Origin of the sequence: Bradyrhizobium tropiciagri, from assembly GCF_001189845.1 — a bacterium.
Lineage (GTDB): Bacteria > Pseudomonadota > Alphaproteobacteria > Rhizobiales > Xanthobacteraceae > Bradyrhizobium > Bradyrhizobium tropiciagri.
Window position 1 is genome coordinate 56,940 of sequence record NZ_LFLZ01000029.1, and the last position, 45,627, is coordinate 102,566.

A 45,627-nucleotide genomic window follows, 5' to 3' on the forward strand; every position below is an offset into this window, starting at 1 on the left:
GGCCGGACATGCTAACCTTCAGGACCCGTCCCCCAAAAGGGGCGACGGGTCATACGCAGCGGTCAGTTGACCAGATAGGCATCCGGATCGGGCGAGTCAGACGGCTTCGCGAACTGCTTCTTCATCTCCGGACCAGCCGGCGAGTTGAGATTGAGGCCCTTCGGCGGGATCTTCTGGGTGAACCACTTGTCGTAGATCTTCTGACCCTCGCCGCTGGTGTAGAGCGCGGCGGTGGCGGCGTCGACGACCTTCTTGAACGGCGCATCGTCCTTGCGCAGCATGATGCCGTACGGCTCCGGCTTGGAGAAGGCGTCCTTGGAGATGACGTAGTCATCCGGCGACTTCGAGCCGGCGACGAGGCTCGCGAGCAGGATGTCGTCCATCACGAAGGCGACCGCACGATCGGTCTCGACCATCAGGAAGGCCTCGGCATGATCCTTGGCCGGGATGATGTTGACGCTCAGTCCGCGCGCGAGGTTGGCCTCGGTCAGCTGCTTGATGTTGGTGGTGCCGGCGGTCGAGACCACCGTCTTGCCCTTCAGATCATCGATGGAATTGATCTTGCTCGCCTTCTTCGTCACGTAGCGGCTGGCGGTGAGGAAGTGGGAGTTGGTGAAGGAGACCTGCTTCTGACGCTCGGCATTGTTGGTGGTCGAGCCACATTCGAGGTCGACGGTGCCGTTGGCCATCAGCGGGATGCGCGTCGCCGAGGTCACCGGATTGAGCTTGACCTCGAGCTTGTCGAGCTTGAGCTCCTTCTTCACGGCATCGACGATCTTGTAGCAGATGTCCATCGCGTAGCCGATCGGCTTCTGGTTGTCGTCGAGATAGGAGAACGGAATCGAGGAATCGCGGTAGCCGAGCGTGATCGCACCGGTGTCCTTGATGTTCTTCAGCGTTCCGGTCAGCTCCTCGGCCTGCGCCTGGCTCGCGCCGAACGCGGCGGCGAGCGCGAGGCCGATCAGATATTTGCGTGTCATACGTCTACTCCTTCGTGGAACGATGATCTAATGCGTGAGAATGTCGGCGAGGACGGGTGCGATATAGCGGCGAAACTGTTCCGGATTCTCGCTCATCGGAAAATGACCGAGATGCTCCATGATCGTGACGCTGGCGCCCCCTATAGCCGCTGCTGTCCGCCTCGTGTCCTCGAGCGTGCAGGAGAAATCATACTCGCCCGTGAGCAAATAGAGCTTGCATACTTTAGTATCGATTGACGCGACGCGGCCGCGCAGGTCGCCATCGACACGGTAGAAATACAGGTCGCCCTTGAACACGCCGGGGCCGCCCTGCTTGTAGCCCCACAGCGTTTCCATCCGCGCAGCTTCAGGGCTCTGCGGCGCGATCAGCCCCGACACCAGCGCCGCGCAGACTTGGCCGCCGTGAACGTCCGGACGGTTCAGCCAGTCGGTGTCATACCACGGCGCCTGGAAATCGGCGGCTTCGAGCCCGATCAGCGCGCGGAACTCGGCGGCATGTTCGATCGCGAGGTTGAGCACGATGCGGCCGCCGATCGAGCAGCCCATCACGACGGGCTTCTCCAGCCCCAATGCACGACAGAAGGCGCGGATCGTCTCGGTGTAGCGCGCGGTGGTGAGTTGGTATTCATCGCCGGTCCAGCTTTTCGGCGGATTCGACTTGCCATGCCAGGGCATATCGAAGGCAATGACGCGGAATTTTTCGGCAAATTGCGCATCCGCGAGCAGATGCCGCCACTGCCGCGCGTCTGATCCCGCGGTGTGCAGGCAGACCAGCGGAATGCCCGTGCCGTTCTCCTCGAAATAGATGCGGTGCAGCTCGCCGCCGATCTCGACGTGAACGTAGCGGCCGACCATCGGCTCGATGGTGCCGTTCATGATGGTGCCGCTCATGAGCCGGCCGCCGCGAAATGCTGCCGCGGCAGCGCCAGCAGGTCCTTGAAGTATTGCAGATGCGCCATGAAGGGATGCAGATCGCCTTCCAGCACGGCCTCGCCGCGCTTGGTCAGCGCCAGCAAATCGTGCCAGCCGGGTTTCGGCTCGGCCTGCCAGTAGGCGGCCCAGGCCTGCGGCGTCGCGCGATAGGCAAAACGCCACGAGCGCATCAGGACCGGCGAAGGCATCAGCTCGACGATCCGCCCGGCGCGGATCGCGGCATGAAACGGCCGCGCCATCGGGCCGATCAGGCAGTCGCAATCGAGCAGCCGCCCGCGCGAGACCAGCCGAGGCGCCTGGTCGAGCAATGCGGGAAGGCCGGCAAACGCCGTCGTCACAGCGTCGTCGGTGGCGTCAGGCGATAGCGTCATCTTGTTAGGCAGGTTTCCTCGGCGAGCGCGGCCATGATGACGGCAACCGCCCGTTCTCGCAAGCCGCCGACACCCTTGAGTTCCTCAGATTAATCGCTTGATTAAACGGATCCGCCCGGTCAGCGCGCAGGCCGGAACGCCCAAAGCTCCTGCTGCCAGGAACTGCCAAATTCCAACGCGCTATCGGTCAGCTCACGAGCCCTTCGCGGGCCGCACGTTCTTCGGCGCCTGGGCCATCGCGCGGGCCAGCACCTGGGCTTCCTTCTTCAGCATGTCGGCGAGCTCGGTTTCGCGGCGGCGGATGCGGTCGGTGGCCGCGCCGATCGACAGCGCGGCGACCACCTCGCCGGCATCGTCGCGGACGGGAACGCCGACGCCACCCATGCCGGGGAACGCAGCGTCGAGCAGCACGGTGTGCCCGGCCTTGCGCGCCACCGCGATCCGCTCGCGGAGGAATTTTGGCGTGATGCGCGGCGACTTCGCCAGCCGCGGCACGATCACCTCGATCACGGCCTCGATCTCGGCGTCGGGCAGCCAGACCAACAGCGCCAGCGCACCGGCGCCGACACCGAGCGGACGGCGACTGCCGATCTGCAGATAGTTCGGTTGCAGCGGGTGGCTGCCGACCGAGCGCGCCAGATACAGCGCCTCGACGCCTGATCGCACCGATAACAGCGCCGTGTCGGCCGAGCGCTCCGACAGCCGCAACAGGCTCGGCTGCGCCAGCTCGGCGATGTCGACCGAGCGGCGCGCGCCGACTGCCATCACCCGCGCCTCCTGGCCAAGCTCATAGGTCTTGGCCCCGGTGACCCGGCTGACAAAACCTTCCTCGATCAGCGAGTTGAGGATGCGCAGCGCGGTCGCCTTGTTCAGCGACGTGGTGTCGGCGATGTCGGTCAGCCGCAACGGCGAGCGCTGCGCCAGCACGCGCAGGATCGCGCAGACCTTCTGGATCGCGTTGAACTTGTCGGGTTGGCCCGGCTCCGGCAATGGCCTCTTGCGGCTGGTCCGCGCGGTCGCAGTCGTGGAGGCGTTCATGCCTGGCCTTCCTTGCCTCGATTCCAAAATCCTGAACCGGGCACGAAGAGAATGCGCCCGGCGGGCATCATCCTAAAACGGATGATGTGCAGCGGACACCGTATACTTTCGTCAGATGAAACTTTGATATCGACTATCTACGCTGCCTTGCAGCAATAGCGGCACTCGAATTTCGCTTCACGAAATCAGGCCAACCGCATCCTACGAATGGTGAAGAGTGCGCCGAGGCTGAGGATGCAGACCGCGGTGAGATAATAGCCCGGCGCGAGCTCGCCGATCAGCGGATAGCCGCCCATCCATGTCATGATCGCCGGCCCCATGCCGCCGAACAATGTGACGCCGATATTGTAGCTGAGGCCGAGCCCGGTCGCACGCGTCGCCGGCGGAAACAGCTCCGACATCAGCGCGGCCAGCGGCCCGTAATACAGCGACTTGAGCACGCCGAGCCAGAGCACGCCGAGCAGGATGATGGTGGGCGTCGGCTTGCCGGTGAGCAGCAGGAAGGCCGGGAAGATCGACACCAGCAGCAGCAGCGCAAACAGGATCATGTGCGTGGTGCGTCCGATCTTGTCGGAGACGAAGCCCGCGATCGGCGCGAGCAGCGCGACCGCGGTCTGCGCGACCAGCGCCGCCATGAATCCGACCGCCGGCGGCAGGTTCAGCGTCTTCACCACATAGGTCGGCATGTAGACGATCAAATAATTCACCGCGGTCGACACCGCGAGCGCGCCGATTGCAAGGATGGTGGCGAGCTTCTGCCGCGCGAGCACTTCCCTGACCGGCGAATCCTGCTTTCCGGCGGCCGGAGGCGGCGTTGCGTCGTCGACATGGTTGCGGATGTAGATGCCGACCGGGCCGATCAGCACGCCGAACAGGAACGGCAGCCGCCAGCCCCAGGATTGCAGATCCTCAGGACTCATCAACGAGGTCAGCAGCGCGCCGAAGCCGGCGCCGAGCAGGCCGCTGACGCCCTGGCTCGCGAACTGCCAGCTCGCGACAAAACCGCGCCGCTCCGGCATGTGCTCGACCAGGAACGCGGTCGAGGAACCGAACTCACCGCCCGCGGAGAAGCCCTGCACCAGCCGCGCCAGCATCACCGCGATCGGCGCCAGGATGCCGATCGTCTCAAAGGTCGGCATCAGCGCCAGCACCAGCGTGCCAAAGGTCATCAGCACGATCGACAGCATCAGCGAGGCCTTGCGGCCATGCCGGTCGGCATAGGCGCCGAGCACGACGCCGCCGATCGGGCGGATCAGGAACGACAGTCCGAAGCTGCCGAAGGTCAGCAGCAGCGAGGTGGTCGGATCATTGGCCGGAAAGAACGCCTTGGAGAGGTAGACCGCGAAATAGGCGTAGACCGAGATGTCGTACCATTCGAGCGCATTGCCGATCGAGGTCGCGACGATCAGGCGGGTGATGTTTTTCTTGTCGACCGCAGTTGCGTGCTGAGCGTCGGCCGGCGTCGATGATGTCATTTGAATTTCCTTAGCAGCGTCGGCCACCATTTCTCTGCCTGTCATGCCCGTGCTTGACCCGAGCATCCATGTCTCCCTGTCATCCTGAGGAGCGGCGTCAGCCGCGTCTCGAAGGATCGACGGCCACCAGCAGGGCCGTGCATCCTTCGAGGCTCGCAAGAGCTCGCACCTCAGGATGACGGGGAAAGATACAGCGCCCGCCCTTCAACCTTTGCGCGACGCCTCGCCGAGATCCCAGAACAGGCCGGCCATGATGGTCAGCGCCTCCTCGGTCACCGGCAACAGGATGTGCTCGTCGGGCGCGTGCTGCGAGCATCCCGGATAGGAATGCGGCACCCAGATCGTCGGCAGCCCGAGGCCTTCAGAGAACACGTCGTTGGGCAGCGAGCCGCCGAAGTTCGGCAGCACCGCCGGCGCCTTGCCGGTCGTGGTGCGGATCGAGTTCGCCGCCCAGTCGATCCACGGGCTGTCCATGTCGGTGCGCGAGGCGCCGAAGCGCTGCGCGCCGGAGACTTCGACCATCGGAAAGCCGTTCTTGTGCAGATAATCGCGCACGCCGTCGATCACTTCGAGATATTTCGTGCCGACCACGAAGCGGAGCTGCAGCACCGCGTTCGCCTTGCCGGGGATCGCGTTGGCGGGCTTGTCGATATTGCCCGACGACATCGCCAGCACTTCCAACGTATTCCAGGCGTAGAGCCGTTCGGCCGCGGTCAGGCCCTCCTCGCCCCAATCCTCCGCCAGCTGAGGTTCGTCCGCCGTCGGCTTGATCTCGACGTCGGCGAGCGCGGCGTGGACGCGGTTCGAGATCGGCGGCGGTTTCAGGATCTCGAGCTTCATGCGGCCCTTGCCGTCGACCAGGCTCGCGATCGCGTTCACCAGGATCGTCGCGGGATTAGCCAGCACGCCGCCCCAATTGCCGGAATGGTTGCCGCCCTCACGCAGATTGACGTCGAGATGGATGCGGTTGCCACCGCGGCAACCGAGGAAGATGGTCGGCCGTTCTGCCGACAGCCTGGGCCCGTCGGAGGCAATGAACAGATCGGCCTTCAGCTCCTCGCGATGCGCCTCGCAGACCTCGCGCAGGTCGGGCGAGCCGATCTCCTCGCCGGTCTCGATGATGAACTTGGCGTTGAAGCCGAGCTTGCCGCCGCGCGCCTGCTTCACCGCGCGGAGCGCGGCCATGTTGATCGAATGCTGGCCCTTGTTGTCGGCGGTACCGCGGCCATAGGCGCGATCACCCTTGACCGTGATCTGCCAGGGATTGAGCCCATCGCGCCATTCGCCGACCATGCCGTCGACGACGTCGCCGTGGCCGTAGGTCAGCACGGTCGGCCGCGCGGCATCTTCCTGGTAGTCGGCGATCAGATAGGGTCCGCGGCCGGTCGGCGACTCGATCAGCCGGGTCTTGAAATCGAGCTCGGCGAAGGCCGGCTGCAAATTCTCCACCAGATAGGCACGCAACGCATGGGCCTTGTCAGCATTCAGGCTCTCGGTCTGGTAGCCGACCCTGCGGTCGAGCTCCTTCAGGAACTGTCCCGATTGAATATGCTCCCGCACATTTGCGATCGCGTCGGCCCGTGTCGCCATGATTGTCCCTTCGTCCGGTCGCATCTTGGCATGATCCCGTCGGATCGCTGCGTCGCACATCCGGATCATGCTTCTGGAGGCCGGCAACCTATCGGGATCGGCCCGCCACCGGAAGGGTGTGAATCGCGAAGGGGCCTTGCCAAAACGTGGGAAGTCGCAACAAGTTGACGGTGGGACGTCCGGGATTGGACCGGGCAGCAATCGAGGCGGCGCTCAAGGTTTCGACCAAGGTTTCGACAATGACAAAACAAATCCGGCTCAACGCCTTTGCCATGAACTGCGTGGCGCATCAGTCACCGGGGCTATGGACCCATCCGCGCGATCGCACCAAGGACTACAACAAGCTGTCCTACTGGACCGACCTGGCGAAGACGCTGGAGCGCGGCCGGTTCGACGGTCTGTTCCTCGCCGATGTGCTCGGCGTCTACGATGTCTATGGCGGCAATCCGGATGCGGCGCTGCGCAACGCGGCGCAGACCCCGGCCAACGAGCCGTTGATGCTGATCGCGGCGATGGCCGCGGTGACCGAAAATCTCGGCTTCGGCGTCACCAGCAATCTCTCGTTCGAGCCGCCCTACCCGTTCGCGCGGCGGATGTCGACGCTCGATCATCTGACCAATGGCCGCGTCGGCTGGAACGTGGTGACCGGCTATCTCGATTCCGCGGCGCGCGGCGCCGGCAAGGACAAGCAGACCGCGCATGACGATCGCTACGAGCTCGCCGACGAATATATGGAGCTGGTCTACAAGCTCTGGGAAGGCAGCTGGGAGGACGACGCTGCGATCCGCGATGTCGCGCGCGGCATCTTCACGGACCCCGCGAAGGTGCATCGGGTGCAGCACGAGAGCAACAACTACCGGCTCAACGCCATCCATCTGTCCGAGCCGTCGCCGCAGCGCACGCCAGTGCTCTATCAGGCCGGCACCTCGCCGCGCGGCCGGCAGTTCGCCGCCGAGCACGCCGAATGCGTGTTCATGTCGGGGCCATCGGCGAAGGTGATCGGCCCGCGGGTGTCGGCGATCCGCGAGCTCGCCGCCGCGAAAGGCCGCAACGCCGCCGAGATCCTGATGTTCTCGATGATGTGCATCGTGGTGGCGCCGACCGAGGCCGAGGCCAAGGCGAAGTATGCCGAGTACCGCAGTCATATCAGCCACGAAGGTGCGTTGGCGCTGATGTCGGGTTGGACCGGGGTCGACTTCTCGACCTACTCGCTCGACCAGGAGGTGCGGCACGTGCAGAACGACGCCGGCCGCTCCGCGATGGACAACGTCACCCGCGCCGATCCCGACCGGGTCTGGACCGTACGCGAGGTCGCCGAGCATGTCGGCATCGGCGGCGCCGGCCCGGTGGTGGTCGGCAGGCCCGAGCAGGTCGCCGACAAGATCGAGCAGTGGTTCGAGGACACCGACGTCGACGGCCTCAATGTCGCGTTCGCGATCTCGCCCGGCGACTTCGAGGATATCGCCGACATGCTGGTGCCCGAGCTCGTCAAGCGCGGCCGCTACAAGAAAGAGTATGCGAAGGGCACGCTGCGGGAGAAGCTGTTCGGCGCGGGGCGGGCGAGGCTCGATGCGACGCATCCGGCGGGGCGGCATCGGGTGAAGAGCGCAGCGGCGGAGCAATAGTCTCCGTCATTGCGAGCGAAGCGAAGCAATCCATGGTTCCGCATACGCGGAGCGGTGGATTGCTTCGTTGCGCCGCTCCTCGCAATGACGCGGATAGTCCCGTCATCCTGAGGAGCGCGCTCTTGCGCGCGTCTCAGGGTGACGGTGAGAGGGCAGTCGCGTTTCGAAACTCAATTCACCGAATTGCTCACCACCACCTCGATCAGCTTCGCACCCGGGCGGCCGAACGCGGACCTCAGCGTGCCCCCTAGCTCCTGCGGGTCCGTCACCTTGATCGCCTCGAGCCCGAGCGAGCGCGCAAGCGCCGTGAAATCGACCGGCGGATCGACGAAATCCATGCCGACATAGTTGTCGTCGCCGTGGAAGGCGAGCAGACGCTGCTTGATGATGCGGTAGCCGCCATTGTTCACGATGACGAAGTTGAGCGGCAGCTTGTGGTTGGCCGCGGTCCACAGTGACTGGATCGAATACATCGACGAGCCGTCGCCGGAATAGCACACCACCGGACGCTCCGGATTGGCGAGGCCGACGCGACCGCGGCCGGCAGGCCCCAGCCGATGCCGCCGGAGGCGAGCGCGTGATAGCCGTAGCGGTCGCGATGCGCGCGCAGCGCAATGATCTGGCGCGACGAGGTCAAGCCCTCGTCGACCAGGATCGCATTGTCGGGCATCGCCTCCACGACCTGCAGCGCGAGCCAGTCCGGATCGATCGGCGAAGTCTGGCTCGCCTTCGATATCTGCTCGACCAGCGCCTTGCGCTTCGCCGCCCAGTTCTTCGGTGCGAGCGCCGCCAGCCCTTGCCTGGCGCGCGTCTCCAAGGCGCCACCGCCCAATTCTTTCAGCGCCAGCACCAGCGCGCGCAGCGTTTCCTTGACGTCGGCCTTCACCGCGATCTCGGCGCCATAGTTGCGGGCGAGATCGCTGTCGACCAGCCCGACCTGCACGATCGAGAGCCCGTCCGGCAGCGGATCGACCTCGCTATAGACCGACATCCGCAAGGGATCGCCGCCGAGCGCGATCAAAAGATCATGCGGCGCCAGCACATCACGCGCGACCTTCTGCAGCCGCGCGATCGCGCCCATGAAGCTCGGGCTTTCGGACAGGAAGTGCGCGCCATAGGGCGTCGACGATTGCCACGCCGGGCAGCCCAGCGTCTCGGCGAGATCGGCCGCCTCGCGCAGCGCGTCGCTTTTGACGATCTCGTCGCCGACGACGATGACGGGGCGCTCCGCCTTGAGGATGCGTGCGGCAAGCGCCTTGAGCGAATCCTCCGACGGCCGGACACGGGTGTCGATCCGGGTGGAGCGGCCGAGCTCGATGCCGGCCTCCGCATTGAGAATGTCGCCGGGCAGCGAGATGAACACCGGCCCGGTGGGCGGCGTGGTCGCGATCTTGGCGGCACGGCGCACGATGCGCGGCAGGTCCTCGAGCCGCGTCACCTCGACCGCCCATTTCACCAAGGGCGTGGCCATCTGCACCAGCGGGCCATAGAGCACCGGCTCGGTCAGGCCATGGCCCTGCTCCTGCTGCCCAGCGGTCAGTATCAGCGGCGTGCCGGTGAAGCTTGCATTGTAGAGCGAACCCATCGCATTGCCGAGGCCGGGCGCGACATGGACATTGCAGGCGACCAGCTTGCCGGAGGCGCGGCTGAAGCCGTCGGCCATCGCGACGACCAGGCTCTCCTGCATCGCCATCACATAGGTGAGATCGGGATGGTCCTTCAGCGCATGCATGATCGGCAATTCGGTGGTGCCGGGATTACCGAACAGATGCGTGACGCCTTCATCCTTCAGCAACGCCAGAAATGCCGAGCGGCCGGTGATGCGATTCTTCATGTTCCCTCCAGGCCTGCCAGCGCGTTGGCCGACGGCACCTGACGAGATGACCAAACTTGCGCTTCGGGAGCAATCGAGCGGCCGGTCATGGCCGCATTCCGCAGGCGCGCGCCTGCCGTTGACCATACGAGCACCATGATGATCGCAAGTTCCAAGAGAGCGCCCTCAGCGGGCAGCATCGAATTGCGCGGCCGACATTAACGCTACTTTAGCAAGAGTGCCCTAAAGCGGCGATTGTTTGCATCCACCAGGCGGGTAGAAAAGCACGCAGAGCCCGCAGGCGGCCCGCTTCGATCGCAGGACTCATTCATGGACGCGCTGGCGGCTTGGAACGGCACCAGGCTTGAGAGAGGACCAGGAACGATCAAGCTCGCGAAGCTGGGGATCTACCTCTTCCTGATCGCGTTCTCATCCCTGTACTACCTGGCGAACGGGCCGCTCTTGCTGGGCCACCTCGATTTGGGATGGCACCTCGCCGCCGGCGACCTGATCAGGGAGCGCGGCAATGTGCCCTTCCAGGATCCGTGGTCTTTCACCCTCGGCGACAGGCAATGGTATAACCTCTCCTGGCTCTGGGACGTGATCGCCAGCGTGGTGTTTCAATACACGGGATGTACCGGTCTCACATTGGCAATCGTTGCATGCGGCGCCGTCATCACCGGATATCTCACATCCATCTGCCTGAGCAACGGCGCCTCGACGCTTGCGGCCGGCATTTCCGTTCTGGCCGCGTGCCTGCTTTATCCGGCCTTTGTGACCGCCCCGAATTCCTACCTCTCGGTGTCGCCAAACACCCCGACCATGTTGTTCTGCGTCATCTTCTACGCAGAGAGCTTGAAACGAACCCGATGGTTCTTGCTGCCCGTGATGATGGTCCTTTGGGCCAACCTGCATGGCGGCTTCATGCTCGGGCTTTTCCTTATCGGCTTTTTTGGCGCGGTGTCCCTGCTCAGACGGGATTGGACAGGCGTTAGGATCTACAGTCTCGCAGCCGCCGGCTGCCTTGTCGCCATCCTCATCAATCCTCTGGGCTGGCATATCTACAGCGGCGTCGCGACCACGCTGGGCCACTTTGCGCAGGCGCACATCACCGAGTGGTGGTCTTACGCTGCGAACTTCACCATGCCGGGAAGCATTCCCGGTATCATCTATATCGCCATCTTCATTGCGTTCGAGCTCCGCCACCCCATTGCTTCGCCCGCTTCTCTGGAGTCGCGGCTGCTGGCCTGGCTGTTCCTGCTGCTGGGATTCTATCAATACAGATACATGTCGTTCTTCTTCATGTTCGCGGCGGTGCCACTGGCGCTACACCTGGATCGGCTGCTGCCCAAGCAGCTGAACGATCTCAAGGTCCAGGGCGCGTTGCTGGTTGCCGGCATCGTCGGAATGTGCGCGCTGCCGCTGACGCTGATCTACGTCAAACCGGCGCTCGCGCTGCCGCAGCTGCTGTCGGAGCAGGATGCGCGCTATCTTCAAGTGCATTTTCCGCATGCACGGCTTCTGAACCACTGGAACGTCGGTGGCCTCCTGATCTTCTACACGCGGGGTGCGGTGCCCGTATTCATCGATGGCCGGTCAGCCACCGCCTACCCCGATGAGCTGCTGCGCGACTACTTCAGCCTGATCAAATGGGAGATCGATGAGACCGCCTGGGACGCCGTCCTCGACAAGTACAAGATCGATACGGTGCTCTGGGTGAAGGCGCACGAACCTCTGAAGAGGTTCCTCATGGACAAGAGGGGATGGACCGAGGAATACGCCGGAACGGACGAGGTCATCTACGTGAAGCACTGACGCGGCGCTGGTGCGACTGTCTTGCCCGGAAGCTGACGAGCGCAGTTCGCGTCCTTTGTTTGTGCGTGATCTTTCCGGAAAACCGCTTCGCACTTTTCCGGATCATGCATCAGAACATCCCCTCGCGCTCGCTGCGCTTCTTCTTTTTCGAACGCTGCCAGACCACGCCGGGATAGCCCTTCAGCGGCACCAGCGGCTCGCCGGTGTAGGCCCATTCCTGCAATTCCTCGATCGCGATGTGGTAGAGCGGCTGCCGGCCGGTGCGCCCCGAAAACAGCGCGCGCGGGATGTTGACCATGTGCGGCGACCGCGCGCGTTCGTAGATAATGGGCGTGCCGCAATTGGCGCAGAAGCTGCGCGCGGTCTTGCTCTTCGCATCTTCGTAGCGCGACAGATCGCTCTCGCCCTGCGTGATGCGGAAGCGCTTCTTCCAGCTGCCGACATAGGTCGCGTAAACAGCGCCATGGGCACGGCGGCTCGCGGCGGTGTGATCGTGCCAGGCCCAGCGCGCCGGCACGTCGACCTCGAACCGCACCTTGCCGCACAGGCATTGGCCGGCCGCGGGCTTCGCCAGCGCCACGGGTTTTGATTTTTTGGTCGGCTCGAACTCGTCGTCCGGAAACATCGGTGATCACCGTCATTGCGAGCGAAGCGAAGCAATCCATTCATCCGCATGCGCGGAGCGATGGATTGCTTCGTCGCTTCGCTCCTCGCAATGACGGCGCGTCGTCTACGCCTGCGCCAGTTCGTCGTGCACGGGATAATCCGTGTAGCCCCTCTCCTCGCCGCCATAGAAGGTGGCGCGGTTGTACTTGGTCAGGGGATAGCCGCGCTGCAGGCGGCGCGGCAAATCCGGGTTGGAGATGAAATAGCGGCCGAACGCGATCGCATCGGCATGACCTTCGGCAAGTGCGCGCTCTGCGCTGTCGCCGACGAAATTGCCGGCTGATATCAGCACCCCGCTCCACATCGGGCGGTACAGCACCATCGCCGACGGCACGTTCTGCCAGTCGACGTCGGCGCGGCCGGTGCCGGAGGCGCGCGGTTCGATGAAATGCAGATAGGCGAGCCCGAACTTGTCCAGCGCCTTGATGGCGTGGCTGTAGAGCGGCATCGGGTCGGCCTCGCCGCTGCCATTGGCGATGCCGTAGGGCGAAAGCCGCACGCCGACGCGGTCGGCGCCCCACACCTCGGTGACCGCCTGGGTCACCTCCAGCAGGAAGCGGACGCGATTCTCGATTCCGCCGCCATACCGGTCGGTGCGCTGATTGCTGCGCGATTGCAGGAACTGCTCGATCAGATAGCCATTGGCCCCGTGGATCTCGACGCCGTCGAAGCCGGCGGCGAGCGCGTTCTTCGCGCCCTCACGATAGGCATCGACCATCAGCGCGACCTCGGCGGTCTCGAGCGCGCGCGGCGTCTCATACTCGACCACCTTGCCGTCCGCCGTCATGCACTTGAACTCGGCGGGGATCGCGACCGCCGACGGCGCCACCGGCAGCGCACCATCCGGCTGGAACGAGGAATGCGAGACGCGGCCGACGTGCCAGAGCTGCAGGAAGATCAGGCCGCCCTTGGCGTGCACGGCATCCACCACCTCGCGCCAGCCCGCGATCTGGGCCTCGCTATAGATGCCGGGAACGCCGGGATTGCCGAAGCCGGTGGCGACCACCGGCGAGCTTCCGCGATCAGCAGGCCGCCGGGCGTGGCGCGCTGCGCGTAATATTCCGCGTTCATCGGCCGCGGCGCGAGACTCGGCCGCGCCGCCCGCATCCGCGTCAGCGGCGCCATCACGACACGGTGCTTCAGCTCATAGGGACCGACCTTGAGCGGCGAAAACAGCGACGAAGAAGTCATGCCTACCCCAAATATTCTTTGCGATTTCCCGTTATGTAACGGGTTCATCTTGTTCATAAAAGGAGGTAGTGGCAATCTGTTGCCGAGAGAAGGTCTCCCATGTCGAAATCGAGCGCCTCATCGCTCCCCTCCCTGAGCGTCCGCATCGACCTCGATGCCGAGGACCGGATCGGGCCGGGCAAGATCCTGCTGCTGGAAAACATCAGGGAATGCGGCTCGATCTCGGCCGCCGGCCGCGCCATGGACATGAGCTACAAGCGCGCCTGGGACCTGGTCGACGAGATCAACCGCATCTGCCGGCAGGCGGCGGTGGAGCGGCAGACCGGCGGCAAGAACGGCGGCGGCGCGGTGCTGACCCCGTTCGGCCTCTCTTTGGTCGCGCGCTACCGCAAGATCGAGCGCGACGCGGCGAGTGCCGTGCGCAAGGAGCTCGAAGCCCTGCGCAGCGACATCGGCAAGCCGAAGAGGGCCGCCGGGCGGTAAACGCAGGAACCGGCGGCCGTCGCAGGGAGCGTTGCGAAAATATCGAAAACAACCCCATGCAAAGGAGCCGGCGGCGGCCGGCGTTCGACGAGGCAACTTGACGCGTCGGGCAAATCAGGGGTATATTTCTAATATTCAGAAATAGCGCACGTGCTGGGCGAGGGGCTTCCCTCCGCGCGCGAGCCGCATGTCGAGACCTGTACCCCCTCACCCGCCGCGCAAGAGCGCGGCGACCTCTCCCCGCAAGCGGGGAGAGGTGAAGAGAGGCAGCGAGCTTCGCGGCGCTAGCCCGTCTTGATCCAGACTGCCTTGACGTTGAGATATTCCTCGACGTGCTGCTTGCCGGACTCGCGGCCGTAGCCGCTCATCTTGTAGCCGCCGAACGGCACCGCCGGATCCATCGCCTGGTAGCAATTGACCCAGACCGATCCGGCGCGCAGCGCCTTTGCGACCTGGTGCGCCTTGCTGACATTGGTGGTCCAGACGCCCGAGCCGAGGCCGAAGGTGGTGGCATTGGCGCGCTTGATCAGCTCCTCCGGATCCTTGAACGAGATCGCCGAGATCACCGGGCCGAAGATCTCCTCCTGCGCGATGCGCATGTTGTCCTGCACATTGGCAAACACGGTCGGCTGCACGAAATAGCCCTTCGACAGCGCGCCCTCGGTGAGGCGGCCGCCGCCGGCCAGCGCCTTGGCGCCTTCCTTCTGGCCGATGTCGAGATAGCCGGAGACGCGGTCCATCTGCTGCTGCGACACCAAGGGGCCGATCTGGGTGTTGGGGTCGAGGCCGTTGCCGACCTGCAGCTTCTTGCCGAACTCGGCGACGCGGCCGACGAACTCGTCATAGACCTTCTGCTCGACGAACAGCCGGGTGCCGGCGCTGCAGATCTGGCCCGAATTGGCGAACACCGCCATCGCAGCTCCCGGCACCGCGGCGTCGAGATCGGCATCGGCGAACACGATGTCCGGCGACTTGCCGCCGAGCTCGAGCGAGACGCGCTTGAGGTTGCCGGCCGAGGCGCGGATGATCGACTGTCCCGTAACGTGCGAGCCGGTGAAGGCGACCTTGTCGACATCGGGATGCGAGGCGAGCGCCGCGCCCGCGGTCTCGCCATAGCCCGGCACGACGTTGACGACCCCAGGCGGAATGCCGGCCTCCATGCAGAGCTCGCCGATGCGCAGCGAGGTCAGCGGCGATTCCTCGGCCGGCTTCAGCACCACGGTGCAGCCGGTCGCGATCGCCGGGCCGATCTTCCAGATCGAGGCGGTCAGCGGCCCATTCCAGGGGATGATGGCGCCGACCACGCCGATCGGCTCCTTCAGCGTGTAGGAGAAGATCTCGCCGGGCAGCGAGTTCTCGATGGTCTCGCCGTGGATCGCGGTGGCCTGGCCTGCGTAATAGCGCAGCATGCCGAGCGAGCGGAGCCGGTTGCCGCGGGTGCGGCTGATCGGCGCGCCCATGTCGAGCGTGTCGAGCTGGGACAGTTCCTCGAAATTGGCTTCGACCAGCTCGGCGAGCTTGAGCAGCATGTTCTGCCGCTCGAACGGCTTCACCTTGCTCCACGGTCCTTCGAAGGCGCGGCGCGCCGCCGCGACCGCGCGGGTGATGTCCTCGGCGTCACCCTCGGCGACGGTCGCGAGCAACTCACCGGTGGCGGGATTGTGGGTTTCGAATTTCTTGCCGGAGGCGGCGTCGATCCATTTGCCGTCGATCAGCATCTTCTTGTAGGAGCCGTCGGCATAAGGATGGCGCGTGATCGGAACAGCCTGCGAAACAGCCATGTTTGCACTCCCTGTCAAATTGTCGGCTGAGGTCTTTTGGAGGCGTTATATCGACGATTCTACAGCGCAGGCGCGAAACCGTAAAGCGGAGCCGGCGTTGTCGAGGGCGGCGCGCATGAAAACCTCCCATGCGCCTGCGTCGTGCGCGCGATATGCTAGGCAAGAGTTCTCTTGTTTGACGCGTTTTCTTCACGCGAATCGGGAACCGCTTCGCCTGAAAACGCTATGCTAACCTCAGCCACATATGTGTCCGGAGACGACCGATGCCCCACCCCGTGATATCAGCCAATCATGTTGCCGTGATCACCGGAGGCGCCTCCGGCATCGGGCTTGCTGCAGCGACGCGGTTCGCCGAGGCCGGCATGAAAGTCTGCATCGCCGATCTCGGCGATGACAGGCTGAAGGCGGCTGCGGCAAAACTGTCAGCTGCGGCCCCGGGCGGCACGGCCGATATCATGACCGCTGCTATCGATGTCAGCCGCGCCGACGAAATCGCGAACCTCGAGGCCGCGGTCGCGCAGAAATTCGGCGGCACCGACATCCTGATGAACAATGCCGGCATCCAGCCCGGCAGTGCGATGTTCGGCCCCGCGGACAATTGGCAGCGCATCCTGGGCGTCAATCTGTGGGGCGTGATCAACGGCACGCAGGCGTTTACGCCCAACATGATCAAGCGCGGGCGGCCGGGGCTGATCATCAACACCGGCTCCAAGCAGGGTATCACGACGCCGCCGGGCGATCCCGCCTACAATGTCTCCAAGGCCGGCGTGAAGGCGTTCACCGAGGCGCTGCAGCACGAGCTGCGCAACACCGACGGCTGCAAGCTCACGGCGCATCTGCTGATCCCGGGTTTCGTCTTCACCGGGCTGACCGCGCGCGGCCGCACCGAGAAGCCGGCCGGCGCCTGGACGGCCGAACAGACCGTCGACTTCATGATCGCGCACCTCGAAACCGGCGATTTCTATATCCTCTGCCCCGACAACGACGTGCCGCGCGCGCTCGACGAACGCCGCATCCTGTGGGCCGCCGGCGACATCGTCGAGAACCGCCCGCCGCTGTCGCGCTGGCACAAGGAGTACGGCGATGCGTTCGCCGCATTCGTGAAGGGGAAGTGAGAGAAGAATCGTAGGATGGGTGGAGCGCAGCGATACCCATCATCTCTCCTGCGGCTCGCTATTTGATGGGTATCACTTCGCTCCACCCATCCTACAAACTGCAGCCGCACGCTCAGCTCTGTGTCCCGTCACCCTGAGGAGGCCGCGCAGCGGCCGTCTCGAAGGGCGAACGGCCACCAGCCGGGCCGTGCATCCTTCGAGGCTCGCTCCGCTCGCACCTCCAGCGACAAAGGCGAAGCCTTTGCGCGGGGATGACGGTACGGTCCGCGCTACCCATCGATCCCCCTCAATTCGCCCGCACCCTGACCGGCGTCGCCTGCGGCGCCACCAGCGCTTCGCCGAGCTCGTTCTGCTGGGCACGCGGGATCGAGAAGCAGACGCTGAAGCCGTCCGAGGTCTTGAGCGTCATCATGCCCTGGGCCGGATCGGTCGACTGCTCGATCACCCATGAATCCAGCGGATAGGCGTAGCGCAAGGTCTGGTCGCCAAAGCGGGTCTGCAACGCCTTGCTGATCAGCCCGGGCAAGGTCATCACCAGCGCGCCGACCTGGTTGATCGACAGGCGGATCGTCGCGGGCTCGCCCTTGCCGTCGACGAATCCCAGCGAAATGGCGCAGCGTCGGGCGCGACTTCGCAGGTGGTGAGCTCCTGGGTTTCGATCTGCATACCGGCACTCCGGATCATTTCTTCGTTATATTCACAACGATATATCGATCGGGCTGCCGTCGTCCAGCCGTTATTCGACCCCCATCTTTGGCCGTGGCCCGCCCGCCGCAATCGTGATATATGATTGGATATAGCGAGGTCCGCGAAGGACCCGTTTGACCAGGGAGAGCAAAGCCTATGAGTGATTACAAGCTTCTCATCGACGGCAAGATGGTACCCGGCGACAGCACCATGCCGGTGCTCAATCCGGCGACCGAAGAGGTGGTGGCGCAATGCTCCCGCGCCTCCAAGGACCAGCTCGATCAGGCCGTCGCCGCCGCGAAGGCCGCCTATCCTGCCTGGGCCGCAACCCCGATGGAAGAGCGCCGCAAGCTCGTCATCAAGATGGCCGAGGCGATCGAGGCCAACACCAATGAGCTCGCCCGCATCCTGACCAGCGAACAGGGCAAGCCGCTCGCCGATGCCACCGGCGAGGTGATGGGCATGGCCGGCTTCTTCCGCTACCTCGGCTCGCTCGACCTGCCGATGCGCGTGATCGAGAATTCCGGCGACCGCAAGGTCGAGGCCTATCGCCGCCCGCTCGGCGTGGTCGGCGCGATCATTCCCTGGAATTATCCGCTGCTGATCCTGGCGTTCAAGCTGCCGTCGGCGCTGCTTGCGGGCAACACGCTGGTGGTGAAGCCTGCGCCGACCACGCCGCTGGCCTCGCTGCGCTTTGCCGAGCTGGTCAAGGACATCCTGCCGAAGGGCGTGCTGAACTTCATCGCCGACGCCAACGATCTCGGCGACCACATGACCAAGCATCCTGACATTCGCAAGATCTCCTTCACCGGCTCGACCGCGACCGGCCAGAAGGTGATGGCGAGCGCATCGCAGACCCTGAAGCGGATCACGCTCGAGCTCGGCGGCAACGATGCCGGCATCGTGCTCGACGACGTCGACCCGAAGAAGGTCGCGCCCGGCATCTTCGAGGGCGCGTTCCAGAACTCCGGCCAGGTCTGCCTCGCCATCAAGCGGCTCTATGTGCACGAATCCGTCTATGACGAGATCTGCAACGAGTTGGTCGCGATCGCCAAGAACACCGTGGTCGACGATGGCTCCAAGCAGGGCACCAAGCTGGGCCCTCTGCAGAACAAGATGCAATACGAGAAGGTGAAGGCGTTCCTCGACGACGCCCGCAAGAACGGCAATGTGATCGCCGGCGGCGCCGCGATGGATCGTCCCGGCTACTTCATCGAGCCGACCATCGTGCGCGACATCAAGGAAGGCTCCAAGCTGGTCGACGAGGAGCAGTTCGGCCCGGTGCTGCCGGTCATCAAATATTCCGACAAGGACGACGTGATCCGCCGCGCCAATGCCACCACCTACGGCCTCGGCGCGTCGGTCTGGTCATCCGACATCAAGCGGGCGCACGAGATCGCGACCCGGATCGAGGCCGGCACGGTGTGGATCAACAAGCACCTCGACATGGCCCCGAACATTCCGTTCGGCGGCGCCAAGCAGTCGGGCATCGGCACCGAATTCGCCGAGGAAGGCCTCGCCGAATTCACCCAGCTGCAGATCATCAACGGCCCGCCGGCCGCCTGATCCGAAAACTGCGGCCGCGACGCCTTGGAGCCTCTTTGGCGCCCCTTGGCGCCGCGGCCGCCTCTCCCCGCCCCAACGAACAGAGCCCATCATGTTCGACGCCCAATGCGACCTTGCCGCCCTGGTCTATGATGACAATGACGATCCAGACGCGATCCTGCGCGCCTTCGCCTCCGACCTGAAGGCGCACGGCGCGCGCGTGGTCGGCATGGTGCAGACGGGCCAATGCGCCGATTCCAGCCTGTCGGCGGTGCTGGTCCATAGCGGCGAGACGCTGCTGCTGGCGCAGCCACCAAACCCAAGTACTACAAGATCCGGTACCACCGGCTGCAAGCTCGATCTGTCGCGGCTGCAGGACGCCGGCATCCGCGTCGCCGACGCGCTTTCGGCCGGCGCCGATCTCGTCATCATCAACCGCTTCGGCAAGCGTGAACGCGACGGCAAGGGCCTCGGCTTCGTGATCGAGCGTGCGCTCAACGCCGATATTCCGGTCGTGATCGCGGTGTCACGGCAAAGTTTTGCGGACTGGATCAAGTTCGCTGGCGGCATGAGCGTGAAGCTCGCCTGCGACCGCCATGCGCTGGACGCCTGGTGGCGCAACGTCTCGCTGCGGACCGCGGCCCGGATCGCGCCGGATCACACCACGGTGTGCGAAGTGTTCAAATAGACGGCTTCGTAGCTCCGTAGGATGGGTGGAGCGCAGCGATACCCATCATCTCGCCGCATGGGTGCAATTTGATGGGTATCGCTTCGCTCCACCCATCCTACGCACGCACTATCACCGTCATCCTGAGGAGGCCGCGAAGCGGCCGTCTCGAAGGATCGACGGCCCCGCCTGTGGCCGATTCATCCTTCGAGACGCGCGCAAGAGCGCGCTCCTCAGGATGACGGGGCAAGCGCGCTTAATCGCTCAGAGCGTTTCCTGCTTATGGTCACAGTTCTTGCAGGTGAACTTGACGCGGGTCTGGCCCTTTTCCGCCTGCACCCGGTTCGGCGCGCCGCATTTGCCGCAGACGGCCTCGATCCGGGTCGTCCCCTGCTTGATGACCAGGTTCCGTTTTTCCATAGTCTCGCGGATCAGGCGTTCCGCTTCCTCGCGCAACGATTGCTTCGACATCATCCCACCGGTCATTGGTTTGCGGGCCGCCTCTTAGCACGGCCGCGTGAAGCTTTGACAGGGGGTACCGATCAGACGATCAAGCGATCCACCGGCATCCGGTAATGCCGCGTTTTCAGCGGTTTGGCCGGCCGGCCGACGCGGAACACGTTGACGAGGCGCAGGTCGGCGCCGACCTTGCCGAGTTTTCGCAGCCGCTCATTGAAGCCAGGGTGATCTGATAGCGCCGAGATCGGGCACGCCACCAGCCCGGCACGATCGATCTCCAGCCAGCTGCGGTAGAAATGCCGTCCCGTCGTGAGTGGATCCTCACCGACCGGGCGGCAGAACAGGACGATCGCCGAGGCCGAGGCGGTCTTGGCGCGGTCGGAGAGCAGCGCTGCGGCGAGGCCGAGACGATCCAGCGGCCTGAACAGGCTGCCGAGCACGAAGCGGGCGGCGGTGGCCTCGACCGCGCTCATGGCGAGCGCATCGCGATTGAGACCATCCAGCAGATAGTGCGGATGGCTGGACGACAGCCGCATCCATTCGAGCAGCTCGGCCCGATAGTCGTCGCCGTGGACAAAGGCGAACTCGGCCTGGTCGGCCCACCCGGCGATCTCGGCAATCGTCCGGCGATGACTGATGCAGATCAAATCGTCGCGCGCGACGGCAAGCTGCACCAGCGGCGCGGTATCGTCCGGCGACGCCGCGAATCTGCCCCGCCACGACATGCGGCGCGCGACATGCTCCGCAAGTGGATCGGGCGCGACGCCTTGCCTGATCGCAAAGCTGCAAAGCGCGGCAAATTGCGGCGACAGCGGCTGCTCAATCGTCGTCATGGCCGTGATCGCGAGGCCGCGGCGGTTGAGCGCGAGGCTCATGCCTTCCAGCGCGGCGCCGTGCGAGACGAGCACATCATGCCCCGCGGGGTCCGCGACCGGCGCGCGCACGCTGATATCGTCGACCAGCGCCAGCCGCCCGTCGCCGAGCAGCCGCCAGCGGGTCGGCTGGATGTTGTGGACGCTCGGCGCCAGCCGCGCCTCCGCGACCAGCTCGCGCAGCAGATCCGGCGTCAGCTCGCTCATGCCCCGGCCAGCCGCTTGGTGAACAGATGCAGCCGGTGCAGCGGCGCGGCGCCGACCTTCTCGACCTGCCGCAGCGACGGAGCATTGATGTCAGCGATCCAGGTGCCGCCGAGCGTGCGGTAGCCGGCCTGCTGCAACGCCAGCGCGGTACGGTAGAGCATCGCGCCGTTGAGGCCGCGATTGTGCAGGTCGCGGCAGACCGACTGATAGATCAGCACGGCGCGCGTGTTCAGCATGCGGTGCTGCACGAATCTGAACGGCGCCGTCAGCCCGATCCGGCCGCCGATCGCCTTGATCAATGGATTGAGGTCGGGGATCGCGATGATCGCGCCGGCGGGGCGGCCGCGGTGATACACCACGGTCGAAATCCGCTTGTCGATGATCCACATCATGTCGCCGGCCTGGAACAGGTATTCGGCGGCGGTTGGCGGCACGAACATCGGGTTGTCGGCAAAGCCGTCGTTCAGGATCAGGCGCGCATCCTCCAGCCGCACCTTGAAGGCGGAGCGCTTGATCGGTTGCCAAACGAAGTCCTTGTCCGCGAGCACCGCGCGCTGCTTGTCGCCGAGCAGCTGCTCCGGCTTGCCATCGTCGAGCGCGATCTCGAACGTCGCCATCGGGAAGGTCGCAGTATAACCGGCGCGTTCGAGGTGCTGCGCGATATGCGGCGGCGACCACATCATGTCGGTGAACGGCGCGTGGTCGAAGCCGTCGGTCATCACCCCGATCTGCTGCATCGCTGTGAGATTGAAGTTGCCGGCGACGCGGCTCATGCCGCGCGCGGACAGCCATTGCTCGGCGGCGCGCAGCAGCGCATCGGCGACCTCGACATCGTCGATACAGTCGAAGAAGCCGAACGCACCGTGGCGGGTGCCGTGCTTGCGGTTCGAGGCATCGTGGATCGAGGCCGCGATGCGGCCGACCGGGCGGCCGTCGCGATGCGCCGAGAACAGCGCATAGCGGCCATGGCCTTCGGTGATGAACGGGTTCTTCGCGGCATCGAACATCCGGTCGAAGTCGCTCCACAGCGGCGGCACGTAGAGGCTGTCGGGCCCATAGGCATTGAGGGCGGCGTCGAATGCCGCCCTGCGGTCGCCCTCCCGGATCTCTGTTGTCATTTGGCCTCCGGGGTCAATGCCAATAGCCGCCGCACCAGCGCCAGCGCAGTTTCGGTGGCCGGATCGGCCGCGGTCACCGGCACGGCGAGCACGATCAGGTCGAGCGGATCATGGCCGAGCACGATGACATGGGAGGCGCTGTTGGCTGAGATCAGCGACACCATGCGCTCGGCGGCCGGGTCGGTCGTCGCCAGTCCCCATGGGGCCTCGGACCGGCGCAGCACGCGCCTGGTCGACAGAAAATCGCGGAGCAACGGCGGATCGTAGGGTCCGAGCTCGTCCTCGCGGAAACGCCGCGCGCTTTCGAAGATCGGATGCCGCGCCAGCTCGGCGATCAGCTGCTCGCGGGTCTGCGCCGGCGACGCCGCGACCGAGTTGAGCACGCCCGGCTCCTGCGATTCGAACAGCGCCCGCAGCGCGTCCGTCATCAGCCCGATGGTCAGGACGCCCGCGATCGCGACCGCGACGAAGCGGACCATCTGCGCGGCGTCGACGTCGGGTGCCATGAAGGCCGCGGCGAGCCCGAGCAACCCCGACGAGATCAGCCGCAGCGCCATCATCGCAAGCCCGTGCCGGCGCGTCTCGGCGCCGCCGCCGGCGATCAGCATCACGGTCACCGTGAGCAGCGCACCGAGCGCGCCAAGCCGCACCGGGATGTCGGGAAACAGCGTGCGGAAATCGGTCAGGATGAACGGGATCACCACCAGCGCGCCGACCGCCATGCGGCCGATGCTGCGGTTTTCCGAGGCCATCAGCGCGGCGCGGTCGCGCGTCGCCAGCAGAAGCGCGCAGGTCGCGAAGCCGAGCAGCTGGAACAGCGCCAGCGCGATCGCATAGGGCATCGCGAAGCGCTGCAGCCCGAAGGTGCCGCCGAGTCCGAGCAGGATGGCACCCGCGAGCGCTGCGATCTTGACCGCGCGCGGCGCGTGCCGGCGCAGGATGCCCTCGGTGACGATCAAGGCGCCGAGCGGGATCAGCGCGGCCGGGATCACCGAGATACGGTCAAGCACAAAGCTTCCGCTCCACCAGGCCAGGCCGCGATCGAGGAACAGGGTCGCGATCACGCCGAGCGCCAGCAGCAGGCGGCGGGTCAGCGGGCTCCTGGGATCGCGCCGATAGAACGTCATCATCGCCACCGCGACGCCGATGGCGCCGCAGAGATTGACGATGGAATCGGCGATCACCCCCGAGGTCATGCGACGCCCGTCAATTGATCGATCGCCCGCCGCACCAGCGGGCGCATCAGGGAGGCGATCAGCGCGTTGCGCGGCTTCTCGATCGCGGGCCGGTGCGGGTTGAGGAACCAGCCGCGGCAATCGGTGCCCGAAGTGCGGCCGAGGATCAGCGCGACTGCCTCATAGGCCATCAGCATGCCGGTCGAGATCACCATCGGCGCGAACGACATCCGGCTGCGGCGCCGGCCGCGACCTCGCCGGCGATCGCGAGGTCGACATAGTTGCGCGAGGAGGAGTGCAGCATCACGTGCTCGATCTCGGCGCGCATCGCCGCGCGGCGATCGTCCTCGGTAATGGCCTTCCAGTCCTTGCCGAGAGTGGGAAAGCCGAGGCGCTGCTCGGGCCGCGGATCGCGCGGGCGCACCACGATCACCGACGGCAGCGGCGACATATAGGCATCGATCACGGTTGCCTCGGCGCGCTTGGCGGTGCGGTACAGATGCACGCCGGCGGCGATGTCGTCCATGCCGTTGACGATCACCGGACAGCGCTCGGCAATCCCGGCGAGCTCGCTGGTCCAGTTCTCGCCCAGCACCTCGATCTCGATGGTCGGATTGATGCGCTTCGCGGCTTCGGCGGCGACGGCCGCCTTCTCGCGGCCGACCTCGTCGGCGAAGGCGAACACCTGGCGGTTGAGATTGGAGACCTCGAAACGGTCGATGTCGGCGATCACGAATCTGCCGACGCCGGCGCGCGCCAGCGCCATGAAGGCCGCGCCGCCCATGCCGCCGACGCCGCAGACGAACACCCGCGCCTGGCGCAGCAGCTGCTGCTCATGCTCGTCGATGAAGCCGATGTTGCGGCCGGTGAAGGAGTAATAGTCGAAATTCATCGCACAGCCCCGCTGTCCTGCCGGCGCGGCCGCAAGGTGCCGAAGGCACGGCTGTCGTCCATCCAGTAGACCACCGGCAGCACCAGCCGCTGCAGCGCCAGCATCGCGGATGCTGCGAGCAATGCCGGCAGCGAGCCCGAGGGTACCTCGCTCATGACGTAACGGCGCGCGCCGGCCAGGTCGACGCGGCCGAGTTGCAGCACGTCGTCGCCCCGGCCGTAATCCAGCTCACGCGCGCAAAAATCGTTGTAGACGGCGTTGCGATGCTTCGGCGCGATCTCAAAAGTCTTCTTCAGCGCATCCGAGCCGCCGGTATAGGCGTTGGTGATGACCGAGCGCGCCTCGTCGAAGCCGGCCTCCTCGCCGACGCCGAACACCGCGCGATGCCGCGCCATGATGCCGCGCGCGAGCTGCAGATGCGCAAAGCTCTGCCGCGCGCCCGGCTGCGGCGACGGGTAGACGTCAGAGAAGGTGTCGCTGACCATGCCGACCACGGCCGGCACCTGGGTGACGTTGGAGATCCATTTCGGCCGCAAGCCGTCGCGGGCGAACAGCACCAGCGCGGTCAGGCCGTACAGCACCCAGGACAGCCCCTGCCCGCGGACGTCGGGATCGACCATCACGAGGCCGAGATGTGTGACCTCGATGGGTTCGCCATCGAGCGGCACGTCCATCACCGACAGCGCGTTGAAGGCGATCGGCCTGCCGGTGTCTTCCTCCGAGATCAGCGTGATGACGGCGCGCGACAGCCGCTCCGGCTCGCCTGAGAAAATGCCGTAGGTCAGGCTCTCCTCGGGCAGCGTCTTGGCGGCGACGATACGCAGCTGCTCGACCAGCGTGTCGAGCTCGTGCTTCGGCAGCGACAGCCCCGGCGATTCGACGATCCGGGTGCGCTGGCCGGCCTGGGTGCGCAGGGTGAGATCGATGGTCGGCTGCGACAGCGCCTTCAGCCAGAAGCCGGCATGGCTGCGCAGGCCGTCAAAGGCCGCGCGCGCCTTCGCAAAACCCCTGCCGCCGCGCGAAGCCGGGGTCGGATCATCGGTGGACGCCATTTCTCTTGTCCCCTCGGGCGCGATCTCTGCACTTGCCCCTGTTAAGGAGCCATGAGCGCAACCTGACGCCGTTTGCCGCAGGGTAAACAAGGCCTTCCGGAAACGGAACAAGTTGGGTGTAAGGGACGCAACTCTATCCACCCCGTCATTGCGAGGAGCGACAGCGACGAAGCAATCCATCGCTCTGCACGCGCGGCAGGATGGATTGCTTCGTTGTTCGCTCCTCGCAATGACGTGGAGGGTTTGGCATTTCCCTCAGGCGAAATCGGCGGGTGAAAAACACCCGCCGCTTCGTCCCGGCTCTGCCTCTCACGCCGCCTTGGAGACTTCCATCAGCAGGCGCTCGGCCTTGGCGTCTTCGATGCGGTTGACGAACTTGCTGCTCTCGTAATTGTCGCGGATCGTCTTGGTCAGCGTGACGCAGGTCTGGATCAGCATCACGATGCCCATCGTCAGGTAGCCCTTCATCCAGAGGTCGATCGGCAGGAAGAACACGCCGACGGCGACGAGGAAGGCGGAGGCTGCGAAGGATGCGTAGGTGAAGGTCACCCAGCCACCGCTGTGGGGTTGGATCGTCTGGTTCATGGTCGTCTCCTTGATGTTGCGAGGTTTGAGGATGGTTCAGTTGCAGGCTTGCAGTTCAGGCAGCAGGCGGGCGCTTGGCTTTCAGCCGCGCCAGCACGTCGTCGGCGGTCGATTTCATGCGCGGACCAAAACCCTGCTCCGCGAGCTTCTCGGCGATGACGACCGGTCCCGAGGCGGTATCGATCTCGAACAGCGCGTCGTCGGCCGCCTGGATCTCCATCTGCCGCTCGCGCAGCCGCTTCAGCGTCGCTTCGGCTTCCGGCAGCGTCGACTCGTAGGGCCGCGCCGCCTCGATGCCGCTCCGGCGCAGCGAACGCACCGCTTCCGAGGCACGGGCGAGGCGCCGGCCGCGATCGAGCTCGGCAATGCGCGCCTCGGCGTTGGCGACGTGGCGCTTCAGCCGGGTGATCTCGGTGGCGAACAGCGTCCGCGCGGTCATCGCGGCATCGCGTTCGGCCTCGAGATTGGCGATCGCCTGCGCGGCTTCGCGGGCGAGGTCTTCCCGGCCGCCCTCGAGCGCCGCTGACGCGCGCACCTCGAGATCGGCGATCCTGGCGTTGGTGGCGTCAAGCCGCCGGCCCTCCTGCGCGTCGCCGGCGATGGCGAGCGCCAGCGTCCGCTTCGAGCGGTCGACCGCGGCGGCGGCGTCACGCATCTGCTGGTCGAGGACGACCAGCGCGGTCCGGTCTTGCAGTTCCTCCTCGGCTGCCGCCACGCCGCCGCGGAAAATTGTCAAAACAGTTTTGAACATTTGATCGCTCCCTGTTATGAGCATCGCTCATGAATCTCTTGTACCACATAATGAGCATTGCTCAAGAATTATTTGAGCAACGCTCACGCGTGTAGTTAACGATGGGTGAAACATGTCCAAGGCATTGGAACGACGGGCAAAACTGCGCGAAGCGCTGATCGAGGCGGCGGAACGGGCAATTGCGGCGAAAGGTCTCGGCGGACTGAAAACCCGCGAACTGGCCCAGGAAATCGGGGTCGCCAATGGCGGCGTCTACAATCTGGTCGAGGATGTCGACGAGCTGATCCTGCGAGTTGGCTCACGCACGCTGGCCCGGCTCGACGCTTCGCTGTCGCTGGCCGAGATCGGCGGCTCGGCGGCGCCGCGCGAGATGCTGGTGCGGATCGCGGTCGCCTATTGCGACTTCGCCGCCGACAATCTCGAACTATGGCGCGCGCTGTTCGAGCATCGCATGCAGCCCGGCAAGCCGGTGCCGGAATGGGCGATCACCGAGCAGATGGAATTGTTCCGCCACATCTACAAGCCGCTCGCCGCGCTGTTTCCGCAGCGCTCGCCGGCGCAACTCGGCGTCACCGCGCGCAGCCTGTTCTCCGCCGTGCACGGCATGGTCGCGCTCGGACTGGAGCACAAGCTGATCGCCGTGCCGATCGGCCAACTGCGCAGCGAGATCGCGACATTGACGCGCGCAATGGTCGACGGGCTGACGGCGAAGAAGGAGTAGCGCACGCGCCCGAACCGCCCAATGTGCCCGATGTATGGTCAAGTCGCGGCACTGGCAAATCCGCTGCGGAAAATCTTCGCGCGCTGCGGTAATCTGCGCCATATCGCTTTGACCACGGATGTACTAGCTGAGTTTCAGATTTTCGCGCCCCCGCGACTGGTCGACCGGCGCGGGGTTCTCTTTGTCACACCACGCGCAATGTCCGCCGAGACCGCGACTTGAACCGTCCGCCGGCGAGACGTCCAGCACATTGCAACAATCGAGGTCACGAGCGTGTCCACCAATATCGATCCAGTGTCGCAACACGACGACATCATGTATCCGCAGGTCCTCCCGTTTCTGCTGGTCCACGTCGGGTGTCTGGCGGCGATCTGGTCGGGCGTCTCAGGGCCAGCGATCGCGATTTGCGTCGCTCTGTACTGGCTGCGCATGTTTGCGATCACGGCCGGGTATCATCGGTACTTCTCGCATCGCGCTTATTCGACTAGCCGGGCGTTTCAGTTCGTCCTCGCATTCCTTGCCCAAAGCAGCGGCCAGAAAAGCGTCCTCTGGTGGGCTGCGAAACATCGACATCACCACCTTCATTCGGACACCGAGCGGGATGTGCATTCACCCCGTCACAAAGGCTTCGTGTACAGTCATCTCGGCTGGATTTTCTATCGACAGCACGATGCAACCGATCTGACGAAAGTTTCGGACCTTGCCTCGTATCCGGAGTTGATGTGGCTGCACAAATTCGAGGTCTTGCCTGCGATCATGGTCGCAGTTCTGTGCTTCCTCATTGCCGGATGGCCGGGGCTTCTGGCCGGTTTCTTCTGGAGCACGGTGCTGCTGTATCACGCAACGTTTTGCATCAACTCCCTCGCACATGTTCACGGACGCAAGCGCTATGTGACGGGTGATGACTCCCGCAACAATTGGCTGCTGGCGCTGGTTACGATGGGTGAGGGTTGGCACAACAATCACCACGCCTACCAAAGCAGCGCGCGGCAAGGCTTCCGCTGGTGGGAGATTGACGCGACCTATTATGTTCTGGTGGCCTTGTCCTGGCTCGGTATCGTCTGGGATCTCAAGGCGCCGCCCGCGCAGGTTCTCCGCAACGAGCAACGCCTGGGATCGCGTGTGATCAAGCGAACGGCCGAGCAGCTCGCTGGTCGCTTCAATCCCGAATACATCGCGCAGGCCATCAAGTCGTCGGTCCACGAAACCGGACTGTCGGTGCGAGAGGCGCTTGTCTTGTTACAGCATCGCGCCGACCTGCATCTGCCCAGCATCCCGACGCGTGAGCGGTTGCTGGCGGAAGCCCAGGCCATGTTCGCGAAGACGAGTTCGTTGGACGATATCGTCGACCGTGCACATGAGCTCCTGGTGGAATCGGTATGCCTGCTCCTGGCCGTTCCACCTGCGCTCGCCGGAGCAACCCCAAAACCGCAAGCGAATAAACGGTAGTATTTGCATCAAACCTCGCGAGCCTCACGGCTCCATCGTGTAGGCGCGGCCGGGTTCGAGCGCGTAAATCGTCAGGAAGCGCAGCGGCCGTTCCGGGTCGCAATTGCGAAACAGCGTGTGCGGGACGTCGGGGCGATCCTGCAAGGTCTCGCCGGCCCGGTATTGTCGCGGCGCCTCGTCGCCATAGGCGGACTCGGCTGTGCCTTCGACGATGAAGATCACGCCGCCGACCGGATGGCGGTGCAGCGGAGCAACGCCGCCGGGCGGATAGGTCACCTCGGCAACGACGAGCTCGCGATCATCGCCGGGCAGCGCAAGACGCTCAAGGGTCTTGCGCGTGACGCCGGCAAATCCGGCCTGCTGGGCGTTTGCCTGGTTGCCTTCAGCCATGGGAATTCTTCCTTGTCATGCGAACGAATGTGTCCCGATCAGATCGGGCTGCGATGATGATGGGGACGCTTCAGCGGCACGACAAGCGCCCACACATTCCAATACGCGTCACACAGATGAACCGAAGTCCTTGCCACCCCCGCTCCGGCGTTGCAGGATTCCTGTGCGAAAATCTTCAGCAGTGGGCCTTGCATGAAAATGAGTATCGTCACGACGCGGTCGTCAGGAATAGCCGCCCTGGCGCTCGCCCTCGCAGCATCAGGTGTCACGCCGGCGTTGTCGGCGCAGGCTGTGCCGGAATGCTCGATGTCGGTGACATTGGCGGATTGGGGCGAGAACTCGACCGGCGATATCGACATCGCCTCCGGCGAAAGCTGCCAGATCCCGATCGGGATCCGCGGCACGGTGACGGATTCGTCGATCTCGCAGAAGCCGGCCTATGGCAAGTTGAAGAAGATCAACGCATCGACCTTCGAGTACAGGGCAAAGGCCAAATACAAGGGCAGCGACAGCTTTGCCATCAAGGCGACGGGCAAGGGGCCGAAGGCCTCCGGCACCTCGGTCATCACCGTGCACGCCACGATCAAGTAATCGCGCGCCGGGCGAACCCAGCGCGCGACCATTGCATTCGGGATCAGGCCGGGCGCGCGCCGGTGCGGATGATCGAGCCGACATGCTGGCCGCGCAGCGCGGCGGTGAGCCGGCCGGGAACGAGGCCGTTCACGACCTGCACGCGTTCGATGTGCCGTGCATTGGCCATCACCTCGAGCAGCGCAGGATCGAAAGGCAGCGTGCCCTTCAGCTTGGCAAGGTCGGCGAAGCTCGTCTCGCGCAGCAGCTGGGCCTTCTTGCCGTCGGGACCGTTGGGGTCGTCGGTGTACACGCCGTCGACATCCTCGACGATCGTCAGCCCCGCCGCGCCGAGCGCATCGGCGAGCAGGAACGCGCCGGTATCGGCCCGATGCAACGGGATGCGCGAGTTCGGAAACTCGTGATGATGATACGGCGGGAACGCGCTGCCGACCACCGCGCGCGATGCGGAGAGATGGATCGCGAGCTGGCTCGCGATGGTCGGATGCTCGATATAGGACACGCCCTCCGGCGCGAGCAGGCAGCCGAGGATATGGCCGTTCTGCCCGGCCTCGCTTGCCGCAAGCGGCTGCAGCGAGCCGACCGGCAGTCCGAGATCGAGGCCGACACTGTAGAGATGGCGGGCACGGACGCCTGCGCCGGTCAGGATCAGCATGCGGTGCTCGGGCAACAGCGCGCGCAGCTCACCAACGATCGGCAGGATCGCTTCATGGCCGCGATCCATGATGGAGCGGCCGCCGATCTTGACCACCTGCACCCACGGCAGCAGCGGGATCGGGCGGCCGCCGGCGACGGGACGGGTGAGATCGCTGTCGAGCAGGGTCTGGCGCGCGAGCGGCGAAGCGACGTGCTTGATGGTGTCATCCATGGTCGTGTCTCTGCTCAGTTCGCGGTGATGATGGTGCCGACATGCTCGCCCGCAAGTGCGCGGGTGAGATTGCCGGGGACGAGGCCATTGACGACCTGCACCTGGCGCACATGGCGCGCGGAGGCGAGCAGATCGAGCACCGGGAATTCGAGGATCGAATCCTGCAATCCCTTGGCCTTCATCTCGGCGACCGAGATCTTCGGAATGAAGGTCGCACCCTTCGAGGTCTTCGGGTTCGCGGAGTAGAGGCCATTCTCGTCCTTGACATAGATCATCGCCTTGCAGCCGAACTGCTCGGCGACCAGGAAGCATCCGGCGTCGGTGCGATAGGGCGGGATCATGCCCTCGGCCGCGGGCCGCATCCACAGCCCGTAAGGCGGCATACCGCTGAAGATCACGGCGTTCACCTCGGCGAGGTATAGCGGCACGGCCGAAAGCCCGGCGCCGCTGACGGCGGAGATGCCGTGCTTGGCCAGCAGCTGGCCCAGCATCACCGCATTCTGATCGGCCACCGAGGCGCCGAGCTGGGACAGTACGCCGGCCGGCAGCCGGAGCCCGGCGGCGATCGAGTAGAGATGCCGGGCGCGGGTGCCGGCGCCGGTCCCGATCAACAGCTTGTGCGCCTTGCGGGCCGCGACGATCTCTTCGACCAGCGGATAGACCGCGGCGCGGCCGCGGTCGATTACGCTCTGGCCGCCGATCTTGATCACAGTGGCATCCGGCAGGATGCGGAAGTCCGATGCGGCTTCCGCCGTCGCCAGGAGCTGCGGATCGGTCAGCGACCGCTGCATCAGGAGCGCTTCAAGCTCCGCCGTGGTGTTTGCCATGAGAAATGTCCTTTACCGCCAATGCGCCTGGGCATCGCTTTCGGATTGCACTGGTAGCGACAAGCGGCGCGGGTCTCAAGACACAATGGCAATGATGCCGTGCGCTCCGGCGCATTTTTGCCGGCCGCCTGGCCTTACGGATCGGCCACCGGCAGCTTGACGGTCACGCGCAGGCCCGAGCGTCCGGCGCCGGTCACATTCTCGAACAGGATCGAACCCGTGGCACGATCGACAATCCGCTTCACGATCGAGAGCCCGAGCCCTGCGCCCTCGCCGCTCGGCTGGCCGCCGCGAAAGAACGGCTCGCCGGTCCGCGCCAGATCCTGCGGCGGAATCCCCGGCCCGGTGTCCTCGATCTGGATGATCGCCATTGCGTCCTCGCGATGGACGCTGAGATCGACGGCCCCGCCATTGGGCGTGAACTTGATCGCGTTCTCGACCAGGTTCCGGATCGCCGAGATCAAGGACGTCGGATCACCGTTCACGGCGAGCGTCTCAATGGTCGCAAAACCGATATCGATGTTGCGCGCCGTCGCCTCCGGCAGCAGATCGGCGACGACACCCTTTGCGATCTTGTCCAATTCCACCGCGGCGCTCACGGTGGAAGGCGCAGCGTCCTGACGCGCCAGCGCCAGAAGTTGCTCGAGCAGATGCTTGGTGCGCCGCATGCCGCTCTTCAACGCATCGAGCCGGTCGCGCGTCTCCGCGGGCATGTCGAGCGAGGCGAGATTTTCCGCCTGCAGGCTGAGCGCGGTGACCGGCGTTCGAAGTTCATGGGCCGCGTCGGCGATGAAACGCCGTTGCTGATCCATCATGACGCGCGTTCGCCGGAGCAACCCGTTGATCGAGCCAAGGAACGGCTGCAGCTCGCTTGGCGCGCCGGTCGACGGCAGCGTGCCGATGTTGTCCACCCTGCTCGCATCGAGATCGCCGGCGAGGCGCAACATCGGCTGGAACGATCGGGCGATCACCAATGCGGTCATCAGCAGCAGGCACGGCACCAGCGCGGCGATCGGCAGCAGCGTGCGCACGGCCATGTCGCCCGCGATCTCGGTGCGGATCTCGGTCTGCTGCGTCACCGCGAAGCGGCTGCCGTCCGGCCGCGTCCGAAGCAGCACGCGGACCGGCTGTCCGTGATAGACGTCATTGTGCGGCCCATCCGTCAGCCCCCACAGCCGGCGATCGTCATTGGCGCCGCGCGGCGCCTCGCCCAGCTCGACGACGGCAACCTCGGCTTCGGCATCGACACCGGTGACCGGGTGGCTCTGCCGGATCGGAGCGCTCAGCGCGAAGCTGCCGATCTGGATCAGGACGGAGTCCTGCATCTCGATCGCTTCGCTATAGGCCCATCGATACGCCAGGATTCCGCCGACGGCGCCGGTCAGCAGAATAATCGCCGTGAGTCCGACGAACAGGCGCCCGCGCAGCGATCCCATCATCTCGAACGATCCACCATCCATCCGACGCCGCGCACGTTCCTGATCGCGCTGGCGCCGAGCTTTCTGCGCACCGCGTGGATCAGGAATTCGACCGCGTTGCTCTCGACCTCCTCGCTCCAGCCATAGATCTGGCGCTCGAGCTCGCCGCGGGACAGGATCGTTCCCGGGCGATTCAGCAGCGCCTGAAGCAGGGCGAACTCACGCGCGCTGAGCACGGCCTTTTCTCCGCAGAAGGCCGCTTCCCGCGTTGCCGGGTCGAGGTGAAGCTCGCCATTGGTCAGCACCGGCGGCGCCCCGCTGCCCTCGCGCCGCAGCACCGCGCGCATGCGCGCCAGCAATTCCGCGATCTCGAACGGCTTGACCAGATAGTCGTCGGCGCCGAGATCGAGCCCCTGGATGCGATCATTCAGCGCGTCGCGCGCGGTGAGAATGATGACCGGAAGGCGCATGGAGCCGGCGCGGATCGCCTTGAGGACGTCGAGGCCATCGGTCAACGGCAGTCCGAGATCGAGCAGCGTGATGTCGTACGCCTCGCTGCGGCTGGCCTCGATGGCGAGATCGCCATCGCGCACCCAGTCGACGGCATAGGCGGCATCCCGCAACGCCTCGACGACGGCGGCGCCGATCATCCTGTCGTCTTCGACCAAGAGCACGCGCATCGCCTGGCAATCCATCCCGATCCGCACCGGGGTCACCCGGCGAAACTGCGTCGTATCGCCCACCCGCGACACCTGCGCGATCATATCAGCTTCGACTTAGCCGGAACTTAGGGCTTCCGGCGCCTGCGTGGCGGCCACGCGGCCCGGCTAAGCCGGAGCTAAGTCTCGCAGGGCACGCTCCGTGTCGAATCCGGCGGAACCGCCGGCGATCTCACAGCGGAGTTCACCACCGTGCAGGTTACCCGACGCCTCGGCCGCAGCATGCTGAACAAGGTCCCCGAAGTCACCCTCGTCTTCTGGCTGATCAAGATCATGTCGACCACGGTCGGCGAGACCGGCGCCGATTATCTCGCCGTCCATGTCGGCCTTGGAACAAGTGTGACCGGCCTGATCATGGCCGCGCTGCTTACGGCCGTGCTGACTGTCCAGCTGCGAAGGGACCGGTACGTGCCATGGGTCTATTGGCTGACGGTCGTGCTCGTCAGCATCGTCGGCACGCAGATCACCGATGTGCTGACCGACAAGCTCGAGATCAGCCTCTACGCCAGCACGGCCGTCTTTACGATCGCCCTGGCGGCGACCTTCGCAATCTGGTTCGCGCTCGAGCGGACGCTGTCGATCCACAGCATCGTGACCACGCGGCGCGAAGCGTTCTACTGGGCCGCGATCCTCTTCACATTCGCGCTCGGCACGGCGGCGGGCGATCTTGCCACCGAAGCGCTGGGCCTCGGCTTCAACGTCGGCGTCCTGGTATTCGTGGCGCTGATCGCAGGCGTAGCCGCAGCCTACGCGCTCGGCGCCAACGAGGTCCTGGCGTTCTGGATTGCCTACATCCTGACCCGGCCGCTCGGCGCCTCGTTCGGCGACATGCTGTCGCAATCCCGCGACTATGGCGGCCTCGGCTTCGGCACGGTCTACACCAGCCTCGCCTTCCTCGCCGTGATCATCGCGCTGCTCGGCTGGCTGTCGTTCGAAGGCGGCAGCGAGCGAAACCCCGAAGCATCGCCCGGCGCATGAATTCGCCGCGCGCCGCCGGCCGAAGCAACCTCAACAGGAGAACCACAATGAACAGAACGGTACTCGCACTTGCCGCAATCCACGCTCTCGTGGTCACTTCACCATTTCCACATGCGAGCGGAGGCCTCACGCTGCTGCCCCGCGCGCAAGCCGCCGCCTCCAAACTCGGCGACCTGACGCCATTCCGCAGCATCGCCGCCGACGTCGCGGCACTGGTCGACAAGAACGACCTGGCCGGCGCCAAGACGCGGATCAAGGATCTCGAGACCAAATGGGACGAAGCGGAAGCCGGCTTGAAGCCGCGCGCGGCCGCGGACTGGCACACGGTCGACAAGGCGATCGATCGAGCGCTCGAGGCGGTGCGTGAGGCCAATCCGGACGCCGCCAAATGCAAGAAGGCGCTCGCCGAGTTGCTGTCGATCATGGACTCGATGAAGGCCTGATCTCTCCGTCCACCATTCGACCACCCGCCGGCGGCATCGACCGCCGGCGATGTCTCTTGAAGTGACGAATCTTGGAGTGACCAACCCATGGATATGCTGCTCGACAACGCCACCGAGGAACACGCGGGCAAGGTTCCCGCAGTCACGCTCGGCTTCTGGATCATGAAGATTCTCGCGACGACGCTCGGCGAAACAGGCGGTGATGCGGTCACGATGTCGATGAACCTCGGCTATCTCGTCGGCACCGCGATCTTCGCGGTCATCTTCGTTGCTGCCGTTTCAGCACAGATGGCGGCGAGGCGCTTCCATCCGCTGCTCTACTGGACGGTGATCGTCGCGACCACGACCGTCGGTACGACCTTTGCCGACTCCGTCGACCGCTCGCTAGGGATCGGATATCTCGGCGGCTCGTCGCTGCTCGCCGGACTACTGGTCGCATCCCTCGCTGCGTGGTATCGCAGCATGGGCACGGTCTCGATCGCGTCGATCGACAACAAGGCCGCCGAAACCTTCTACTGGATCACGATCCTGTTCTCTCAGACGCTCGGCACCGCGCTCGGCGACTGGATGGCCGACTCCACCGGTCTCGGCTATGGCGGCGGCGCCATCGTGTTTGCCGCCGCTCTTGCCATCGTCGCTGCCACCTATCTCTGGACCCGGGTGTCGCACACGGTGCTGTTCTGGATCGCGTTCGTCCTGACCAGGCCGCTCGGTGCCACCGTCGGCGATTTCCTCGACAAGCCGCTGGATCACGGCGGCCTTGCGCTCAGCCGCTACGCCGCATCCGTTGCTCTTGCCGCTGCGATCGTGGCCCTGATCTTCATGCTGCCGCAGCGCGCCGGCAAGCACGCTTGAGCATCAAACCTTTGCCCGTTCCGGACATCGATCTCAGTGAGCGGGCAAGGCGGCGCATCGCGATCATCGTCTCGCGATCGATCCGCTCGCGGTCGATGATCGGCCGCCAATTGCATGAGCGGAGACCCTCGATGCGAGACAGTTCCAAAGCAGGGTCTGGGACGTTATGTCGCAGTCCGCTTCGCAAGCGAGCGTGACGCCCGTCATAGATGACGCGTTGAGATTCTGCGATCCTGATTTTGATATTGCCGATTTTTTGAATGCGCTGCTCTCAGCCCAATGACACGGGAGTAGCACCACCCGCTTCGCGAAGGCGAAGCCGATTGCCTTGCACCTTGGATATTTGCCGGCTTCGACCGGCGCGCCACGAGGAAGCAAACCATGGCCAATACCCCACCGGTCGTCTCGATCGGTAACCACAGCCTGTTGTCCAACCACTGGCAAAGAATAGAGCCGTGGCTGACTTATTCGGACGCCGACGGCAATCCCGCGCAAAGCTTCCAGTTCTTCGACAGCGGCACGTCCGCAACCAGCGGCTACTTCTGGACACCCACCAATACGCATTGGGCCGCCAACACCATCATCGACGTTGCAGCGTCCGACCTCTCCGATGTGTGGCTGAGCTCCGGTTCGGTCAGCGGCGCGGAAACAATGTGGGTACGCGCCTTTGACGGGACTGACTGGAGCTCCTGGACGTCGTTCACCCTCACGACGACGCCAAACACGCCTCCGGTTGCTGCGATCAATGACCAGTCGTTGCACGTCAATACATGGGCGAAGGTCGAGAATTGGTTGAGCTACTCCGATGCCAACGGAGATCCCGCGACCAAATACCAGTTCTGGGACAGCGGCACGTCCGCAACCAGCGCCTATTTCTGGACCCCAACCAATTCGCACTGGGCTGCCAACACGACGATCGAGGTTTCGGCCGCCGACCTGACCAACCTCTGGATCCAGGGCGGCTCGACGACCGGCTCCGAGACGATGTGGGTCAGGGCATTCGACGGATCGGACTGGGGCTCCTGGGACTCCTTCACGCTGACGACGACGAACTCGGTGCCGGTCGCGACGATTGGCGATCATTCGGTGCACATGGGCCAGTGGGTCACTGTCAGCAACTGGTTGACGACGACAGATGCCGACAATGACACGATCACGAAGTACCAGTTCTGGGACAGCGGCACCGCCGCGACCAGCGCGTATTTCTGGACGCCGACCAATTCGCACTGGGATGCGAACACCACGATCGAGGTTTCGGCCGCCGACCTCGCCAATGTCTGGATCCAGGGCGGTTCGGCGACCGGTTCCGAGACGATGTGGGTCAGGGCGTTCGACGGCACCTCGTGGGGCAATTGGGACAGTTTCACGGTGACCTCGACGGTCAACACGCCGCCGGTCGCGGTCATCAACGACCAGTCGGTTCACGTGAACACATGGGTCAAGCCGGGGAACTGGCTCAGCACCAGCGATGCCGAGGGTGACACGATCACCAAGTACCAGTTCTGGGACGGCGGTTCGGCCGCGACCAGTGCCTATTTCTGGACGCCTAGCAATGCGCACTGGGCGGCCGGTACCCCCATCGACGTTTCGGCGTCCGATCTGGACAGTCTCTGGATTCAGGGTGGCTCGGCGACCGGCTCCGAGACCATGTATGTGCGGGCCTTCGACGGGACCGCCTGGGGCGCTTGGGACGGCTTTACCGTGACGTCCACGAACACGGCCCCGACGGTTGCGATCCTCGATCATACGCTGAACGCCGCGCAATGGGCGCAGCTCGTCAACTGGACCAGCGTATCCGACGCGGACGGCGATCCGATCACCAAATACCAGTTCTTGGACGGCGGCACGGATGCGAACAGCGGCTACTTCTGGACATCCGCGAACTCACACTGGGCGGCGAACACCGTCATCGAGGTTCCAGCATCCAATCTGTCCGACGTTTGGGTGCGAGGCGGCACTGCCGGCGGTTCGGAGGCCATGTACGTTCGCGCATTCGACGGGACGAGTTGGAGCCCTTGGGACGGCTTTGCCCTGACGTCGCTACCAAACCACGCGCCTGTCGCCACGATCAACGACCAGACCTTGCACCTCAACGAGTGGAGCCAGGTCAGTAACCTGTTGTCCTATTCCGACACCGACGGAAATCCCGCGACCGAATATCAATTTTGGGATGCCGGTACCGGCGCCAACAGCGGCTACTTCTGGACCTCCGGGAATTCGCACTGGCCAGCCGCCTCCGTCATCGACGTCAGCGCCGCGGCCGTCGATGATGTCTGGGTCCGTGGAGGCGCCGCCACCGGCAGCGAGACGATGTATGTGCGCGCGTTCGACGGGATCGACTGGGGCGTGTGGCACGCATTCGTGCTCACCACCGTCGTCTAAAGCGCGATGAGATCAGGTTGAAGCGTCATCGCGCTTTAGATTCTTGTTTGAGCATGATCTTTTCGGAAAAACCGCTTCGCACTTTTCCGAATCATGCTTGAGCTACGCTGCCACGATCCGGTGGCGGACATGGCATCGCCGTGTCACGCCACCAGCCGTCCGGTTACACAGGCTGGCCCGGCGTGAAGATGACCTTGCCCTTGAATGCCGACGCCTGCGCGATCGCCTGCGAAAAATCCTCCAGGCGATAGGACCCGACCACCGGCGCGCTGATCGCACCTGAGGCGACCATCGGCACGAGATGGTCGTACATCGCGGCCATCGCGTCATCGGCTGCGGTCTTGCTCCAATGGGCGAGCCAGAAGCCGCGCACCGACACCTCGTTGAAGATCACGCTCAAGGCCGAGCCGGAGAACGGCTGTCCACTCATCGCGCTGTAAATGACGAGGACACCCTTCGGCGCCAGGCAGTTCATCAGGTTCAAGGCCGACGAGCCGCCGACGACGTCGAGCGCCAACTGGATCGGCGCCTTGCCGGTCTCCTTGGCGACGCGTTTGGCGAGATCCGGCCCGTCGACCAGGACGATATCGCCGCCGAGCGCCTTGACCTCGTCCACGACCTCCTCGCGGCGGACAATGTTGACCGTCTTAAGCCCAAGCGACCTGGCGATGGCGATCACCGCGCGCGCCGTCGCCGAATTGGCGCCGTTCTGGATCACCCAGCCGCCGCGCGGGATTTTGACGAAATCGGTCAGCAGCAGATATGCGGTCGCCGGATTGACCGCGATCATGGATAGCTGCCGGATGTCGGCAGCTTCGGGCAACGGACGCTGCCAGGACGGCGTGAACTTGAGCCGTTCGGTCCAGGTCGGGATCATGAACGGAACGAGCGTGCGGTCACCTTCCCTGAGGTTCTTGACCTGCGCCCCCGCGGCGATGACCCGCCCGACGCCCTCGATCCCGAGCGTCGCCGGCGGCGTCGGCAGATAGCCGTAGCGCCCGGCCATGATCATGAAGTCCGAGTTGTTGATCGGCGCGGCCTCGACCGCGACCACCACTTCGTTCGGCCCGGGGCTGCCGATATCGGGCACCTCGTTGAGCTTCACCGCTTCCGCCGGACGTCCGAACGCAACAACCTGAACCGCCTTCATGGCATCATCTCCCGATGTTATTATGTACTTATAAGTACAGAATAAGGACCGCGTCAATGACCGGAAATGGCTTCGTAGCAAGGTGAAGGCTTCACATCGGACGCGGGAGTACATAAAACAGCGCCATGGCAAGGCCGCGCAGCTTCGATCCGGACGACGTCCTGGAAATCGCCCGTCAGGTGTTCTGGCAGAAGGGGTTTCAGGCGACCTCGCTCGACGAGATCACGGCGGCGAGCGGCATCGCGAAGCCGAGCCTCTACGCGGCCTTCGGCGACAAGCACGCCCTGTTCCTGCGCGTGCTGGACCGCTATCACGACGGCATCCTCGGCTGGGCCGAGCGCGTGCTGGCGCAGCCGGGGCCGGCGCGCGAGGCGATCAGGCAGTGGCTCACCGGCTTCATCCCCTATTGCTCGGGTGAGAAGGGACAGCGCGGCTGCCTATCGATCAATTCGGCGACCGACGGCTCGCTCGATCAGGCCGCGCTCCGCAAGAGCATCGAGCGCTACAACCGGCGGCTCGAAGAGCTGTTGCGCACGCGGCTACGTGCCGACCGCGAGCAGTTCAAGAAGGGCTTCGATCCCGACATCACCGCGCACACGGTGATGGTGGTGCATGCGGGGCTGATGGCGCTCGCGCACCAGACACCGGATTCGAAGCAGGTGAAGGCCGTGATCGAGCAGGTAATGGGCCTGCTCGCCTGACCTTGTCAGCATCTGCGTTCCGCTCGCGCCCGCCGCGCCTCTCACGAATGTGACTTATATGATGAATATCATCTATTGATGAACTGAACTCCGTGACCATTTCCGGATTGGCTGACATGGGCTTCCGGAACTGGGAACCAGATGAACACATCGTTGTGGCGTATGACGCTTACTGCACTCACCGTCCTGCTGCCGATGCCGGCGACCGGTCCGGCCCAGGCCCACGATCATCAGCATCCCGAACTCAACGGCTGGTATGAGAGCCTGCACAGTGGCAAAGGCCCCTGCTGCGACGGCACCGACGCGAAGCGTGTCGATGACGCCGATTGGGACACCAAGGACGGCCACTACAGGGTGCGCCTCGAGGGGGAATGGGTCGACGTTCCCGATGAGGCCGTCGTGCCCGGGCCAAACCGCGCCGGCCACACCGTGGTCTGGCCGTATTATCTGAACGGTCACCCGAGGCCGCGCTGCTTCATGCCGGGCAGCATGGGTTGATCAGCGACGAAGGCGCTGCGCAGCGTGCAGCATCGACGGCGCGGCTGATCAGAGATCGAGCTGGATCCGGTCGTCGCCGTCGGTCGCCGGCTGCGCGGGCACCGCGCAGCAGATCAGCACTTCATTATCGGCCACCTCAGCGGTCGGCTCCTTCACATAGGTTACCGCACCTGCCTGCAATTTCGTTCGGCATGTTCCGCAATTGCCTTCCCGGCAACTGAACACGGGACTGAGGCCGCGCGCTTCCGCAAGGTCAAGCAGCGTGCCCGTCTCCGGCGTCCAGCGCGCTTCCTTCAGCGATGCGGTGAAGGCGACCGGCACCGGCGCGGTCGCGGGCGGCCGCCGCGGTGGCGCCGGGCTGGCCACGTCCGGCGTCCGCACCAGCGATGATGGCCCGAACGCCTCGGCGTGAATCCTGCTATCGGCAATGTTGTAGCCGCGCAGGGCGTCATAGAGCGATTGGGTGAACTGCGGCGGACCGCACAGATAGAAATCATAGTCGTTGAACGGCAGGACGCGCGACAGCAGCGCCATGTCGATCCGCCCCGCGGCGTCGTAGTCGGTGCCCTGCTCGGCGCCATCGACGTCACTCAGCACGCGGATGATCCGCACGGCACCGCCGGCAGCCGCAGCCAGTTGCTGCAATTCGTCGCCGAACGCGCGGTCCGCCTTCGTATGCGCGGCCTGGAACAGGAAGGTCGGCCGGATGCCACGGGTACGCAGCCCCTCATAGACCACGTGACGCAGCATCGCGAGCAGCGGCGTGATGCCGACACCACCGGCGAGCAGCACCGCGGGCCGCTTCTCGCGCGCATCGATGGTGAAGCCGCCGCCCGGCGCACGCGCCTCGATGATGTCGCCGACACGGATGTTGTCATGCAGATGCTGCGACACCGCGCCGTCACGCTTCACGCTGATGCGGTACATGCCATCCGACGGCGCGACCGACAATGTGTAGGTGCGAATGATCGGCTTGTCGGCGCCGGGGAGCGCGATGCGGATCGGCAGATGCTGTCCCGCCTGGTGCGGAAGCCGCCCGGCCCCGTCGTCCGGCTGCAGATGAAACGAGCGGATCGAGCGGCTCTCGTCGACAATCCTGGTGACCTTGAACGGACGCCATTGCGTCGCAAGCTCGGCCGCGCGGATTCGGTCGGCGGCCTGCGGCCAGTCGCCGGTCATCAATGCATTCGGCGACCAGCCCTCGGCCCGGAACGCCCAGCGCAGCGGCAGCGCGCCGCGCCTGCGCACCACGCGGCGGGCACGAAAACTCCACAGCCGTTCGGCGCCCTGGAACGCCGCGATCTCCGGCGAGTCCAGGATCACCTCGGCATCGCCGGTCAGTTGCAGCATGTCGCCGGTTTCGAAATCGACAAACACGAGCCCGGCCTTGCCGTTGACCAGGATGTTGCCGAGCGTGTTGAAGAACAGATTGCCGGCAAAATCGGGGATGGTCAGCGTGCCGTCGGCGGCGACGCGAACGAAGCCGGCCTTGCCGCCGCGATGCGAGACGTCAACCTGGCGACGATCCTCGCGCTCGGCATAGGACGCCACGAAGAACGTATCCGCCGCCGCAATCGTCTCGCGCGCGGCTTGATCGAGCGTCCTGCTCGTCTCGATCGCTCCCGTGAAGGGTTCGCCCGGCTCGCGCACAAAGTTGAAATCGCGGAGCTGGATATATTGCGGGCAGTTGCCAAAGCTCTGATCGAGTTCGAAGCTCAGCGCCCTGCCCGGCGATGCGCGGAGCAGCCCGTTGGCACGGTTGCGGCGCCGCGTGTGCAGTTCGATTCCGAGCAATGCGATCGCATTATCCTCGCGCATGCCCTCGCTGACGGGATCGCCGGGCTCAGGCCGCGCATCGATCTCGAGGCTGCGCGGCGTCGGCGAAGAGACGAAGCCGGGCCGGCCGGTCAGCAAGGAGGCCCATGCATCGCCGCTCTGGTCCACGCTGCCGACCACGATGAAGGGAATTTGCGCAAAGAAGTCGCGATGCTGGTCGGGCATGAAGTCGCGCACCGCACGCTGACCGACGGCCTCCATCCTCTCGGCGACCCCAGCCCGCTGCTGGATCGCCTTCTCACCGGCATGCCAGGCCGGCAGCTTGCTCTTGGTTCGCCTGTCGCTCATCTCATCGCCCTCCCTTTCGGGGCTTGGACGGGCGTGCCCGCAGGCACGCCCGATCAGCACATCACGCAGCCGCAGCCAGACCGACGGGGGTCTTGGCGAAGGGCACAAAGCCCGGCAATGCCTCGATCCGGCGCAGGAACGCGTTGACGCGCGCATAGCCGGAGAGATCGACGTTGCCTTCCGGCGCGCTCGACAGATAGCTGTAGAGCGCCACATCGGCGATCGTCGGCTGCGCACCGACCAGCCAGTCGCGATCGGCAAGATGGGCTTCGAGCCGCTTCAGCATCACGTGCGCGCGGGTGATCACATCTTCCGGGTTGAACTTCGCGCCGAACACGGTGACGAGCCGCGCCGCGGCGGGTCCGAACGCGAGATCGCCGGCGGCAACCGACAGCCAGCGCTGCACGGCGGCGGCGCCCTTTGCATCCTGCGGCAGCCAGTCGGTGCGGCCGAGCTTGGTCGCGAGATAGACCAGGATCGCGTTGGAGTCGGGAATGATGGTGCCGTCATCGTCGAGCACCGGCACCTGGCCGAACGGATTGAGCGCGAGGAATTCCGGCGTCTTCTGCGCGGCGGACTTGAGATCGACCTCGACCAGCTCGTGCGGAATGCCGAGCAGGGAGATGAACAGGCGCGCGCGGTGCGCGTGGCCGGAGAGCGCAAAGTGATAAAGCTTCATGGTGCCGTTCCTGATGTCGTGGACGGGACCATTCCCGACCGCGACTTCAAGGTGGCTCATTGCAACGGCTATTATAATTAGCGCCTCCGGAACTTCATTATTGCAAATATTGCAATAACGCGTAAGCGGACGCGCCGGTCAGACCTCGACGATCACGTAGTTGTCCTCGATGTGCACCGGGAACGTCTCGGCGACATACGGTCCCTTCTGCAATTCGGCGCCGCTTTCGACCGCGACCGGATAGGAGCGGATCTTGAACCGCTTGGGGTCGAACCAGGACTGGCCGTTGCGCATGTCGAACTCCCAGCCGTGCCACGGACAGCGCAGCATCTCGCCGACGCGGTCGCGCTGATAGATGCCGGGCTCCGGCGAGGTCAGGCGCGCGACGCACGCCGCCTTCTCCAGCGGCGCGCCCTCATGCGGGCAGCGATTGAGCAGCGCGAAGAACTCGCCATTGACGTGGAACACGACGATGTCGCGGCCCTCGAGGCCGAACACCTTGTTGCCGCCGGCCGGGATTTCACTGGTGCGCGCAACGATGTGACGGGTCATCGGAATCCTAGCGTATCGACCGCAACGGCGGTGCGCTCCCTCGCCCCGTTCTTACGGGGTCGAGACAAGCGAAGCTTGCTCTTAGAGGGTTGGGGTGAGGGGCAGTCTCCGCATAAACGGTGATAGCTGCGTTCGCGGAGACTCCCCCTCACCCGGAACGCATCTAGCGATGCGTTCCGACCTCTCCCCGCACGCGGGGCGAGGTGAAGCGGAGACCGCCGCTCGATTAGAAGTGAAGTCATCTCGATCCTAAAACTTGTAAACCGCGCGGGCGTTGCTGTTGAAGATCTTGCGCCGCTCGGCGTCGGTCAGCGGCGTCTTGAAGGCGTAGCGGGCGTCGTCATAGTCCCAGTGCGGATAATCCGACGAGAACAGCAGGCGATCGATGCCGACCCATTCGATCAGCTGACGCAGGTGCTTCGCATCATCGGGCTCGTCGATCGGCTGGGTCGTGAACCAGAAATGCTCTTTCACATATTCGCTCGGCCTGCGCTTCAGATGCGGCACCTCGCTGCGGAAGCGCTCGAAATGCTGGTCCATCCGCCACATCGTCGCGGGGATCCAGCCGAAGCCGCCCTCGATGAACACGATCTTCAGTTTCGGGAAGCGCTCGGGAACGCCTTCCAGCACGAGGCTCGTGAGGTTCGAGGCCACCGTGTGCGCGTTCGACTGATGCTCCTCGCAGTAATAGGACGGCCAGCCCCCGCCGGTCGGCGCGTGCCCGCCATAGCCGCCGACATGGATGCCGAGCGGCAGGTCGAGCGCCTGCGCGCGCTCATAGATCGGCCAGTAGCGGCGGCGGCCGAGCGGTTCGTTGGCGCGCGGCGAGACGTTGATCTGGATGTATTCGCCGGTCCTGGCGCAGCGCTCGATCTCGGCGAGGCCGAGGTCGGAGCCGTCCTGCCCGACCAGGATCGAAGCCTTCAGCCTGGAATCGCGATGCGCCCAGAACGCCAGCTGCCAGTCGTTGATGGCGCGCTGGATCGCGGCGCCGAATTCCAGGTTCTGCTGCGAGAAGATGAAGAGGTCGAGCACCTGCAAAATCCCGAACTCGACATCGAAGGGATCGAGGTGCTGCTTGCGCATGAAATCGAGATCGGAGCCCGGCACGCCGCCGGTCGGCGGCCAGGCATCGCGCCGCGCGATCAGCGGCGAGGAGCGCGGATACGGCGTGGTGCCGATATAGGGCGTGCGCAGATGGCTGCCGTATTCCTTCAGGTGCTGTTGCCAGCGCTTCGGCAGGAATTCGTTGAGGTCGCTATGCGCGTGGATGCTCGGATGGATGTCGCAATCGATGATCCTGAGCCGCGTCGCCGCGGTCGTCTCCTGGTCGAGCATCGGGCGGTCGATGACGTCACTCATGCGATCCTCCTTTGAGTTGAGCCGGTGTGGCCGT

General features: G+C 64.9%; 43 protein-coding genes and 2 pseudogenes. 15 read left to right on the plus strand and 30 right to left on the minus strand.

All coding sequences use genetic code 11. From position 1 onward, the window contains the following. Positions 1-62 precede the first annotated feature (62 nt). The 6 genes from AKN84_RS22850 to AKN84_RS22875 form a co-directional block, all read right to left on the minus strand. The gene (locus AKN84_RS22850; RefSeq protein WP_050422853.1) at positions 63-980 is read right to left on the minus strand and encodes an amino acid ABC transporter substrate-binding protein; all 918 of its coding nucleotides are present in this window, start codon (positions 978-980) and stop codon (positions 63-65) included. 27 nt (positions 981-1,007) lie between these two features. Continuing rightward, the gene (locus tag AKN84_RS22855) at positions 1,008-1,871 is read right to left on the minus strand and encodes an alpha/beta fold hydrolase (protein ID WP_202814704.1); all 864 of its coding nucleotides are present in this window, start codon (positions 1,869-1,871) and stop codon (positions 1,008-1,010) included. After that, complete coding sequence (locus tag AKN84_RS22860; RefSeq protein ID WP_050422854.1) at positions 1,868-2,284, minus strand: hypothetical protein; 417 nt, start codon at positions 2,282-2,284, stop codon at positions 1,868-1,870. Before AKN84_RS22860 ends, AKN84_RS22855 begins: the two co-directional genes overlap by 4 nt. Before the next feature lie 192 nt (positions 2,285-2,476). Continuing rightward, positions 2,477-3,322 carry an IclR family transcriptional regulator gene (locus tag AKN84_RS22865; RefSeq protein WP_050422855.1) on the minus strand — a complete coding sequence of 282 codons (846 nt, stop codon included), beginning with the start codon at positions 3,320-3,322 and terminating at the stop codon, positions 2,477-2,479. 185 nt (positions 3,323-3,507) lie between these two features. Next, entirely contained in the window at positions 3,508-4,797 is a 1,290-nt protein-coding gene (locus AKN84_RS22870) for an MFS transporter (protein ID WP_050422856.1), read from the minus strand. 204 nt (positions 4,798-5,001) lie between these two features. Next, complete coding sequence (locus tag AKN84_RS22875; RefSeq protein WP_050422890.1) at positions 5,002-6,387, minus strand: M20 family metallopeptidase; 1,386 nt, start codon at positions 6,385-6,387, stop codon at positions 5,002-5,004. A 239-nt stretch (positions 6,388-6,626) separates the two neighbouring features. On the opposite strand from AKN84_RS22875, the gene AKN84_RS22880 reads away from it, so the two are divergent. Beyond that, complete coding sequence (locus AKN84_RS22880) at positions 6,627-8,012, plus strand: LLM class flavin-dependent oxidoreductase (RefSeq protein ID WP_050422891.1); 1,386 nt, start codon at positions 6,627-6,629, stop codon at positions 8,010-8,012. Between the two features lie 170 nt (positions 8,013-8,182). Here AKN84_RS22880 and AKN84_RS22885 read toward each other — a convergent pair. Beyond that, a pseudogene (locus tag AKN84_RS22885) lies at positions 8,183-9,846 on the minus strand (thiamine pyrophosphate-binding protein). Positions 9,847-10,155: 309 nt separating this feature from the next. Here AKN84_RS22885 and AKN84_RS22895 point away from each other — a divergent pair. Continuing rightward, positions 10,156-11,640 carry a hypothetical protein gene (locus AKN84_RS22895; RefSeq protein ID WP_050422858.1) on the plus strand — a complete coding sequence of 495 codons (1,485 nt, stop codon included), beginning with the start codon at positions 10,156-10,158 and terminating at the stop codon, positions 11,638-11,640. A 109-nt stretch (positions 11,641-11,749) separates the two neighbouring features. Here AKN84_RS22895 and AKN84_RS22900 read toward each other — a convergent pair whose 3' ends face one another. Together AKN84_RS22900 and AKN84_RS22905 are read right to left on the minus strand one after the other, a co-directional pair. Next, entirely contained in the window at positions 11,750-12,265 is a 516-nt protein-coding gene (locus AKN84_RS22900; RefSeq protein ID WP_050422859.1) for a GFA family protein, read from the minus strand. Between the two features lie 105 nt (positions 12,266-12,370). Beyond that, positions 12,371-13,497 (minus strand): annotated as a pseudogene (locus AKN84_RS22905) (alkene reductase). Positions 13,498-13,596: 99 nt separating this feature from the next. Between AKN84_RS22905 and AKN84_RS22910 the strand changes: the two are divergent. After that, positions 13,597-13,980: a winged helix-turn-helix domain-containing protein gene (locus AKN84_RS22910; RefSeq protein ID WP_050422860.1), complete on the plus strand. Its 384-nt coding sequence runs from the start codon at positions 13,597-13,599 to the stop codon at positions 13,978-13,980. A gap of 284 nt (positions 13,981-14,264) precedes the next feature. On the opposite strand, the gene AKN84_RS22915 is transcribed toward AKN84_RS22910, so the two are convergent. Continuing rightward, a complete protein-coding gene (locus tag AKN84_RS22915; RefSeq protein ID WP_050422861.1) occupies positions 14,265-15,761 on the minus strand; it encodes an aldehyde dehydrogenase family protein in 1,497 nt (498 codons plus the stop codon). Between the two features lie 263 nt (positions 15,762-16,024). On the opposite strand from AKN84_RS22915, the gene AKN84_RS22920 reads away from it, so the two are divergent. Beyond that, entirely contained in the window at positions 16,025-16,876 is an 852-nt protein-coding gene (locus tag AKN84_RS22920) for an SDR family NAD(P)-dependent oxidoreductase (protein WP_050422862.1), read from the plus strand. Between the two features lie 286 nt (positions 16,877-17,162). Here the strand turns inward: AKN84_RS22920 and AKN84_RS50445 are convergent, their stop codons facing one another. After that, entirely contained in the window at positions 17,163-17,408 is a 246-nt protein-coding gene (locus AKN84_RS50445) for a hypothetical protein (RefSeq protein WP_347337363.1), read from the minus strand. Positions 17,409-17,719: 311 nt separating this feature from the next. On the opposite strand from AKN84_RS50445, the gene AKN84_RS22930 reads away from it, so the two are divergent. Beyond that, positions 17,720-19,129 carry an aldehyde dehydrogenase family protein gene (locus tag AKN84_RS22930; protein WP_050422863.1) on the plus strand — a complete coding sequence of 470 codons (1,410 nt, stop codon included), beginning with the start codon at positions 17,720-17,722 and terminating at the stop codon, positions 19,127-19,129. Positions 19,130-19,220: 91 nt separating this feature from the next. Beyond that, positions 19,221-19,796, plus strand: coding sequence for a DUF2478 domain-containing protein (locus AKN84_RS22935; protein WP_050422864.1), 576 nt, complete (start codon positions 19,221-19,223; stop codon positions 19,794-19,796). Positions 19,797-20,039: 243 nt separating this feature from the next. On the opposite strand, the gene AKN84_RS22940 is transcribed toward AKN84_RS22935, so the two are convergent. The 9 genes from AKN84_RS22940 to AKN84_RS22975 form a co-directional block, all read right to left on the minus strand. Then, on the minus strand, positions 20,040-20,246 hold the full coding sequence (locus AKN84_RS22940; protein ID WP_035651034.1) for a hypothetical protein: 207 nt from the start codon (positions 20,244-20,246) through the stop codon (positions 20,040-20,042). 71 nt (positions 20,247-20,317) lie between these two features. Beyond that, positions 20,318-21,313: a nitroreductase family protein gene (locus AKN84_RS22945; RefSeq protein ID WP_050422865.1), complete on the minus strand. Its 996-nt coding sequence runs from the start codon at positions 21,311-21,313 to the stop codon at positions 20,318-20,320. Continuing rightward, positions 21,310-22,431 carry a hypothetical protein gene (locus AKN84_RS22950; protein WP_050422866.1) on the minus strand — a complete coding sequence of 374 codons (1,122 nt, stop codon included), beginning with the start codon at positions 22,429-22,431 and terminating at the stop codon, positions 21,310-21,312. Before AKN84_RS22950 ends, AKN84_RS22945 begins: the two co-directional genes overlap by 4 nt. Beyond that, positions 22,428-23,627, minus strand: coding sequence for a hypothetical protein (locus AKN84_RS22955; RefSeq protein ID WP_050422867.1), 1,200 nt, complete (start codon positions 23,625-23,627; stop codon positions 22,428-22,430). Before AKN84_RS22955 ends, AKN84_RS22950 begins: the two co-directional genes overlap by 4 nt. Next, positions 23,624-23,836, minus strand: coding sequence for a hypothetical protein (locus AKN84_RS49220; protein ID WP_244485415.1), 213 nt, complete (start codon positions 23,834-23,836; stop codon positions 23,624-23,626). Before AKN84_RS49220 ends, AKN84_RS22955 begins: the two co-directional genes overlap by 4 nt. Next, positions 23,815-24,498, minus strand: coding sequence for a HesA/MoeB/ThiF family protein (locus tag AKN84_RS22960; protein WP_244485417.1), 684 nt, complete (start codon positions 24,496-24,498; stop codon positions 23,815-23,817). Before AKN84_RS22960 ends, AKN84_RS49220 begins: the two co-directional genes overlap by 22 nt. Continuing rightward, the gene (locus AKN84_RS22965) at positions 24,495-25,550 is read right to left on the minus strand and encodes a hypothetical protein (RefSeq protein ID WP_202814705.1); all 1,056 of its coding nucleotides are present in this window, start codon (positions 25,548-25,550) and stop codon (positions 24,495-24,497) included. The genes AKN84_RS22960 and AKN84_RS22965 overlap by 4 nt, the downstream gene beginning before the upstream one ends. Before the next feature lie 309 nt (positions 25,551-25,859). Beyond that, positions 25,860-26,135 (minus strand): YiaA/YiaB family inner membrane protein, encoded by a 276-nt coding sequence (locus AKN84_RS22970; protein WP_050422868.1) that lies wholly within the window; start codon positions 26,133-26,135, stop codon positions 25,860-25,862. A gap of 55 nt (positions 26,136-26,190) precedes the next feature. Further along, on the minus strand, positions 26,191-26,886 hold the full coding sequence (locus tag AKN84_RS22975; protein ID WP_050422869.1) for a PspA/IM30 family protein: 696 nt from the start codon (positions 26,884-26,886) through the stop codon (positions 26,191-26,193). 112 nt (positions 26,887-26,998) lie between these two features. Between AKN84_RS22975 and AKN84_RS22980 the strand changes: the two genes are divergently transcribed. Next, positions 26,999-27,607, plus strand: a complete 609-nt coding sequence (locus tag AKN84_RS22980; protein ID WP_050422870.1) for a TetR/AcrR family transcriptional regulator — start codon at positions 26,999-27,001, stop codon at positions 27,605-27,607. Between the two features lie 315 nt (positions 27,608-27,922). Further along, positions 27,923-29,056 carry a fatty acid desaturase gene (locus AKN84_RS22985; RefSeq protein WP_050422893.1) on the plus strand — a complete coding sequence of 378 codons (1,134 nt, stop codon included), beginning with the start codon at positions 27,923-27,925 and terminating at the stop codon, positions 29,054-29,056. Positions 29,057-29,080: 24 nt separating this feature from the next. Here the strand turns inward: AKN84_RS22985 and AKN84_RS22990 are convergent, their stop codons facing one another. Beyond that, positions 29,081-29,446, minus strand: a complete 366-nt coding sequence (locus AKN84_RS22990) for a cupin domain-containing protein (protein ID WP_050422871.1) — start codon at positions 29,444-29,446, stop codon at positions 29,081-29,083. A 192-nt stretch (positions 29,447-29,638) separates the two neighbouring features. On the opposite strand from AKN84_RS22990, the gene AKN84_RS22995 reads away from it, so the two are divergent. Next, positions 29,639-30,037, plus strand: coding sequence for a hypothetical protein (locus AKN84_RS22995; RefSeq protein ID WP_244485419.1), 399 nt, complete (start codon positions 29,639-29,641; stop codon positions 30,035-30,037). 43 nt (positions 30,038-30,080) lie between these two features. Here the strand turns inward: AKN84_RS22995 and AKN84_RS23000 are convergent, their stop codons facing one another. The 4 genes from AKN84_RS23000 to AKN84_RS23015 all read right to left on the minus strand — a co-directional run bounded on the left by AKN84_RS23000 (position 30,081) and on the right by AKN84_RS23015 (position 33,830). Continuing rightward, positions 30,081-30,905, minus strand: a complete 825-nt coding sequence (locus AKN84_RS23000; RefSeq protein WP_050422872.1) for an amino acid kinase family protein — start codon at positions 30,903-30,905, stop codon at positions 30,081-30,083. A gap of 14 nt (positions 30,906-30,919) precedes the next feature. After that, a complete protein-coding gene (locus tag AKN84_RS23005) occupies positions 30,920-31,732 on the minus strand; it encodes an amino acid kinase family protein (protein ID WP_050422873.1) in 813 nt (270 codons plus the stop codon). Between the two features lie 134 nt (positions 31,733-31,866). Beyond that, a complete protein-coding gene (locus tag AKN84_RS23010) occupies positions 31,867-33,171 on the minus strand; it encodes an ATP-binding protein (protein ID WP_162240898.1) in 1,305 nt (434 codons plus the stop codon). Next, the gene (locus tag AKN84_RS23015; RefSeq protein ID WP_050422895.1) at positions 33,168-33,830 is read right to left on the minus strand and encodes a response regulator transcription factor; all 663 of its coding nucleotides are present in this window, start codon (positions 33,828-33,830) and stop codon (positions 33,168-33,170) included. Before AKN84_RS23015 ends, AKN84_RS23010 begins: the two co-directional genes overlap by 4 nt. Positions 33,831-34,091: 261 nt before the next feature. Between AKN84_RS23015 and AKN84_RS23020 the strand changes: the two genes are divergently transcribed. From AKN84_RS23020 to AKN84_RS23035, 4 genes are all read left to right on the plus strand, one after another. Then, entirely contained in the window at positions 34,092-34,847 is a 756-nt protein-coding gene (locus tag AKN84_RS23020) for a COG4705 family protein (RefSeq protein WP_050422896.1), read from the plus strand. A gap of 47 nt (positions 34,848-34,894) precedes the next feature. Further along, entirely contained in the window at positions 34,895-35,290 is a 396-nt protein-coding gene (locus tag AKN84_RS23025) for a hypothetical protein (protein ID WP_050422897.1), read from the plus strand. A gap of 87 nt (positions 35,291-35,377) precedes the next feature. After that, positions 35,378-36,145 (plus strand): COG4705 family protein, encoded by a 768-nt coding sequence (locus AKN84_RS23030; protein WP_244485421.1) that lies wholly within the window; start codon positions 35,378-35,380, stop codon positions 36,143-36,145. 381 nt (positions 36,146-36,526) lie between these two features. Beyond that, positions 36,527-38,527: a hypothetical protein gene (locus AKN84_RS23035; RefSeq protein WP_244485423.1), complete on the plus strand. Its 2,001-nt coding sequence runs from the start codon at positions 36,527-36,529 to the stop codon at positions 38,525-38,527. 163 nt (positions 38,528-38,690) lie between these two features. On the opposite strand, the gene AKN84_RS23040 is transcribed toward AKN84_RS23035, so the two are convergent. After that, positions 38,691-39,677, minus strand: coding sequence for a zinc-dependent alcohol dehydrogenase family protein (locus tag AKN84_RS23040; protein WP_050422875.1), 987 nt, complete (start codon positions 39,675-39,677; stop codon positions 38,691-38,693). 125 nt (positions 39,678-39,802) lie between these two features. Between AKN84_RS23040 and AKN84_RS23045 the strand changes: the two genes are divergently transcribed. Together AKN84_RS23045 and AKN84_RS23050 are read left to right on the plus strand one after the other, a co-directional pair. Next, positions 39,803-40,378 (plus strand): TetR/AcrR family transcriptional regulator, encoded by a 576-nt coding sequence (locus AKN84_RS23045; RefSeq protein ID WP_050422876.1) that lies wholly within the window; start codon positions 39,803-39,805, stop codon positions 40,376-40,378. A gap of 141 nt (positions 40,379-40,519) precedes the next feature. Then, a complete protein-coding gene (locus AKN84_RS23050) occupies positions 40,520-40,876 on the plus strand; it encodes a hypothetical protein (RefSeq protein WP_050422877.1) in 357 nt (118 codons plus the stop codon). Positions 40,877-40,924: 48 nt separating this feature from the next. On the opposite strand, the gene AKN84_RS23055 is transcribed toward AKN84_RS23050, so the two are convergent. The 4 genes from AKN84_RS23055 to AKN84_RS23070 all read right to left on the minus strand — a co-directional run bounded on the left by AKN84_RS23055 (position 40,925) and on the right by AKN84_RS23070 (position 45,593). Then, positions 40,925-43,000: a 2Fe-2S iron-sulfur cluster-binding protein gene (locus AKN84_RS23055; RefSeq protein ID WP_050422878.1), complete on the minus strand. Its 2,076-nt coding sequence runs from the start codon at positions 42,998-43,000 to the stop codon at positions 40,925-40,927. Positions 43,001-43,061: 61 nt separating this feature from the next. Beyond that, positions 43,062-43,679, minus strand: coding sequence for a glutathione S-transferase family protein (locus tag AKN84_RS23060; protein ID WP_050422900.1), 618 nt, complete (start codon positions 43,677-43,679; stop codon positions 43,062-43,064). Between the two features lie 138 nt (positions 43,680-43,817). Further along, on the minus strand, positions 43,818-44,231 hold the full coding sequence (locus AKN84_RS23065) for a Rieske (2Fe-2S) protein (protein ID WP_050422879.1): 414 nt from the start codon (positions 44,229-44,231) through the stop codon (positions 43,818-43,820). 249 nt (positions 44,232-44,480) lie between these two features. After that, on the minus strand, positions 44,481-45,593 hold the full coding sequence (locus AKN84_RS23070; RefSeq protein ID WP_128971076.1) for an amidohydrolase family protein: 1,113 nt from the start codon (positions 45,591-45,593) through the stop codon (positions 44,481-44,483). Positions 45,594-45,627: the final 34 nt, after the last annotated feature.

Excerpts from the sequence above, each read along its gene's own strand:
- AKN84_RS22865 (WP_050422855.1), bottom strand. The coding sequence starts at position 3,322 with ATGAACGCCTCCACGACTGCGACCGCGCGGACCAGCCGCAAGAGGCCA.
- AKN84_RS22985 (WP_050422893.1), top strand. The coding sequence starts at position 27,923 with ATGTATCCGCAGGTCCTCCCGTTTCTGCTGGTCCACGTCGGGTGTCTG.
- AKN84_RS22870 (WP_050422856.1), bottom strand. The coding sequence starts at position 4,797 with ATGACATCATCGACGCCGGCCGACGCTCAGCACGCAACTGCGGTCGAC.
- AKN84_RS22935 (WP_050422864.1), top strand. The coding sequence starts at position 19,221 with ATGTTCGACGCCCAATGCGACCTTGCCGCCCTGGTCTATGATGACAAT.
- AKN84_RS23015 (WP_050422895.1), bottom strand. The coding sequence starts at position 33,830 with ATGCGCGTGCTCTTGGTCGAAGACGACAGGATGATCGGCGCCGCCGTC.
- AKN84_RS22930 (WP_050422863.1), top strand. The coding sequence starts at position 17,720 with ATGAGTGATTACAAGCTTCTCATCGACGGCAAGATGGTACCCGGCGAC.
- AKN84_RS23070 (WP_128971076.1), bottom strand. The coding sequence starts at position 45,593 with ATGAGTGACGTCATCGACCGCCCGATGCTCGACCAGGAGACGACCGCG.
- AKN84_RS23060 (WP_050422900.1), bottom strand. The coding sequence starts at position 43,679 with ATGAAGCTTTATCACTTTGCGCTCTCCGGCCACGCGCACCGCGCGCGC.
- AKN84_RS22975 (WP_050422869.1), bottom strand. The coding sequence starts at position 26,886 with ATGTTCAAAACTGTTTTGACAATTTTCCGCGGCGGCGTGGCGGCAGCC.
- AKN84_RS23050 (WP_050422877.1), top strand. The coding sequence starts at position 40,520 with ATGAACACATCGTTGTGGCGTATGACGCTTACTGCACTCACCGTCCTG.
- AKN84_RS22895 (WP_050422858.1), top strand. The coding sequence starts at position 10,156 with ATGGACGCGCTGGCGGCTTGGAACGGCACCAGGCTTGAGAGAGGACCA.
- AKN84_RS22850 (WP_050422853.1), bottom strand. The coding sequence starts at position 980 with ATGACACGCAAATATCTGATCGGCCTCGCGCTCGCCGCCGCGTTCGGC.
- AKN84_RS23035 (WP_244485423.1), top strand. The coding sequence starts at position 36,527 with ATGGCCAATACCCCACCGGTCGTCTCGATCGGTAACCACAGCCTGTTG.
- AKN84_RS49220 (WP_244485415.1), bottom strand. The coding sequence starts at position 23,836 with ATGTCGTTCGCGCCGATGGTGATCTCGACCGGCATGCTGATGGCCTAT.
- AKN84_RS22910 (WP_050422860.1), top strand. The coding sequence starts at position 13,597 with ATGTCGAAATCGAGCGCCTCATCGCTCCCCTCCCTGAGCGTCCGCATC.
- AKN84_RS22855 (WP_202814704.1), bottom strand. The coding sequence starts at position 1,871 with ATGAGCGGCACCATCATGAACGGCACCATCGAGCCGATGGTCGGCCGC.
- AKN84_RS22940 (WP_035651034.1), bottom strand. The coding sequence starts at position 20,246 with ATGTCGAAGCAATCGTTGCGCGAGGAAGCGGAACGCCTGATCCGCGAG.
- AKN84_RS23010 (WP_162240898.1), bottom strand. The coding sequence starts at position 33,171 with ATGATGGGATCGCTGCGCGGGCGCCTGTTCGTCGGACTCACGGCGATT.
- AKN84_RS23055 (WP_050422878.1), bottom strand. The coding sequence starts at position 43,000 with ATGAGCGACAGGCGAACCAAGAGCAAGCTGCCGGCCTGGCATGCCGGT.
- AKN84_RS23005 (WP_050422873.1), bottom strand. The coding sequence starts at position 31,732 with ATGGCAAACACCACGGCGGAGCTTGAAGCGCTCCTGATGCAGCGGTCG.
- AKN84_RS23045 (WP_050422876.1), top strand. The coding sequence starts at position 39,803 with ATGGCAAGGCCGCGCAGCTTCGATCCGGACGACGTCCTGGAAATCGCC.
- AKN84_RS22945 (WP_050422865.1), bottom strand. The coding sequence starts at position 21,313 with ATGAGCGAGCTGACGCCGGATCTGCTGCGCGAGCTGGTCGCGGAGGCG.
- AKN84_RS23040 (WP_050422875.1), bottom strand. The coding sequence starts at position 39,677 with ATGAAGGCGGTTCAGGTTGTTGCGTTCGGACGTCCGGCGGAAGCGGTG.
- AKN84_RS23065 (WP_050422879.1), bottom strand. The coding sequence starts at position 44,231 with ATGACCCGTCACATCGTTGCGCGCACCAGTGAAATCCCGGCCGGCGGC.
- AKN84_RS23020 (WP_050422896.1), top strand. The coding sequence starts at position 34,092 with ATGCTGAACAAGGTCCCCGAAGTCACCCTCGTCTTCTGGCTGATCAAG.
- AKN84_RS22860 (WP_050422854.1), bottom strand. The coding sequence starts at position 2,284 with ATGACGCTATCGCCTGACGCCACCGACGACGCTGTGACGACGGCGTTT.
- AKN84_RS22995 (WP_244485419.1), top strand. The coding sequence starts at position 29,639 with ATGAAAATGAGTATCGTCACGACGCGGTCGTCAGGAATAGCCGCCCTG.
- AKN84_RS22970 (WP_050422868.1), bottom strand. The coding sequence starts at position 26,135 with ATGAACCAGACGATCCAACCCCACAGCGGTGGCTGGGTGACCTTCACC.
- AKN84_RS22965 (WP_202814705.1), bottom strand. The coding sequence starts at position 25,550 with ATGGCGTCCACCGATGATCCGACCCCGGCTTCGCGCGGCGGCAGGGGT.
- AKN84_RS22980 (WP_050422870.1), top strand. The coding sequence starts at position 26,999 with ATGTCCAAGGCATTGGAACGACGGGCAAAACTGCGCGAAGCGCTGATC.
- AKN84_RS22900 (WP_050422859.1), bottom strand. The coding sequence starts at position 12,265 with ATGTTTCCGGACGACGAGTTCGAGCCGACCAAAAAATCAAAACCCGTG.
- AKN84_RS22915 (WP_050422861.1), bottom strand. The coding sequence starts at position 15,761 with ATGGCTGTTTCGCAGGCTGTTCCGATCACGCGCCATCCTTATGCCGAC.
- AKN84_RS22955 (WP_050422867.1), bottom strand. The coding sequence starts at position 23,627 with ATGACCTCGGGGGTGATCGCCGATTCCATCGTCAATCTCTGCGGCGCC.
- AKN84_RS22990 (WP_050422871.1), bottom strand. The coding sequence starts at position 29,446 with ATGGCTGAAGGCAACCAGGCAAACGCCCAGCAGGCCGGATTTGCCGGC.
- AKN84_RS22920 (WP_050422862.1), top strand. The coding sequence starts at position 16,025 with ATGCCCCACCCCGTGATATCAGCCAATCATGTTGCCGTGATCACCGGA.
- AKN84_RS22950 (WP_050422866.1), bottom strand. The coding sequence starts at position 22,431 with ATGACAACAGAGATCCGGGAGGGCGACCGCAGGGCGGCATTCGACGCC.
- AKN84_RS23030 (WP_244485421.1), top strand. The coding sequence starts at position 35,378 with ATGGATATGCTGCTCGACAACGCCACCGAGGAACACGCGGGCAAGGTT.
- AKN84_RS22960 (WP_244485417.1), bottom strand. The coding sequence starts at position 24,498 with ATGAATTTCGACTATTACTCCTTCACCGGCCGCAACATCGGCTTCATC.
- AKN84_RS23025 (WP_050422897.1), top strand. The coding sequence starts at position 34,895 with ATGAACAGAACGGTACTCGCACTTGCCGCAATCCACGCTCTCGTGGTC.
- AKN84_RS50445 (WP_347337363.1), bottom strand. The coding sequence starts at position 17,408 with ATGACCTTGCCCGGGCTGATCAGCAAGGCGTTGCAGACCCGCTTTGGC.
- AKN84_RS22875 (WP_050422890.1), bottom strand. The coding sequence starts at position 6,387 with ATGGCGACACGGGCCGACGCGATCGCAAATGTGCGGGAGCATATTCAA.
- AKN84_RS22880 (WP_050422891.1), top strand. The coding sequence starts at position 6,627 with ATGACAAAACAAATCCGGCTCAACGCCTTTGCCATGAACTGCGTGGCG.
- AKN84_RS23000 (WP_050422872.1), bottom strand. The coding sequence starts at position 30,905 with ATGGATGACACCATCAAGCACGTCGCTTCGCCGCTCGCGCGCCAGACC.